Here is a 56,601-nt window from a genome sequence, read left to right as displayed (position 1 = left end):
GTTGAACTGTAGGAGTCAAAATTTCCAATCAACGACACGGTGCTGTCGTACTCTCCCTGCGCACGGGTGAGGATGCTTTCCAAGTTCGATTTGATGTCCTCGAGGTCATCCTTGTCGTTCGGATGTTTGGCGAGGTCAGCCAGATCGCTCAGGATGTTATTGAACTTCGCCTGCACAATCCGGTTCGAGTCCACGATCGCCTGTGGAATGGCGATCATGTTCGGAATAATCGAATTGCTCCATTCCATCGCATTTCCTTTGGCATGCCCGAACTGCTGCACGAAGTCACTGTACCCAGCGGGAGGAATGCTCAACGGGGAGAGGTTGGACTTCGTAAAGGCGAACGAATACGCAGAGACTTTGTTGCAAGCGTTTACGTAATCGACGAGATTTTCTTTTGCCAAATCTTTATTTTTGGGTGCGAGCTTGGAGAACTGCGTCATGATTGTCATGAAATCAACCCTTTCATTTTCTATGAGTTATTCATTTTACAATGAATTTACTTAGATAGTAACTTTCAATATTGAATAAGTCAATAAAAATGTTTTATGTTTGTTTAGTGAACTCATCGCCATCTTCTAAATCCAATCAAAAATCGGAATCGAGCGACTACTTGGTGGACCGTTTTGGGTCTGTGCCAAACACAAAAAGAGCAACCTTGTCATGGCTGCTCTCCTATTGCTTATCTACTTATCGTCGATCCCATGCGATTCCCCCTCCTTTCTGCTCGCTTCCAATTCCTTAGCACGTTCCCAATCGCCATTTTGGAAGGCAGCCCATGCCCAGATACGGAACAATTCCATTCGGTCTTGATGCGGGGTAGGTAATAACTGATTCGCTTGTTCACAGACCTGTAAGGTCGATTCATATTGGTCCAGTTGCTCGTACAGTTGCGCCAGTCTCAAATAGGCAAACCCGACCTCAGACGGATTCTCCTCTTGCATGACCGGAATAGAACTCCAAACCGCTTCGACTTCCTTTTCCGATGGATTCTCTTGCCATTGAAAAGTGGCGTACTCGGAGCGGACATGCTCCCCAAGAGCCAGTACAACCAAACCCTCACGAATGCCGGTAGCACGTTCCGCATAACTACCCGCCTTCCAATGATCGCCCGTACTCTGATAGGCCTCACTCATATGCATGTACTGATCCGCGATTGAGTTTAGGTCTGTGGTTTTGTCGTTGAGCCTTGCAGCACGTTGGAAGCAGGAAATAGCCTCATCATCTTGGTTCAAGGCTTGATAGCAAATCCCAAGCTTCACCATGAGCGGAATCAGCAACAAACGATTCCTCACATTTGATTTCTCAACCGCATCAACAGCCCGTTTCCAATGGCGGAGGGCAAATGCGTAGCGTTGCAGTTCAAATTCAATTTCTCCGAGAAGTTTGAGAGCACCCGCCAGTTGATACTTGTCCTTCGTCAGTGCCGCCTCTTCCAAGACTTCATGCAAAAGTGAGTAGGCGAGGTCGAATGCCTGCTCATGGAGGTAGCATTCAGCCAAGTCGATTTTGACCTCCGCTGTAGGAGTTCTCGCATCCGGCTCCAACAAAATTTCTTCAAGGACCTCCGCAGCCGTGCGGTAAAGTCGGCTGGCGATAAACCCCCGCGCCATTTTGTACTTGCTGGAGACTTTCATATTGAGATTGGCATCTGCCATCAAAAACTCCAACGAGACGTCAAGCCGATCCGCGATCCCGACCAAGACGTCATGGGACGGACGTGCTCGTCCACTCTCCACCTGACTGATCATGCTAGGTGTACAAATCCCTTCGGAAAGTTCCTGTTGCTTCATTCCTTTTTTCATGCGAAGTTCTTTGATGCGTTGGCCTAAAATGTTTACGTTCAACAGACTCACCTCACATCGTTTTATGAGATGAGTCTATATTTCATCTATCACATGGATCAATTCTTGATACTAAGTCTAGTTACAGATGAAACAATCAAGTTAACCCTATCTGTTGTTAACTTAACACTACTAGTGTATGATATATTCTGACTGTTTTGAAATGAGGTGAGCAAATGAGTACTCCTTTACATAAAAATCAAGAAACCCTTGGAGCGCGAGTCAAGCGGCTTCGAATCGAGCGTGAATTGTCCCAAGAAAAAGTAGCTGATTTCTGTGGAGTAACAAACGGATGGATTAGCAAACTTGAAAAGGACAAATTCTCCCCACGCCCGAACTTATCACGAAACTGGCCGCTTCGTTTAAAATTCCTGTGCATGAGCTTCTTCAAGAAGAGGACAAGCGAATGGAGCTGGTTAGCCGGATCAAGCTCATTGAGGTGCTACTAGAGGTAAATCAGCCGGACGAAGCGGAGATTTTCATCATGGAGTTAGAGACTCATTCTGAACTCACCGGAAAGGATACTATGACACTTTGTGTGCATCTTGCCGAGTGCCGGTATCAGCAAAGAAGATATAACGAATCACTTGAACTGTTACAGCCATTAATCGATAAGCTAGAAACTGACAACTACCACGATGCTGAACTTCTCGCGAAAATTCGAAATATTATCGGAAAAGTCTACCATCAGACACAAGACTACAACAATGCTTATTACAACTATCGAAAGGCGTTCGACTACACGTTGCGATTTACTACCCAAAACATGCTGACCGCCCATATTTCGTTTAATGTTGCCACCACATTATTACGTAGAGGAAATCCTGAGGATGCGCGCAGCTATCTTCAATTCGCCCACGATTACTATAAAGATAGTAACCGTCTAGTTGATCTAGCCCACACGATTTACCATCAAGGAATTTCCTATAAGAATTCACAGGAGTTTCACAAAGCAGCAGAATGTTTCGAAAAGGCGAAAAATATCTTAGAGGCACAAAATGAACTAAAACAGGCCATCATCGTGTCACAAGCAAATGCCTCTGAGGTCATTACTTACGAAAATCCCGAACTTGCAATAAAACAGCTCAAAAATTGTTTGGATGCGTATCGTTCACTTCACGATATTCCCCGACTTGTTCATACTCACTCCAAAATTGCAAAAATCTATTTGAATCAAATGCAAATTGAGCAGGCGTATCATGACCTCATGGAAGCCGAACAAATTATCCAGAGCCATTCTCTAATCGAAAGTGGTGAGGTGGCAGAATACTACAAAATTCGTTCATCATTCGAATACCGTGGCAAAAACCACAATGAAGCAATACATTTCGCAAACATGTCTTACGAATTTTTTGGTAAAATAGGGGCGTTAAAAGATCAAATCGAAGTCATTGAGATTCTTGTTGATGTGTATGAACACCAAGGAGACTTCCAAAGTGCTTTATCTTGGGAGAAAAAGCGTAGTGAGCTTTATTCGATCCTCTTTGAAGGGAAAGGGATACTATGAGAAAAGTCTTATTCGCGGTTGTAACTTTAGGGATTATTGCTTTATGGTGTGTATACGAAACTCCAACAAAATCTATTGCATATGATGATCTAATTGGCCCCAAAGGAATAACTGTACTAAAATAGCTAGCTTCTCTTGCACCCTTGGTGGGGGAATTAGCCCTTGATCCAAACACAAAAAGAACCAACGCTCATTGTCATGATCGCAGTTGGTTCTTTTTGTTGTGTTGTTCGTTTCTCCGAACTTGTCTGTCTGTATGCACAGTGTCGCGGGTCGAGCTTACTCCTCGACCGCGAAGTATCGCCACAGCCCGTTGTCATCCTCGACGCGCAACTTGCCCTCTGCAACCAGCCAGTCCAGATGGCCGACCGTCTCCGAGATGATCAGCGTGAGTTGTTCCAAGTGGCGCGGGAACATCGCCAGCGTGATCTCAACGCCGGTCGTCTTGCCCGAGCGCACCGTCTCCAGCACATTGGCTTGGCGACGCTCCATGTCGGCCAGACGCTTGGTGATCAAGTCCCGATGCCCCGTGATCTCCTCGCCATGTCCGGCATATCCGATCTCCCAGTCCAGCGTCTGCACTTTACGCAACGCCTCGCGATAGATCATCAGCATCCGTGGACGCTCGTCCCCTGCACGATGCGGCGGTTCGATAAAGGCGTTGGAGGAGATTTTTTTGATCACATGATCCCCGAGCAACATCCGCTTGCCAACTGCGTCGTACAGCGACAGGTGATCCAGCGCATGTCCGGGCGTATAGACCACCTGCCACTCCTCGTGCCCAGGCAAGCGGTCGCCCTCTCTCAACGCAACATCGACATGCGCCACCCCGACGTATTCTAAGTAGTCATAGATCTGCCCGATCGCTTGTTGCTTCTGCGCTTCCGTCAAACCCAGCCCTCGATACAGCCCTTGATAAAACTCACTGCGTGCCGCTTCAAACGCCGGTTCCCGCGCAATCAACGGTTCCGTAAACGGATGCGCGTAGACTTTCGCCCCGCTCTGCTCGACCAAGTTTTCCAACAGTCCGACATGGTCGCAATGGTAGTGCGTCAACAGAATTTGATCCAAGTCCTCCACCCGCACGCCGACCGCTCGCAGGCCGGCTTCCAACGCCTCCTGCGCCTCGACGGTCTTGGGCCCCGTATCCACCAACGTCAGACAGTCCTTGCCTTTCAGCAGATACACATTGACCGGGCCGACGGGAAACGGTGTGGGGATCGAAATCTTGTGCAACATCGCGCTCACACTCCTCTTGCTCACATTTATACCGAACAGTCGGTAGATATTTCGATTATAAAAAAAAGTCCCCCTCATGAAAAGGGGAACTTTTTTCAACAAGCTCTACTTACACAGCTGCACCGCTTTTGTCCTTGCGCGCGAAGCCCATGATCCCAGCGATCAACAGCAGAAGTGCTGGCACCGTGTAGAAGAACGAGATGCAGATGAAACCGACCACAGCGGAGATGATCATGAAGAGACTGCCCAGCCCCGTTTTCTTTCTGACGATCGAGGCTCCCACGATGCCGAGCACCGAGAACAAGATCGCAACCCACGACGCCGCGCTGACCGTACCGCTGCCATCCACTTGCATCGCCTCCGCAACACCGCCCAGCAAGACGCCAGAGAACCCACACAAAATCCCTACGATTCCACCGATAAGTCCGATGACAAACTCTGCCGTTCGCTTCACACCGATCACCCCTTCATCAGTATCCAAGGCCATCCTATGTGTGAGAAAACGCTGTCATGCTACTCGAGTGGCTATCGCGAACCGGGGCTGGTGTTGTCCGAGATGTCTCGGAGCTGGAACGCGCCAAAGATCGAACGCATGATGCCCTTGTTAAATCCGATCCCAAACAAAATCATCAAAAACACGGTGATCACTATGTAAATGAAAAATCCGTTGCGCATCTACAAACACCTCCGTACCCCGTAGCTTCCCCTGACGCACGAACTGGCATTCCTGCGATTGCCCTGTCAAAAATCGGGGCACAGTAAGGCTCGAGCACCGCGTGAGGAGAGCTTGACTGTTTCGGGAGGTGGCTGTCGTTGACCCAAGAAGGCCTGAACACCCTCGGCATCAAGGAAATTCAAGCGCTGGCCAAACAACTGCAAATTCACCCTTCCTACAAAGTAGGCGGCTTGCGCGTCCGCAAGAATAAAGCAGAACTCCTGCTGGACATTCGCAAGCACTACACCGGGGATTCCGGGTGAAAAAAGACGGCTCGCCCACAGCGGCGAGCCGTCTTTTTTGTCGTGTGCGGCTCGATTCAAAAGGGGCGCTCACTCACAGATTGACGCTGTAGACGCCCATTTCGCCCGTCTCCAACAAGCGCTTGGTCTGCACCAGTGCGCGCCGTTGCTCCTCCGCCAGACCTGCATCGATCAGGTCTTGCTCGCTCAGCGTGTTGCCGCTGGATGCTTGCAACCGCACCAACGTGCGCAACACGTGCGGGGTGATGATCTCGATCAATTCCGATCGCGAAAACCGCATGGGTTCTCACTCCTTTCATTTCCATGTTTATCGTAACATAAAAACATTTTTCGACAAATAAAGGAGTTTTCTAATTTTTTGACGAACTGGTCAGTATAAAAACTGCATTTGTCATGTAGACAACCACGCGACACGTACATTAGTCGTACATGTACTTGTTCGCGTTTTATATTCTCTCATCATTGCCAATCAAGAAACTGTCCACAGGAGGTGTCACATGTCGAATTTGCTTTCCCTCATTCACCAAACGGTCGAGCGCTATCCGGACAACGATGCGCTGATGTGGAAACAAGACAATCAATACCTGAAGCTGACCTACCGTGAGTTCTGGAAGCGCTCCGAAGCGTTTGCCTATGCCTTGCAAGACCTCGGGGTACAGTCTGGTAGCAAAGTCGCCATCCTCGCCAATAACTGTCTAGCTTGGACGATCGCCGACTTCGGCATCATGATGTCCGGAGCGGTCACCGTGCCGATTTATGCGACCAGCACCCCGCACCAGATCGAGTTCATCCTGCAAAATGCCGATGTGGAAGCGATCGTCGTCGAGAATGACCAACTGCTGGAACGCGTACTCGCTGTCGCCACCGAAGCCCTGCACTCGGTGCTGATCATTCAACCGACGAAGCCCGTGCAACATCCAGGCGTGATGACGTTTGACTCCGTGATCGAAAAAGGCCAGCACCTCCATGCAGCCAAAGGCACGCTCACCGCTTGGCAAACGATCTCCGACGACCAGTTGGCGACGATCGTCCACACCTCCGGCACGACGGGTAACCCCAAGGGCGTCATGCTGACACATGGCAACCTCTATGCAAATCTGATCGGCGGCCAGGTCTATCTCCCGCTCACCCCGCAGGATCGCAGCTTGTCCTACCTGCCGCTCTCGCATATCTTCGAGCGCACCTGTGGTCAATTTATGATGCTCACCTCTGGCGGTTGCTTCACGTATTGCGAAGGTCTCCCGCAGATTACGGCGAACTTGGCGGAGGTCAAACCGACCGTCATGACTTCGGTGCCGCGCTTGTTTGAGAAAATCTACGACGGTGTCCTCAACAACGTCCGTGCGTCCTCCAAGGCGAAGCAAGCGATCTTCCGCCTCGCGATGAAAGTCGGCAAGCAGCAGATCACCAGCCCAACCTTCACCTCGAAGCTCTTGCATCCACTGCTCGACAAACTGGTGTTCCAGCAAATTCGCGAACGCATGGGGGGCAACCTCCGCCTGCTCGTCTCTGGCGGTGCAGCGCTCTCCCCGACCGTCGGTGAGTTTTTGAAGATTGCCGGCCTGACCGTCTGTGAAGGATACGGCCTGACCGAAACGTCTCCCGTCATCTCCACCCAACCGATCAGCGACCCGCGCATCGGCACCGTCGGACTTCCGCTGAACAACGTGGATGTCAAGATCGCCGCAGACGGCGAAGTGCTCGCCAAGGGCCCGTCGATCATGGTCGGCTACTACAAGAACCCAGAAGCCACGCGAGAAGCCTTCACAGAGGATGGCTACTTCATGACCGGAGACATCGGTGAATTCGTCGACGGCTATCTGCGGATCGTCGAGCGCAAGAAAAACATCCTCGTCCTCGCCACCGGCAAAAACGTCGCCCCGTTCCCGATCGAATCTGCGATGATGTGCAGTCCGTACATCGGGCAAGCGATCTTGATCGGCGACAAGCGCAAGTATGTCTCCGCTCTGATCGTACCGGACTTCGTGAACCTAGAAAAGTTTGCGGCTGAGAAGTCTCTAAACCTACCAACCGTTCAGTTGGTCGAGCACCCAGAAGTGCTGGTCTTGATGGAGCGTGAGATCAAGGAACAGCTCGCCGAGTTCGCGTCCTTTGAACGTCCCAAGAAGTTCAAGATCCTCCCGCAAGAGTTGACACTCGAATCTGGTGAACTCACCCCTTCTCTAAAAGTTCGCCTGCATGTCCTGCAGACGCGCTACCAAGCGGAGATCGAAGCGATGTACCAGGAACAGAGAGAAACGAGTGCCGTGTAAGCGCTCTAGTGTAAAAAGCGTCGGGATGCCCCGGCGCTTTTTTTCTTGCGAAAAGGCTTGCAAATAGCACCCTACAATCGCTAGAATGGACTCATCTGTTTTTTCAAAAAATTAGGAGGAAGACCATGCTCTCGTATCTTCAGTCACTCGTGCGGTTGCCTCGCGCGGTGCATTTTTATCTGTTGTCGGAGATGCTGTTCGGATTGGGGATCGGCATGGCGACGATTTTCAACTTCCATTACTTAGCGTTGGGATTCGATACGCGGGTGATCGGCTATGCGGCCGCCTGCAACTCGATCACCGTCGCGATCTGCTCGTTCCCCGCCGGGATCTTCTCCGACCGCTTTGGGGCGAAAAAGGCGATGGCGCTGGGCTGCGGCATCGCGACACTCGGCTATGTCGCCATCCCGCTCGCCACACAGGCTTGGCACTTGTACCTCGCACAGGTCCTGCTGGCGGTCGGGACAGCGTTCATCATCTCGTGCGAATTTCCGTATATCATGAGCCTCTGTGAGCGCAAGGAGGACGAGACGGTCGCCTTCAACATGCTGATCGCAGCCTTCACGCTGGCACTCTCTGTCGGGAACATCCTTGGCACACATCTGCCCGCGTATCTGCCGGAGGGCAGTACTGTCTACCAGACCACGCTTTTCTTGATCGCCGCTGTGTTCGGCCTGATGTTCTTCATGCGTTTGTTCCTACCCGCCAGTTCGCAACGGGTCGCACGCGAGGAGGAAAAACGCGCCAAAAAAGCAACGTGGCGCGTGATCCCCAGCCGCCAAGTCGTGCTCTATGTCCTCTACGCCACGATGGGCGGATTTATCTTCAATATGATCATTCCGTTTGAGAATGTCATCCTGCGCGAGCGCTTCTCGCTCTCCGATGATACGATCGGATACATCCTCGCGGCAAACTCGTTCCTCTGCTTCCTGACCTCGCTGATTACTCCGTATCTGATGCAGACGGCCAAGCGCAAAGTCTACCTCTATCTGGCTTTTGGTGGCTTCATGCTCGGCATGCTGTTGCTCGGGTTCACCATCCCCGCCCTCGCGTTTGGTAGCATCCTGCTCGGTCGCGGCGTGTCCTCCCTGATGATCAACTCCTTTGTGGACAGCTCGATGATGAAAGCCACGCAAACGGACGAGCGCGGCCTGCACTCGGGGCTGCGCAACCTGACCCGTTCCTTTGCCGGGTCGGCGGCGACGGCCTATGCAGGGTTCGTGCTGGCCGGCGGAGACTATCACACCACCTACTTCATCGCCTTCTTGTTGGTGGTCGTCCAGACGCTGCTGTACGCCTTTGCGGTGCGCCGCCAATTGCAACAAGACTTACAAGAAGAGTTTTAAAGCAAAAAAGCTGATGCCCGCGTGTGCGGACATCAGCTTTTTTCATATCGTGCTCGGGTTTACTTGGAGAAGCGTGCTCTGGCTTGCAGCAGTGCAGCATCTGCAAGCGTCGTCACCACGTTCAGTTTGCTGGTGACGGAGAGGCCTTGTGCGTCTGTGCCGACGAGGACCATGTCAGCCGTCAGGACAGCGTCTGCTGCCGCTACCGTCTGCTGGGTGTTATCGGTGTAGACGGTCACAGTGCCGTTGGCGATGGTCAGGGATGCCAACAGTTCCTGTACCGTCTTGCCGGACAGCACATCGAGTGCATCGACCGCGCTGTATCTCGCGACAGCCTTGCTGGAGAGCGACCAGTTGAGAGGAACGCTATCCGCAGCCTTGACGAGCACTTTGAACGGGTAGTCGTAGTGCTCATAACGGTGCGTGAAGTGCGCCATCAGCGTCACTTGTGTGTCTTGCGCCGGGCGTGTGACATGTCCGTCGTTGGTGATCAGATCGGTGTTGCTGGATGTCCACGTGATGACCGATTGGTTCACCGGACCTTCCAACGGCAGGGTGACATCCTGGGTCACGCTTCCATAGGAATCGCCGGCTCCGAAGCCCAGATCGACAGAAAGGATATCATCTACCATCGCGTACCAGTCATCGAGGATCATGTTGACGATATTGTCAAAGTTGGTTTGAATCGCATCCCGCGACTCGTAGCCGGTGCCTTTGTTGTCGAGGAAGTACTGCCCGACGATGTCGCGTTCGTAGCCTTCCAGACTGGAGTAGTCGGCATTGTCGAGGTGCAACTGCGGGGACGCGAGGGCTCCCAGCATCTCTTCGATCGAAGTCGCATCGTTGACCGCTTGAATGGAGCTTGCTTCATCGCCGCCCAGTTGGATGTCGGTGACTGCTACATCGAGCGCATCCTGAATGCTAGCGCGGTTCGTGTAGCCAGTGCCCTTGCCGTCCAAGACCGCTTGTGCGACTTGGTTGCGTTGCGCACTGGTCAGGTAGCTGTACGGCGTCAGTTGCAGGTTCAACGCGGCTGCTTCCAGAGCTGCGCGTGTGCCAGCCACGTCTGTCGCCGCGTTCACCGCTTGAATCGCACTGACCAAGGCTGGGTCCATCGGGAGTACGGTCAGGTCGACGTTGACCGATGCTGTTGCTGTGCTCAGCGTGAAGGTATGCGTACCCACGCTCAGTTGGTCCAGGTACGACTCGGCAAGCGACACGTCGTTGGACGCCTCATCTACCGTGTAGTCCGAGTCGAGGACGAGCGGCGTATTGCCATTTTTCACGACGAGGGTGGCAAGGTTCGGGTCGGGAACGGGAACATCGTTCACCGTTTCTTCCACGTGGATGATCTTGTCTACACCAGCAGATTTCTCAACCAGCGTGGAGCCGTTGGTCACGACTGCGGTCAGACCGTCTTTGAAGACTTTGACCGTGACGGTGAGGGAACCGTTGTAGTGTTCGTAACGGTTGGTCAGGTGGGCCGTCAAGACAACCTTCGTATCTTGATCGGTCGGGCGAGTCACGTGACCTGTGTTCGAGACGACAGCTGCGTTGCTGGACGTCCATTCGATTTTGGCACCGTGCACGGCACCGACGGTCGGCAGGGTCAAGTCTTGCGTGACGCTCAATTTGGAATCCCCAACTGCGTAGCCAATTTTCAGCGCGCCCACATCATCCACGATGTCATACCAATCGTCGATGATCATGTTGATGATCTTATCGAATTCAGTTTGGATCGCATCGCGGTCTGCATAGCCCGCGCCTTTGTTGTCGAGGAAGTACTGGGCAACGATGTCGCGCTCGTAACCTTCCAGACTGGAGTAGTCGGCGTTGTCGAGGTGCAAATGCGGAGACGCGAGCGCACCCAGCATTTCCTCTACCGTGGTGGCCGCATTGATAGCTGCGATCGCGCTTGCTTCGTCGCCGCCGAGCTGAATGTCGGCAACTTTCATGTCCACGCGGTCTTGGATCGCGGTGCGGCTCGTGTAGCCCGTCCCTTTGCCATCCAGAACGGCTTGTGCCACGAGGTCGCGCTGCGCGCCGGTCAGGTAGCTGTACGGCGTCAGTTGCAGACGCAACCCTTCCGCTTCAAGTGCAGTACGGGTAGTCGCAACATCGGTCGCGTTGTTCACCGCGAGAATGGCAGCGACGAGCGCTGTGTCAACACCCAGTACGTCGAGTTCAGCTTGTACCGTCAGATCGCCAGCTGTGAAGGTGACGGTCTGCGCACCTTGTCCCAACGTATTCAGGAAGGACGGGTCTAACGTGATGTCGTCCGCCTCTTCATCGACGAAGTAATCGGTGTTCTGTACCAGTGTCGTGGTGCCCTTGGTAACCACGAGGTTGGACAGATCCAGCACATCGCTCAACTGACCTTCTTCATCCGTTTTCGCGAGATGAACCACGGCTTCTACTTCTGCGCCGTTCTGGTGGAATTGACCTCCGTAGAGCACGCTTGCATGCAATTGCGCATCCTGTGTGATGATGTTCACCGGGATGTTCACTTCGATTTCCCGCTGGCCGTCGGTCACCCGAACTTTTACCACGCCATGTCCGAGCGCTTTCGGCGTGACGACCAAACGCTCGTCCTGCAGAGATGCTTCCACAACCCCGTTGCCGCTGACCGCGACGGAACCTTGGACGAACTTCACTGCATCACCGTCCACATCGGTCGCCAAGTCAGCAGCAACATAGCTCACACCCGTGGTTTGGGTGATTTTCACTTTGCGATCTTGCAGGGACTTTGCCTCTGGCTTGTGGTTGACCGGTCCTACACCACCGCCGCCACCGTTCGATGGAGTCGGAGTGTTGATCGGCTTGCCGTTTACGTTGGTGATCTGAATTTTGGCAGCGTCAAAGTTGGTGACGACATCCCCAACCTGCTTGCCGTCGGGCAACACCAAGTCCTTGATGCTCGCGCCCGAGTTGACGGTGAGTTTGGAGTCTTTGTTGGTCACTTCGACTTTGCCGATCTCCCCGGTCGTGCCCAGCGTAACGTCCCCGCCACCTGTCAGCGTGACGTTCGCGATGGTTGCCTTCCCAGAGATCGAAGCACCGTGTTTGCCTGCCAGTTCCAGCGTGGTTACGCCTGCGTTGAGTTCCACTTGTTGCGCGCTATCCCCGAGGGTGACTTTCGGAAGCGTCACGCCCGCATCGGCCGTGATCGTCGCGTTGCTGTTGACCAGCACATCGCCGACGGTCGTCTTGCCCTTCGGCTCGACGCGAACGTTTGGCTTGTTGATCTCGACAGCGCCAAGCGCCGAGTTTTCATAGACGACCGTGTTGGTGTCACCACCGTTGATGATCGTCTTGCCCACTACTTTCAGGTTGTTGGCGTAGAAGTCGTTTTGCAATTCCTTGCCAATTTCCAGGTTGCCAGCCACCGTCAGGTTTTTCAGCGAGATGTAGTCACCGCTGATCTTCAGATCGCCGAATACTTGCGCGTTGCCAGCGTCGAGCACGAGGTCGCCGCTGAACTCCGGCTTGCCAGCCTCTGCCGGCTTGCCGCTGTTGGTGATCTCGAGGTAGGTGACTTTGGTCAGTTGCTTGTCGTTGGCCGCGAACTGAATGCTCGCACCCTTGAGCGCATCGCTGTTCGCCGCGCTGAACAGGCCCTTGAGCGAGTCTGCCACGGTATACGAGACACCGTTCAGGACGACTGCTGCATCAGATACGCTGTCTACCGAGGTCTTGGTTCCCTTGAACAACGGCAGTGCGTTGTTCAGGATCACGGCGATCTCTTGACGTTCTGCGGTGCGTTGCGGGGCGAAGTTGACGCCGTCGCCTTTGACAACCCCATTTTGGTACATAAATGCAACTGCATCTTGTGCCCACTCGCTGATCTGTGCCTTGTCAGCAAACGTGAGGCTCGCCCCGAGTCCGGTCGTATCCACATTCAGCGAACGCACGAGAATGGTAGCGACTTCCTCACGAGAGATCGGGTCTTGCGGACGGAAGGTTCCGCCGCCATCCCCTTTCATGTACCCCAGTTGGTAGGCGGTTTCGATCGCACCGTGTGCCCAACTGTGGACTTGCACATCGTGGAAGGACGTCGAGTCTGTATCGACGAGGTTGAGATGCAGCGCTTTCACCAGCAACGAGGCAAACTCTTCGCGGGTCAGGTGGTCAAGCGGGCGGAAGTTGCCGTCTGGATCGCCTTGCATGATGCCTTGTTGCTTCACAGCAAGGATCGCAGGTTGTGCCCAAACTGCCGCCAAGTTGTTGTCTGCGATCGATTCTGCTGCTTGCGCTTTGGAAACAAACAGCTTGGATGTGCTGAAGGTCGATGCCACAGGGCTAACCGCTGTGGTTAGAACGATGGCAACTGCCAGAATTTTATTCCATTTTTTCAATGCGTTCCCCTCCTAGTTCACCTCGACAGCAGTCCATGCCGCTTGCAATGCCGTGTATTGGGTGGAGCCTTGGCCGTACAGGTCTTGGCATGCCAGCAACGTAGCTGCGCGCGCGCCAGAGAAGTCGGTTGTTTGCGTCATGTAGTCGCGGGATGCGGCGTACCATACTTTCGCTGCATCGACACGAGAGCCGAGCGACGTTGCGAACAGGTAGAATGCTTTGTTCGGAATCCCAGAGTTGGTGTGCACGCCGCCGTTGTCTTTCGTAGTGACCACATATTGAGACATTTTCTCCGGTTGTTTGCCCAGGCTCGGGGTGTCCATGTAACGCAGTGCATCGCCATCGACAGCCGGAGTCCAGATATCTTCACCGACCAACCAGTTTTTGTTTTCAATCGCCACGCCGAGTGCATCAGACCACGATTCGTTCAAGGCGCCGGATTGGTTTTTGTAGATCAAGCCAGAGGTGTACTCGGTGACCGCGTGGGTCAATTCGTGACCGATGACATCAAGTGCGCCAGACAGCGAGACCATCTCCGTGCCATCCCCATCGCCATAGACCATCTGCCCCATCGAAGAACTCCAGAACGCGTTGTTGTACCCCGTGGAGTAGTGGACACCCGAGATGATCGTCGCGCCTTGGTTGTCATACGAATTGCGGCCCATCACGTTTTTGTAGAAATCATAGACTTTGCCCGCGTAGAAGTGCGCATCAACCGCCGCTTTTTGCTCTTCACCGTTGAAATTGTTATCCGCGTCGGTCACATAGGTTTGCGACAGCGAACCATGATTGAACGTGTAGGTGCTAATCGTCGAACCATTGACGTACATCGCCTTGGTGCGGTCTTCCAAGTAGTATTGGGTGCCTTTTTTGACGGTGTTGATTTTTTTGGTGTCGTTGAAAACGCCCGTCCCCGTACCGACGATGTCAGCTGCTGAGTTGTAGGATTCCACGATCGAACCATCGGTCGCGTTGACGAAGATCGTCCAGTCGCCCGGTTGATCGGTCGCGAGGTAGCAGACGTTGACTTTGTAGGTCAGGATCGCTTTGTCCCCGCTCGGGAAGTAGGTTAGCACGCCGTTGCTCGGAACGCTCAGCAAGCCGGTGAAGCCCGTTTTCGCGACTGCTTTTTGCTCCGCGTCGGTCTTGGAGATCGTCGCTTGAGTCGCAGTCGGCGTCAATGCCTTGTATTTACCCGTCACGCCGGTCAGACGACCGTTGTCTTCATGTACGATCAACTGATCGCCAAAGACCGGAATCCCGTTGAGCTGACGGTTGAATTTCGTATGGGAGGTACTCAGTTCGCCTTTATGGCTTTCTTTTACTTTAAATTCTTTGGACACGTCTTTGATGCCATAGTCAACTTTTACCTTATTCAGAGCGTCGAGAGCACGGTCTTGCGCTGTAGCGCCGCGAAGAGTTCCGAGATCACCGCTGATGGTATGAATTTCACCGTTTTCATTCTTCAGAACTTTTTTTTCCGTCAACGCGTTGGCGTCGGTTGCACCGACCATGAGCACAGATGCGAACAGTGAAGAAAGAACCAGTGTGGAGATACCCTTTTTGTTCATGACCCAATTCCCCCCAGTTTTTGATTTAAAACCTATGTTAGAAAATTCAGTAACGCTAGAATTATATAGCCTGACTACTGTTTCGTCAAACGAAAAAAACGACCTTCGTAAAAGGTCGTTTGCCTACATCTTTATTTTGATTACTCCTCATAACCTTCTGGATGGTGCTGGTGCCACTTCCAAGCACTAGCAATCATCGACTCCAGATCGCTATGCTGAGCTACAAATCCCAGCTCCGTTCGAATGCGGTCAACCTGAGCCACCAATACCGCCGGGTCGCCCTCGCGACGTGGGGCGTTGGTCAGTGGAATTGGTCGTCCTGTGATCCGGCGTGCTGCCTCGATCACTTCCAGCACGGAGTAGCCACGTCCTGTGCCCACGTTGTAGGCGCCGCTCGCTTTGCCGTCTGCCAACGCCTGCAGAGCGCGGGCATGCGCGTCCGCCAAGTCTTCCACATGGATGTAGTCGCGCACCGCCGTACCGTCCGGGGTGTCGTAATCCTGCCCGAACACGGAGATCGAATTCCGTTGACCCAGTGCGGTCTGCAGGACGAGCGGAATCAGATGTGTCTCCGGGTCGTGCGCTTCGCCGATCCGCCCGTCCTGTGCAGCCCCGGCCGCATTGAAGTAGCGCAAGGCGATCCACTTCAATCCGTACAGCGTCTGTGCCATCTGCAAGTACTGTTCGATGAACAGTTTGGAGATGCCGTAAGGGTTGATCGGCAGCGTTGGCGATCGCTCCGAAATCGGCACGACAGCAGGCATGCCATACACAGCTGCTGTCGAGGAAAATACGATCCGCCGCACGCCATTCTCGACGAGCGCTTGGATGAACTGCTGGCTCTTGATCGTGTTGCCTTCTAAGTACTTGGTCGGCAACTTCATCGACTCTCCGACGAGGCTGAGCGCAGCAAAATGCACCGCTGCGACGACCTTGTGCTTGTGTACGATCTCCGCAATCAGCGCCGCATCCGAGATATCCCCAACGTAAAAGTGCGGCGTGAGCACGGCCGCACGGTGTCCAGTGCGCAGGTTGTCCAGCACGACGACTTCATGACCCTGTTCCATCAGATGGCGGACGGTGTGGCTGCCGATGTACCCGGCACCCCCGGTGACGAGAATCGTACTCATGCCTAGCGTCCCCCTTCCTTGACGGTCAGGCTCTCCGCGAGACGCAGGATGTGCTCCTGTAGTCGCGGACGGATGTCGTCGCGGCGCAAAGCAAATTCGAGCGACGCTTCGAGATAGCCGGCATGATCACCGATGTCGTAGCGCTTGCCAAGGGCTGCAAAGATCTGCATCTGCTCTGCACGGTTCAAAACGTTCAAGGCATCGGTCAGTTGAATCTCGCCGCCCTTGCCCGGTTGCGTCTGTTCGAGGATCGGGAAGATGTCTGGCGTCAGCACATAGCGCCCGATGACCGCCAAGTTGGACGGCGCTTGCTCGCGCGCCGGCTTTTCCACGATCGCGTCGATCAAACCGCCGGTGTGCGAGACGATCCCATACTTGTGTACATCGCTCCAATCGACTTCCTGCACAGCGATCACCGGACGGTTGTGCTGCTCGAACAGATTCACCATCGACTGCAAGCAGGGCGGTTCAGAATGGATGATGTCATCCCCCAGCAACACGGCAAACGGTTCGTCGCCGATGAAGTGGCGTGCGCAGAGAATCGCGTGGCCGAGGCCCAGCGGTTCCTTTTGACGGATGTAGTGGATGTCGGCGAGGTTGGATGCGGTCTGGACGATCTCCAGCAACTCATGCTTGCCCTTCTCTTCTAGGAAGGCTTCCAGTTCACCCGATTTATCAAAATAGTCCTCGATGGCGCGCTTGTTGCGGCCCGTGACAATCAAGATGCTCTCAATTCCAGATGCGACTGCTTCCTCTACAATATATTGAATCGCCGGTTTGTCGACGATCGGCATCATTTCCTTGGGCAATGCTTTGGTCGCCGGGAGGAATCGGGTTCCGAGTCCAGCGGCGGGGATGATCGCCTTGCGAATTTTTGTCATGTTTGCGTTCCTCCTCTGTACGCTGAGAATACCCCTAACGAACCAGAAAATCAATCAAAAAAAGCGCCCAGCCACGTAGGCTAGGCGCTTTTTCCCTAAGAAATTAAGCTTCACTCAACAATTGTTCCAATTCGGCCAGTCGCTCGCGGAATACGCTGAGCGCTTCCACGATCGGTTGCGGCGAAGACATGTCAACGCCTGCCCCTTTGAGCAGATCGAGCGGGTCTTGCGAGGAACCGCCGCGCAGGAAGTTCAAGTAGCGCTCGACAGCCGGCGCGCCTTCCGTGCGGATCTGCTTGGAGAGAGCCATCGCCGCGGCAAAGCCCGTCGCGTACTTGTAGACGTAGAACGAGTTGTAGAAGTGCGGGATGCGCGACCATTCGTTTTGCAACTCTTCGTCCAACACCAGCGCCGGACCGTAGTAGTCGGCGTTGAGCTGACGGTAGAACGCGTTCATCGTGTCAGCCGTCAGCGGCTCGCCCGCTTCGACTTTCTCGTGCGCGAACTTCTCAAACTCAGCGAACATCGTCTGGCGGAACATCGTGCCCCGGAACTGTTCGAGCGAGTGGACGAGCAGGTAGGCGCGTTCCTTTTTATCGGTCGTCTCCGCCAGCAGTTTCTCCAGCAACAGGTTCTCATTCAACGTCGACGCCACCTCTGCGACGAAGATCGTATAGTTGCCGTAGACCAAAGGTTGGGTCTTGTGCGTGTAGTAGGAATGCAGGGAGTGGCCCAGTTCGTGCACCAGCGTGAACAGATCGTCGAGCGTGTCGTTGTAGTTCAGCAGGATGTACGGGTTGGAGCTGTAGGTCCCCCAGGAGTAGGCACCACTGCGCTTGCCCACGTTCGGGTAGATGTCGATCCACTTGTCGGTGAACGCGGTGCGCACGGTGTTGACGTACTCTTCACCCAGCGGTACCAGCGCATCGAGCGACATGCCTTTGGCCTTCTCGAACGGCATCTCCATGTCGACCGATTCCACCATCGGAATGAACAGGTCGAAGTAGCGCAATTCGTCCAGCTTCAAGGCTTTTTTGCGCAGGGCCATATAACGGTGCATCGCATCGTGGTTCTCGCGCACCGCTTTGATCAAATTGTTGTAGACATCCGTCGAGACGTTGTCTGTTGCCAGTTCCATCTCCAATGCGGAGTTGTACTTGCGCGCTTGGGCGTAGAATACGTTTTTCTTGACGTTGGCCCCATAGGACGAGCTCAACGTGTTGCGGTATTCGCCATATGTACCGAACAAGCGTTTGAAGGCATTCTCACGCAACACGCGGTCCTTGCTCTCCATCAACACACGATAGCGGCCTTCAGAAACTTCATGCAAGTTGCCTTCCGAGTCTGCGACCTGCCCCATTTTGAGATCGGCGTTGGTCAGCATCGAGAAGATCGTGCTCGGCGCGTCCGCCACTTCCGAGACGCGTGCCAGCAATTCCTCCTCCGGTTGGCTCAAGACATGTTGCTTGCGGCGCATGATGCGCTCCAAGTCTTTGCCGTACAGACGCAACGCTTCGTTCTCCGCGAGGAACCCCTCGATCGTATCCTTGGACAGTTCGAGGATTTCCGGCGTGATGAAGGACGTGGCCGAGGACGTTTGGGCCAGCAGGGAGCTGGTGCGATCCGACAGGCCTTGGTAGAGGGTGTTGGCGGTGTCTTCATGTGCGCGCATATGCGCGTAGGTATACACATTGGCGACGATTTCGTTGACCTCGTCGTTTCGTTGCAAGGCTTCCAACAAGGTGTTCGCCGATTCGTGCAGGCGGCCTTTGTAGGCTTCCAGCTTCGGGAACAAGTCTTGTACTTTTTTGAAGTCAGCTTCCCACTTGTCCATCGATTCGTACATCGAACCGAGATCCCATTGGTGCTCCGCGTTGACTTCAGATCGTCTCTTCATCGCGGTCGTCATCTCTGTCATCCCCTTAGCGTTCTACTTCTACTACATAGCCGTTTGCTTTCTCGGCTCGTTTTTTCTCAACGATCGCGATCTCTTGGACTTCGATGAGCGCGAGGGCATTGCGCTGCAACAGTTCGTCGGCAGCCGCAAACGCTTTCTCCTCATCTTCCGCGAGTACGATGACGTGTGCATCGGAAAAGCCTTTGCCTTTGGCTTCCAACTTATACAAATACATGTGGATCACCCCGTTTGCCTTATTATACCTCCCCAAACCCCCAAAAACCAGAACTGGCCACCGTATCCTGTCCATAAGCTTGTACAAAACTTACAGGGGGGATATACATGACTTGTATAATGCAGACGATCGAACTCTTGCGTCACCAACTGAACGAATGCGCTCGACACCATCAGGGTGATCTGCAAGACCCTGAAATCATCGCCCTCTCACAAGCCTTAGATGTGTTGCTGCTCGCCAAAACCCGTGCCGCCCGCCACTAGTCTACCGATAAAAAAAGCCCCCTACCCGCCTGATGGCGGAGAGGGGGCTTTTGTTGTCAACAGCGTCAGATCCAGCCGACCTTGCGCTCGGAGCCATCCATGATGCGCTCGAGGTTCTGGCGGTGTCGATAGAGGATGAACACGACCAGCAGGAAAGTGGCGAACGCCAGCGGCTTGTCAGACCAGATGATCGCATATGTATGCGCCCAGAGAGCGGCGAGTATCGAAGACAGCGACACATACTTGGAGATGTACAGCGTGATGACGAACACGACGAGGGCACTTAGCGTCAGCAGCGGGGCGACAAAAAACAGCACGCCTGCCGATGTCGCAACTGCCTTGCCCCCACGGAATCCAGCGAAGACCGGGTAGCAGTGGCCGATGACAGCCGGGATGCCAGCGATCAGGGCATACTCGTTGCCAACGCCTGTCAGGAACGGAAGTGCAGCGGCTAGCGAACCTTTGAGGATGTCGGCCGTGAGGACGATGATCCCCGCCGTCTTGCCGATCGAGCGGAACGTGTTGGTGCCGCCGAGATTGCCGCTACCATGCTCGCGGATGTCGACTCCGTAGCCGATTTTGCCCACGATCAACGCGGACGGGAAAGAGCCGATGAGATAACCCAAGATGATCAAGATAAGAATCGACATGAATGCGGACCCTCCTATGTTCTGCAAGACAATGGTGTCTACCATTGTATCACAAAAGGCGTCCGTGCAGATGCCCGGACGCCAATTCCTTCCCTTGCTTATCGAACGCGCACACCCGTTTGATACACCGTCGCCCAGTACGACCGATCCAGATCCGTGATGGTGATGCCGCGCGATTGATCGGCATGAATGAACGTACCATCCCCGAGATAGATGCCTGCATGTGACGCAGCCTGCCCGTCACAGGAGAAAAACACGAGGTCGCCAGGTTGCAGCGCGGCACGGGCGACTTGCGAACCCGCGCCGAGTTGTTGGTAGGTTGTGCGCGGCAGGGCGATGCCGCACTCTTGAAAGACGAATTGGATAAATCCAGAACAATCAAATCCACTCGGGGTCGTGCCCCCATATACATACGGTGTCCCTTGGTACCTCAGGGCGACGGTCGCCAGTCGGCTCGCCTGTGTGGCCGTCGCCCCCGACCGTTGGTTCAAACTCGGTGCAGGGTTCGACTCAGGCGTAGAGCGGGAACTGCTAGGTTGATTCGGCTGGGAGTTGACCTTCGGAGCGACGAGCAAGTTGCCACGGCTCGCCAGCTTCGGCGGCTGGTTCGCACGCACCGCCAGCACTTGTCGAGCAAGGAGTTCCTCTTGCTCGACAAGCTGCTGCTCCTCCACGAGCATCCGGTGGTTGGTCACGCTCTCCATCGGTTCCGGTTCCTGCTCCGGCACCCAAAGGGCGGTGACGGTCAGATTGATCGGAACGACAGGTTCGACAACACGCTCTCCTCCATCAGGGGCAAATGGTTGCTCACGTTTGGGTGCGGTGAGGCCGATGGCGGCCTGCACAGTCTGTTGCTCCCATAACATCGAGGAGAAGAGGCCGATGAACAGTCCTTTTTTCCAACGCTGCATTCTCATCCTCCCTCATCTGTCAGGTGGTGGTGCGATAGACCTTCTACAACTCTATTCCAGCTCTGTGGGTTTCCAAGCCTTATTTATGAAAAAAAAACGACCTCTCCTGTTCAGGAAAGGTCGTTGCCGAGCCATTTGGTTTCTTTGGCAAAATAGAGCAGTTTCGTGCTGCGGTGCTCGCGCGCGATGTTCTCCGCCTCCGCCCGCAGGCGCAAGCGTACTTCCTCGCCCAATTCCCCGGCGTCGACAGCTAAATTCTCCACGACGGCAAACGGCAGGGTTCCGAACATCGGATCAAGACAGAGCGTGACAAAAAGCGTGCCGTCCACGCGTCCCTCTGTCTCGTGCAGGAGCAGAAAATGATGCGGACTCTCCTGAATCGTCTCGATGCGCGATGCGATCACGTGCACCGATTCGCCCGGATGCACCACCTCATAGAGGCGCTGCAAAGCCGCACGGTCTTCCGGTCTTGCTTGTCTGATCAAACGGTTCACTCCTAGACTGTTTAGGCGATCTCGATGATTTCGAACTCCAGTTGCCCACCCGGAGTGTTGACGTTGATCTTGTCACCGACGCTGCGGCCGATCAGCGAAGAACCGAGCGGAGATTCGTTGGAGATCTTGCCATCAAGCGGGTCCGATTCGGTCGAGCCGACGATTTGGTACATTTCCACGTCGCCCTCCGGAACTTCCTTCAATTTCACGGTACGCCCGATCGCAACGACAGAGGTGTCCTCGCTACCCGGTTCAATGATGCGAACATTGCGCATCATCTTCTCCAGTTGCACGATGCGAGACTCGACGAACGCTTGCTCATCCTTCGCCGCGTCATACTCCGAGTTCTCGGAGAGGTCGCCGTAGGATACAGCGATTTTGATGCGTTCCGCCATCTCACGACGTTTGGAACCCTTCAGGTAATCAAGTTCTTCTTCTAATTTTGCGAGACCTTCACGGGTCAGAAAAGTCGGGTTGTCGCTCAAGTTCGTTCCTCCTCTGGAAAATGGTGCTCCCCATATGTTGTTACAGGAGTCGATTTCTAATACAGGATAATCCAAAAAAGGTTGCAAGTCGAGAGCGTTTTCCGCATAACGTGAAGAAAAAGTGAGGTGGAGAAGCCAAATGTTCACCCCCCGCAAGGTTTATCACCCGTATGCTAGTCCGTTCGACCCTTGCAAGCCAATGCGTGTAAAAGTCTACGAAACCCCACAAAACATCTATTTGCAGGTCCAACCGCCGAATTTACCGCAATTCGATCCGATGAACGCGCTCAAGTGCGGAACGCTGTGGCCGGTCTATTACAACCCCTACGAAGGACGACCGAAAATCGAGGAGGAGAGCAAGAAATGAGTGAACACAACAAATTGCCCGAATCCTACTACCGCTTGCTCCATGAGCTCCAAGCGGTCGATTTCGTGCTCGTCGAACTTGCCCTCTACCTGAACACACACCCGGACGATCTCGCGGCGATTGAGCAACACAACGCCTTTGCCGCCAAAAAACAGCATCTGAAAGCCCAATTTGATGCGGAGCATGGCCCGCTCCAACAGTTTGGCAACTCGCCCGTCGGCGCGCCTTATACCTGGAAGCAAGCACCGTGGCCGTGGCAAGTGTAGACCTGTGCTGAGGAGGCGAATGAGTCTTGTGGATTTATGAGAAAAAGCTCCAATATCCCGTGCGTGTCTCCAAGTGCGACCCCACGATGGCGAAGTATCTGATCGAGCAGTACGGCGGTGCGGACGGCGAACTGTCGGCCGCACTGCGCTATTTGAACCAGCGCTACACCGTACCGCCACAAGTGATCGGCGTACTTAACGACATCGGCACCGAAGAGTTTGCCCATCTCGAAATGATCGCCACGATGATCTACAAATTGACCAAGGACGCCACCCCGCAACAGATGGTGGAAGCAGGTCTGGGCGATCACTATGTCAACCATGACAAAGCCCTGTTCTACCACAACGCTGCAGGTGTCCCGTGGACGGCCGCCTACATCCAGGCCAAGGGTGATCCGATTGCCGACCTCTACGAAGACATCGCGGCCGAGGAAAAAGCGCGCGCCACCTACCAATGGCTGATCGACATCACCGATGACGTGGACATCAAGGACAGTTTGAAGTTTTTGCGAGAGCGTGAAATCATTCACTCCCTGCGCTTCCGGGAGTGTGTGGAGATCCTCAAGGAAGAACAAGACCGTCAAAAGATCTTTTAAACGCCAAAAGCCACCCGTCCGCAGGCGTCGGGTGGCTTTTTTTATCGACGAAACAGAACCAGTCCGGCTCCGATGACCAACAGCACGTCCTTGCCAACATCGACGATCCCGACGGGTGTCGCTTCGGTTGGGCCGAAACAACCGCAACCATAAGGCATCACAACGCCCCACTTCGAAATCATCACGAAGGTGAACAGCAGCGAGATCAGGCCGATCCCCAAGCTTGCGTAACGGGCGGTCGGCTTGAACAACACTGCGGCTCCGAGCACCAATTCGACCAGTGGCAACAGGATCGCCAACGGTTTGATCATCGGATCTGGCAACAGATCATACGATTGCAAGACGAGGCCGAACGAGTAGACATCGGCGATCTTGGTGACAGCGGAATAGAGAAATACCGCGCCGAGCACGAGGCGGATCGCGATCGTCACCCAGTAGAGCAGCGATCTACTTGGCGTTGGTGAAGAATTCACTGTAGACCGAGGGGTCACGCTGTCCGTCAATGCGCTCGACCTCCTTGCCATCCTTGAAGTGAATCAGCGTTGGTGTGCCTTGCACCTTGTATTCCGTCCACGCGTCATGCTTGCCTTCAATGTTGACGGGGAACAACGGCTTGCTCATCTGCTCCGCCATCGGGATCAGATAGGGCGAGACGACTTTGCAATGCTCACAGCTCGGCTGGTAGTAGTACGCGTAGAAATCATCCTTCGCCGCGTTTTTGTCATGCAGCGATTGCAGGGAAATTTCCTTGCTGTACAGGTTGGTCGTGGTGGTCTTGGTGTTGTCGAAGCTGTCTGACAAAAACGAACCGCCGACGACCAGTGCAATCAGCACGACGATCGCGCCAAAAATCCAAGGCAGACGCTTTTGTTTGCGTGCTTCCACATCGGCTTTCCGTTGCTTTTGTTGACGCTTGTCAAGGTTTCGGTCATTTTTGCTCATATGCGTCCTCCCATGCGCGGTACATCGCGCTCTCTATCTGCACATATATCTAGGTATTTAGTTCTAGTATTCGACGTTTTCTGCAAACGTCCTCTCCCTGAAGTTGTGAACAAACATTGTGAAATACTTCACAAACCTGTCACGGGTCTAGGCGTTTCCCCGATTGTTTTGGACTTGTATCAGGGAGTATCCTGAGGGCAGAACCACCGTACAGAGAGGATGTGCCCGAAATGGACTTGTACTTTAGCCGGATTCTGACGGGAACTACGCTTGGCTTTCACATCTTTTTCGCGACGCTTGGGGTTGGCATCCCCGTGTTGATTTCACTTGCCGAAGCGCTTGGCATTCGCAAGCGCGACCCTGAGTACCTGTTGCTCGCCAAACGCTGGGCGAAGGGATTTGTGATCCTCGTCGCAGTCGGCGTGGTGACCGGGACGACGATCGGGTTGCAGATCAACCTGCTCTGGCCGAACTTTATGAAACTGGCGGGCGAGGTCATCTCGCTGCCCTTTATGTTAGAAGGTTTTGCCTTTTTCCTCGAAGCGATCTTCCTCGGCATCTATCTCTACACGTGGGGTCGGTTCAAGAACCCGTGGATACACTGGTCGTTCTCGCTCCCGGTGATCATCGGCTCCTCGATGTCGGCCGCCTTGATCACCACGGTCAATGCCTTCATGAACGCCCCCGCCGGGTTCAAGCTGGTCGATGGCAAGATCACCGACATCGACCCGGTGGCAGCGATCCTGAACCCCGCAACGCCGAGCAAAGTGTTCCACGTGCTCTCGTCGGCGTACTTCATGACCGCCTGTGCGCTCGCTGCGCTGACCGCCTGCTACCTGCTGCTGCGCAACCGAAAACTCACCTACTATAAAAAAGCGCTCCACCTGACGATGGGGGTCGCGCTGATCGGAGGACTCCTGACCGCCATCGCCGGCGATGTGTCCGCCAAGTATATGGCTGCCTACAACCCGGAGAAATTGGCAGCGGCGGAGGCGCTTTTTGACACCGAACGCGGTGCCCCGCTGTTGATCGGCGGCTTGGTCGATGCAGAAAACCAGACGGTGACGTACAAAATCGAGTTGCCAAACGTGCTGTCCTTCCTCTCCTTTGGCGACTTCAACGCCGAAGTGCGCGGTCTGAACGCGTTCCCGAAGGAACTGCAACCGCCCGTCGTCATCCACTATATGTTCCAAGTGATGGTCGCGTCTGGTGTGTACGGCATCACCATCTCGTTGCTCTATCTGTTCGCTCGTTGGCGCAGGTGGCAACTGACGTACTCCAAACTGTTGCTCTGGGCGATCTTCCTGCTCGGGCCGTTCGCGATCGTCGGCATGGAGCTGGGCTGGATCTTCACGGAGATCGGTCGCAAGCCGTGGATCATCTACGGTGTGATGCGGTTGGAGGACGCTGTGACGTCGATGACGGGCATCAAAACCTACTTCCTCAGTTTCCTCTGCCTGTACTTCTTCATCGGACTGACGACGTTCTTCATCCTCGCGCGTTTCTTCCGCCGCCGTCCGGTGGAGCAGGACCCGTACTACCTTGAGATTCACGAAGGGAGAGATCCGCGATGATGAGCAAGCCCGAGCTTGCGATCTCCGTTCTGTGGGCGTTCCTGTTCTGCTACATCATCCTCGCTTCCATCGAGTTCGGCGCGGGCTTCCTGCTGTTCTGGGCGCGTGTGCGCAAGTGGCCGCATGAGGTGGAGGAGATCATCGAGCGCTATCTATCGCCTTTTTGGGAAGTCACCAACGTGTTCCTGATCGTCTTCATCGTCGGCCTCGTCGGGTTTTTCCCGTCGGCGGCGTATTATTACGGCACGGTGCTGCTCTTGCCTGGGTCGTTGGCGCTGGTGTTGTTGATTTTGAAAGGCACGTTTTTCGCGTATTGCCACTACGCCAAAGTCCGGCACTGGTCGTATACCCTGCTCCAAGGATTGGCGGGGCTGTTGCTCCCGATGGTGCTGGTCTCGCTGATCCCGGTGTCGGAGGGCGGCTTCGTGACCGAGGAGAACGGCAAGCTGCTGTTGCTGTTCGACAAGGTGATGACCTCTCCGTTGCAAGCGACGTTCGTCCTGTTCGCACTGCTGTCGGTGCTGTTCGTCTCCGCGGTGTTCTTGAACTTCTATGCGCACAAAGCGGGCGCACCGGTCGCCGCTGAGAAGTTTCGCGCCGTCGCGTTGAACACGGGCCTGCCCGCCCTCGGGTCGGGTGCGTTCATCCTGCTCCCGCTCGCCAATGTGCGCCCCGAGCACTTCCTGAGCATCGCGACCGACTACTCGTGGCTGTTGCTGATCTCTGGGGCGCTGTTCGTGACCGCGTACATGCTCCTGCAAAAAAACAAAACCCCCGGCTGGACTTTCCTCCTCGTCATCGCCCAGTACGCCTGTGCTGTGATGGCCTACGGGTACTCGCATCTGCCGTACTTGCTCTACCCGTACTTGAACATCAACGATGCCATCGTCAATCCGGTGATGTACAGCTACTTGATGTGGGCGTTGATCGGCGGGCTCTGCATGTTGATCCCCGGATTGCTATTTCTCGCCTGGCTGTTCCTGTTTAGCAACAAGTACGTCCAGAACGGATCTTGAATGGAAAAAAGCCCCAGACTCACGCGTGCGTGATCTGGGGCTTTTTTGGACTCAACTTACACTTTGAACTTCATCAGCACGCTCATCAGTTCGTCTGCCATCTGTGTCAGCGCTTCAGAAGTCGCGGCGATCTCCTGCATCGACCCGAGTTGTTGCTCCGTGGCGGCCGAGACGTTTTGACTGCCCGCAGCGGCGGTTTCCGCGACGGTCGCGATGCTTTCGATGGCGTGTACCACATGCTCCACGCCAGCCGACATCTGTTGAGCTGCCGAAGTGACCTCTTGAACTTGGGTCGTGACGTGTTCGACTGCGTTCTGAATCTGCGTGAACGACAAGTTGGCGAGGTTCACAACCTCCAGACCGGCGTTGACTTCCACGATCCCCTCATCCATCGAAGCGATCGCCCGCCGCGCCCCGCCTTGGATCGAGACGACCAGTTCGGCGATCTGGTGGGCCGACTTCGAGGACTGCTCCGCCAGTTTGCGCACTTCGTCAGCGACGACTGCAAATCCACGGCCTTGTTCGCCAGCTCGCGATGCTTCGATGGCGGCGTTGAGCGACAGCAGGTTGGTTTGATCGGCGATCCCGGTGATCACCGTGACGATCTCCCCGATCTGCTGCGAGCGCGACCCGAGATCACGCACGACCTCCGCCAAGTGGAGGACTGTTTTCTGAATCGATTGCATCTGCGTGCTGGCCGTCTGCATCGAGATGCTGCCCTGTTGCGAAAGTTGGGCGGCATCGAGTGCGCTCTCGGAGACGGTCTGCGCGTTGCCTGCGATCTGCTTGATGCCGACCGACATCTCGCCAATCACGCGCGAGCTCTCTTCGACGCGCACCGATTGTTGCTCGGTGCCGTGTGCCAACTGTTCCACCGTTTCCGCGATATGCTCGGTGGCGCGCGAAGTCTCCTGAGCGCTGGCCGCCAACTCTTCGGAGGACGCTGCCAGTTGCGTCGCGGTGTCGTTGACATCGCGCAGGACGTTCTGGAGCGACTCGCGCATCGTGTTGAACGCCGTGCTCAACTGGCCGAGTTCATCGTGGGTCAACACATCGATCGTAGCGGTCAGATCCCCCTCGCTGACTTTGCGTGCGTTGCGCAGAAGCACGCGAATCGGTCTCATGATCGAGATGATAATGTATGTGACAAGCATGGCGCCCACCACAAACGCCACAGCGACCGTGATCACCGTTTTGACAAAAATCGGCTTGGCCGCATCGGCCGTCTCCGATACATACAGCGTTCCGATCAGTTTCCAGCCTGTCGATTTATTGGTAGCAAACACCAAGTGCTCGTCACGGCCGTCGAGAACATAGGGGAAGTCACCGGTCTCTGTCTGGTAGACGCTATCAATGAAGCTGTCCTTCGCGACAGCTCCGATCTCCGCGCGAGGATGGACGAGGTATTTGCGGTCTTTGTCGAGGATGGAGGCAAAACCCTGCTGTCCGATCTTGACCGACTTGACCGTATCCGCGAGCGTCTGCAAACTCAGGTCGGTGGCCACGACGCCTTGACCGTCTGCAGTGGCACGAGCGATGGTGACTGTGATCTGCTTGGTATCGGTGTCCACATACGGCTCGGTGATCACCGTCTTGGTTTTGTCCCCGATCGCCTGTTGGTACCACGGTCGTTTGCGCGGGTCGAAATCGCTTGGCAACTCGACTTTCGGGGCGATCAGCATCTGGCCCTTCTCCGTGCCAACGTACGTGTGCATCAGTTCCTTGTGCAGGGACTGGTATTGGTTCAAAGGTTCCACGACCTGTGTTGCATCTGCAGTTGCCTGCAAACGCTGCGCCAAAAATTCGATGTCGCGCACCGTCGGTTGCATGTTGCGGTCGATCAATTGGTTGAGCAGATCCACATTGTCGCGGGCATTCGTGGTCAATTGCTGTCCGATGTTGTCCTTGGAGGTGGTGTACGACCCCCAGGCGACAGCAAGCGTCGGTGTCAGCAGGATGATCAAGAAGGATAGGATGAGTTTGGTCCGCAGGTTGAAACTTCGTTTTCTAAACATGTGCATGCGCCCCTTTTGCCTGATCATGATGTAGTGATCTTGGAAGGGGAAATTCGACATCTATCCGACAATTCCTTTATGAGTTAACAGTCTGCATACTGGGATATTTTTGCTTAGGGTACTCGAATGACAAAGGGCGCGATGAACACTTCACCCTTGCGTTGGAACTGCCCCCAGATTTTGTAGAGACCGCTTTTGGGGAACTCGATGTGGAACATGGCGTCCGGGCCGGAGCCTTTTTCCTCCATCGGGTGGACGTGTAGATATTGTTCCGCATCGGCACTGAGCGCGACGACATGGCCGATTGCCCCCAGGTAGGGTTGAAGGTCGGTGGTCGGTTGCTGGGTTGTGGCGTCGGCGAAGTGGAACGTCATCATCGTCTCCTGCCCAGCTTGGGGGGCGCGGTCGAACTGGAGCGTGACTTGTTGCCCGGCGACCGTCTTGGTGAGATCGGTGTCCAACTGGATCGGTTTGAGCGCGAGTTCGTCCCCGCCGACCTCGATCCACTGCCCATAGGACGAGGCGCTCTGGCCCGTTGGCGTGACGTCTGCGATCAGTTTGTAGCGCCCACCGCGCGGGAGGTTCAAGGTCTGGGTGAACAGACCGGCTTGTTGCATGTCCGGGTGGAGGTGATTGAAATAGTTGAGGTCTGCGCTGACGACGATCAAGTGCAATCGCTTCTCGTGCACGATGTCGTACTGCGTCAACGGGCTACCGGTCGGGTCGAGCAGTTGGAACTTCACTTGGGTATCCTGTCTCGCTTGGGGATGCTCGTCGGAAAATTGCCAGACCGGTTTCAGTTCTGTCGGTTTGGCGGCGTGATCCTGGCTGTCGGTATGGTCGATCGCGTGAGAACCTGCGCTGTGGTTGTCTTGGGCCACCTGCTGATTCGTCGAGCATCCGATGAGGGCAGCCGTCAGCATCAGGGTTGTTGTGGTCGTTGCGATCCATCGCGTCTTGGTCATGGGGGATCGTCTCCTTCGTAGTGAGTGGATAAGACTATCCTACCCCGCAAGTTTGAAGAAGTTATGTAGAGGCTTGTTTCGAGAACCTGATGCAGAAGGTCGAGCCCTGCCCCAGTTCACTGTGCAGGTGGAGCGTGCCGCCATGCGCCTCTACCAAACGCTTGACGATCGTCAGTCCAATTCCACCACCGCCCTGCGATCGTGCGCGAGATTTGTCTGCACGGTAGAAACGCTCGAACACATAGGGCTGATCAGACGGCGCGATGCCGATGCCTGTGTCGGTGACGGTGAGTTCGTAGCTGTCCGCTCGGTCTTGCAGTTCGACGACCACCTTCCCTGACGCTGGCGTAAACTTGAGCGCGTTGGAGAGCAGGTTGACCACCACTTGGGTGATGCGTTCTGGATCGATCGAGGCCGGCGCACGCGGAGGAAGCTGTGTGTGCAACTCCACCCCTTTTTGCAAAAAAGCGGCGTGCGTGCGCTCCGCCGCGTTTTTGATCACGAGCGCGAGGTCTGCGGGGTGGCGGTTCAGCGTGAAGTCTGGAGATTCCATGTGAGTCAAGAGTTCGAGATCGCGGACGAGGTGAATGAGGCGCTCGATCTCCTCATAGCAGGCCCGGATGCGTGCAGGCGTCGGTTCCCAGACCCCGTCCTCAAAAGCTTCCATGTGACTTTTCAACGTGGTCAGCGGTGTGCGCAATTCGTGTGCGATGTCGGCGGTCATCGTCTTGCGCAGGGACTCTTGGGCCTGCAACTGCTCCGCCAGCCAGTTCAGCGTTCGCCCGAGCTCTGCCATCTCATCCTCCCCCGCCACTTCCGTTCGCGCCTCTAAGTGCCCCTCTGCCATGCGTTCTGCCGTGCGCCGCATCCCGATCAAGGGCGCGGTGATGCGCTTCGCTACGAAAAAGGAGACGACGATCGAGATCAACAGCGCCCCCAGAGCAGTCCAGAGAATCGACTGCACCAACGCCATCTCAACGTGCGAGTTCAGATCGCTCAGGTCATGGTCTTGCGAGGTCTGCATCTGGCTCTCGTACATGCCGAAGTGATGATGCGTCTCCAGCAACATGACGAGGGTCGCCAACGCCAGAACGCCAGCGGCGATCCCGATCAGCGTCCACGTGAGCCGGGCGTGTAAACCGCGCATGCCCAAGGCACTCATGCCGAGTCACCTCCTGCGAACTTGTAGCCGATGCCATAGACAGTGACTAAGTAGCGCGGCGACTTCGGGTCGGATTCGAGTTTTTGGCGGAGGTTTTTCATATGTTGATCGATAGTGCGCGGATCGCCTTCAAAGTCGAAGCCGAGCACTTTTTCCACCAACTCATCTCGTGTGAACGTGCGCAAGGGATGGCGGGCGAGGACGAGCAAGAGCTTGTACTCGTTGGGGGTGAGGGTGAGCGCGTGCTGGTCGCGATAGACTTCGTGCTTCACGGTGTCGATCAACAACGCCCCTCCGTCAAACTCGACGCGATCGGCGAGCAGTTGGTGTTCGGAGCTACGGCGCAGGATCGCTTTGACGCGGGCGACGAGTTCACGCGGGGAGAACGGCTTGCTGAGGTAGTCGTCCGCACCGAGGGAGAGTCCCGCGATGCGGTCATCCTCTGTGACTTTAGCTGTCAGCATGAGGATGGGGAGCGCAGAGGTGCGGCGAATCTGTCTACAGACCTCCTCCCCCGAGATGTCCGGGAGCATGAGGTCGAGGATGCAGAGGTCGATCTGCGGATTGCTGGTGTTGAGATGTTCCAAGGCTTCACGGCCTGTAGCGGCTTCGAGGGTGCGGTAGTTTTCTTTTTGTAAGTAGGACGCGACCACGTCGCGGATTTTGGCTTCGTCGTCGACGATGAGGATGGTTTTCATGGGTGAGACCTCCTGTCGTTTTTATTGTAGCAGAAGGATTGGTGGCTTCTGGATGTTTCAGTGAATCTATGAGAAAATGTCTGAAAGGTTGGCATGAGGTACATAACGAGAAGTGGGTTCATATCAAGCATGAAGAGGTGTCCACATGAAACTAGCACGTCTTGAACTTGAGAACTATCGTGGGTTTCCACGTTTGCAACTACAATTGGACGGACAGAGTGCGATCATCATCGGTATGAATGGTGCGGGTAAGTCTACGGTTTTAGATGCGATTGCGACTGCGATGGCACCCTTATTAAAATCGATTACCCAAGACGATGTACTTCAACGAAATTTTAGTGATCTTGATATACGGCATGACCGGGCTATGGGTAAGGTATCGATTTCAACGATCTATGAAGGCAATCAATATGATTGGGGATTAAGTAGAAAGCAATCGCAAAAGAATACCACGATTGTAGGCGAAGATCCCCTCACGAATCTAGCAGCAAAAATAGAGGATCTAATTGATCATAATTTTTTCTCAGGTCATCTTCGCGAAGATGGTCAAGTTTATCTCGGAGAATACACAGATTCAATTCCGATAACCGTTTACTATCCAGTGCACCGAGCAGTACTCGAGATTCCTGTGAGTCTAACAGACAAAAGTTATACTTCCTATCAAAACATCGCATTAGACGATGCCCTCTCCGTCGGCGTCAACTTCATAGAATTCTTCAGATGGTTCCGCTATCAAGAAGACATTGAGAACGAAAACAAGATTCAGAAGGACCGTCTCTTTGTTCATCCACACCTGCAAGCTGTAAGGGAGGCGATAGAAGCCTTCCTCCCTGGCTTTAAAAACCTGCGCATCTCCCGCGTACCCACACAGCGCATGTTGATCGACAAAAACGGCAAGACCCTCACCGTCAATCAACTCTCTGACGGTGAAAAAATCCTCCTTGCCTTAATTGGTGACCTCGCCCGCCGACTGGCCCTCGCCAATCCGGGTCTGGCAAAACCTTTGGAAGGCGAAGGTCTCGTCCTCATCGATGAAGTGGAATTGCACCTGCATCCTGCCTGGCAGCGCGAAGTGATCAACGGATTCCAGAAAACCTTCCCGAACGTCCAATTCATTTTCACCACCCACTCTCCCCAAGTGGTCAGTGAAGTGCGCGACCTGAAAATGTATGTCCTGTCTTACGACTCCGAAGGCAACCATCTCGAAGAGCACGACCCTGTCTTCGGACAGGACGTAAATTTCGTGCTCGAAGATGTCATGGGTGCTTCTTCACGAAACGTCGATGTGAAAGCAGGTATGCACGTACTCTTCCGCCTCATCGAACAAAACGAACTAGACCAAGCCGAAGCAAAGCTTAAGGAACTGGAACTGTTCGTCGGAGCCGTCAAACCATCAGAACTCCTCAAAGCCTCCACCCTCATTCACCGCAAGAGGACGATTGGGCGATGAGATACATCCAGAAACGCTCCCAACCAGACTGGTATCGAGATTTCAAACGGGGCAAGACACACTTGTCATGGGATGATTTTTTCAAAAATGATCAGCAGAAAAAAACTGACTTGAAAGTCGAGCTGTTACAGGAACAGCATTACCTCTGCGGATATTGTGGGAAAAGCATCGATCCGCAGAACAGTCATATTGAACACGTCATTCCCAAATCACGATTGCCTCATCGTGATCACCCTGGTGTCACTACCTATTCCTTTCAAAACATGCTCGCATCCTGCCAATCGAGACGCCGCCCAGACGGAGATGATACCTGCGGACATGCCAAGGATCGATGGTATGACAGAAACTTATTCATTTCCCCTCATGAGGTAGATTGCGAGGGGTATTTTCGCTTTAGCAAACTGGGCGAGATCTTCCCCACCTCGAATGATCCGCACGCACCTGAATATCAAAGAGCAGATTCGACAATAAATGCGTTACGTCTAAACAAGTATGAATTGGAATCCGACCGTAAAAGCCTTGTAGCCAGCTTTTTAGGAGATGACTTCGATCTCGAACTCACCCCCGAGGAGATTACACTCTTGCTGGACAGCTACCAAACACCGGATGCACAAGGCCGCCTTCGCGAATACTCTTTCGTAGCTCAACAGATCTTGCGATCGCTCTAACAAAAAAGGAAACGCCCTCACGCGAGGGCGTTTCCTTTTTTCGAAAATAGCAAGACGGCCGCCCCGATCACGACTGGGTACAACCCCATCCAGCCGAGGAACGGGTAGACGGCAAGCGTCATCAACAGCGAAATCCATGCACAGCGCAAGCCCCACTTGCTATCGTGCAGCAAGCGCACTGCGGCGAGACAACCTCCGAGATACGTTGCAATAAATGTCGCATTCGGCAGTTGGATCAGCGCTTTGATCGAAATCAACCCGTTCGCATACAACACCAGCACGATCAGATAGCAAGCCCCGAGAAAGTACAACGCCCCCGAAGGCGTGTTCCTTTTTTCATCGATCTGTCCGAACTGGCGCGGTGCCTGCCCTTGGCGAGCCAACGCCAATGCGACGCGCGAAGCCGCACCCGTATAAGCAATCGCTGTCGCCGTGCAGATGAACACCGCCGTAACCGCCGCCAAGATCCCACCGAACGGACCGAGGATCTGTTGAATCACGCGGGAGAGCGCAGCAACCGTGTCCGTGCCGCCGTAACTCCCCGTGGCGACGGTCGCAACCGCTGCCATCAGGTAGAGCACGCCGACCGCACCTACAGCCAGCAGGACACCGCGGACCGCCGTCCGCTCCGGGTCGACGAACTCCTCCGACAGATGTGAGACCGCCTCCCAGCCGATGAAGCACCAGAACAGGATGGCCGCCACTTCCCCTACGCTCCACCAGCCATGCGGCATGAAGGGCTGCAGATGCACCACGTCCCAGTTCGGCACCGACCCAGCAAACGCCGCCACCAGCACCACGACGATCGCCGCGACGACCGCCACTTGCACCTGCCCGGCAACTTTCATCCCCAGCCAGTTGGTGCCGAGCGCCACGAGCATGATGACCCCGGCGACCAGCGCTTGTTGCACATCGCTCAGATGCATCGCCGCCGCGAGATAGCCAGACGCGGTCAAGCCATTAATCGGAACGCCGAGCGGCACAGACAAGAGGAAAAACCAGCCGACCAGCGCCCCCCATCGCTCACCAAACGCCCGCGTGACGAAGTGCGAGACCCCACCTGCATGAGGAAAGCGAGCAGATAACAACCCCATCGTGAGGCCCATCGGCAGAACCAACAACGCCATGATTCCCCACGCGATCAACGACGCCGGACCGGCGATCTCCGCTGCGAGCCCTGGCACGAGCAGGACGCCGGAACCGACGACTGCGCCTATATAGAGTGCGACCAATTGCGGTAGTCGAATTGTTTTTTGCAACGTTTTCGATTGACTCATATGCTTCCCCTCCTCAGTTGCGATTGTAGCATGTGAGCTGAAGATTGGGGAAACTGATAAAACTGATCGACATCATCGGCGGTTCCGATGGCTTACAACCCCACTCCTGCAAAAAAGGAAGCGCCCACTCGGGACGCTTCCTTTTTATCAGACGAGATTATCTCTGTACATCCGTTTCGACCTTGCCTGCATAGTGACCGATGATCGAGCGGACACGCGGGTACCAGTCTGAAAGCGGCACCTGCGTGCCCCCCGTCAACACGGAGGTTGGCGTCTCGTCCAGCCAGCCGAGCGATTCGAGGCTCGCCAAGTGGTAGATCGGACCCAACTGACGCAACGGCGTGAAGGCGAGCTGGTGTACCGCATTCGCCACCGAACAGCGTTCCTCCATGTCTGAGCGCGAGAACAGACTGTGCTCCACCGGGTTCAACGCGCCACTAGGTTCTTGATCCGCCTCGATCTGGCTCAGATGAGCCCACTCTGTCCAGCGCTCCCAAGACACCTCGCGGCCCTGTGCTTCCTGCACTTCCAACGTGACGGCTGGCATGACGTGCGCATTGTCATACTGATGCGCGCGTTCCAGAGCGCGTGCTGCCATGCGCGTGCGCAAGTTCGGATCTTCCAGCAGGCGCACCAACGTCTGCACCGCCCCGTTCAGGTCGACCTGTGGCGTAGCACCAGACCATTCCACATCGATCAGCACACCGTCTCCGTCATCCTCGATCAATTCGCCAAATCCATTCCAGCCCGTGCAGACGACCGGCAGGCCGCAGGCCTTCGCTTGGAGCAGATGGAACCCCAGCGTCTCCCCTGGGTCAGTCGAGAGGTCGACCAACAGATCGGAACCTCGAAACTGGCGGTCGCGCTCCTCCTCCGTAGCAGAAACCCGAAACGTGACCGCGCCTTGCAACCCGCGCTCCTCCACCATCTGCATCACATGCAGTCCGACGCGTTCGACTTCCTGTGCTTCCAGCGCATCGAGTTTTTGCGCCATCGTCGCCGACATGATGTCCTTCGAAAAACTCGACGCGATCGTGCGTGCCCACGACTCCGCCCAACTCGGCATCCCGACCACGCCACCGCCACGCGTGGTCGACAATACACTTGCCGAGGCCAGCATCCGAACGGCAAACTCCCCGAGCAACGTCAGGTGTGCATCTGGCACTTGTTGCCGCACGCCTGCGAAACAGTCGAGCAGCGCCTCGATGTTTTTGCCCTCATCCACACCGACCGCCAACAACTGCACGCCGGAGTCTGAGCCCGCTACTTCCGCCTCTCGCACCGTGATGCACGGGGGTGCTTCGACCGCCACGGCAAACTGGGGGGAGATCTGCAACAACGCCTCCTGCACCGAACGCGAGCCCGTCAACAACACATCGCGAACCGTCAACCACGGGGCGACGCTCACCCACTTCCGGAGCCACGCTTCTGAACCGACGGAGTGCGCAATCAGCAGAAAGCCGAGATCCAACTTGCCGTAGTTGCGCGCCATCAACAGATACGGCGCAATCATCGGCAAATTCACATACCACGCGTCCAACCCATACTGACGAGCCAGCCGCTCGACCCCTTCACTGAGAAACGGCAACGATTCTGGCAGGCACTCCACCCAATGCTGGATCGAGCCGCCAAACAATTTCATAAAAGCAAACGGAGGGATCTTGACCAGCACGACCTGCTTACCTAGAGACTGCGCCCAATCGTGAAACACCCGTTCATACCGTCGCCGGGATTGCCCGTCGACATAGCCGATGCGAACTACTTCCGATGCACTCCGCATGCTGTCATCCCTCCTCTGCTCAACTAGGCCACACCTAACATGTAACCGCTTTCTCTATCGGTATAAAAAGGGCAAGCGCCCAAAGTGCAACCGCTTGCGTATTCTGAAAATTTAACGAAGTGTCTACGTCTTCTAACCCTAACATCATCCTGACTAGGTGTCAACGTTGCGCTATGTTATTATTAATAGGTAAGAACCCACGCGATCAGAACGTGTTCACAAAGATGTTGCAAAGTCCACCATTCGCCTTTACTAAGGCTCGACAGCATGATTGAGCATGTGTATAATCAAAAACAGAGAAAATGTCGAACGTTTTACCGACACGACAGACATAATGTTCGAGATTAAGGAGGTTGGAAACTTATGACGAAGCCCATGAAAGGCAAGGAATTCGCAGACAGCATCCGACAGGACGTCCTCACACAAGTCGAGGCTTGGAAAGCACAGGGTCGTGAACCGCGCATGGCCACGATTCTGATCGAAGGTGACCCCGCATCGCTCTACTACGCGGAAGCCAAAGGCCGCGCAGCCGACAAACTTGGAATCGACTACGAACTGCACAAATTTCCAGGAAACGTCACCGAGGAATTTCTGCTCAACGTGCTCGACAAACTCAACCGCGACCCGGATGTTCACGGGATCATGCTGGAACTCCCGCTCCCGAAGCACCTCACCAAGGAACGCATCATCTCCGCGATCGACCCGCGCAAGGACGTTGACGGTCTCACCGCTTCAAACCTGCTCGCCACGATCAATGGCACAACTGGACTCTACCCGGCGACCCCGCTGGCTTGTCTAGGCTTGCTCAAGCACCACGGCTACAGCGTTTTCGCCAAGCACGTCGTGCTGATCGGGATCGGAGAGACGGTCGGCAAACCGCTCCTGCACTTGCTGTTGCGTGAAAAAGCGACCGTGACGGTCTGCAATTCCAAGACCCCGGATCTCGCTCTCCACCTCAAGCGTGCGGACTATGCATTTGTCGCGACCGGTCGCAAAAACTTGGTCACAGCGGAGATGGTTCATGAGAATCTCGTGATCGTCGATGCTGGGATCAACGAGACGGAGGACGGCTCCATCGTCGGCGATGTTGCACCCGACGTTCTGAACCATGTCGCGGCGATGACCCCGACCCCAGGCGGCGTCGGCACGGTGACGACCGCACAACTTTTCGCCAACTTGATGCTGGCGATGAAGTTGCAACTCAACGGTCAGGAGGAATGCTCGTGATGGACAACAACACCGCAACTACCTTCGACCAATCCATTCGCAGTTTCCTCGACGCAGCAGCTTCCAAGTCACACACACCGGGTGGCGGTAGCATCGCAGCCCTCGCGGCGGCGCTCGGTGCCTCGATGACCTCGATGGTCGCCAACCTCACCCAAGGCGCGAAGTTCGTCGACCTCGAAGCGAACATGCAACAGATCGCGTCTGAAATGGTCGCGAACATTCGTGAGTGTGACAACTTATTGGAAGCAGACATGCAGTCTTTTGATACGTATATGAACGCGCTCAAACTGCCGAAGGACACCGATGAGCAAAAAGCGGCTCGCTCGCTTGCGCTCCAGTCCGCTGGCATCTCGGCCACTGAAGTCCCGTTGCGCCTCGCTGAACTTTGCCGCGACGCCCTGCTCACCTCGCAGACGATCGCCAAAACCGCGAACAAAAACGTGATCTCCGACCTCGGCGTCGCCGCCTTTCTGCTGGAAGCAGCCGCCCAATCGGCACTGCTCACCGTGGACATCAACCTGCCAGGTTTGAAGGACCTTGACCGCAAAAACCAATTCACGGCCACCCGCGACCAGATTCAACTCGACATCACCGCCCTCCGTCAGTCGATCGTGACTGCGGTGCGCGGCCGCCTCGCATAGGTCGGTATGGCGATGGAATTGCGTCATCTGAACACCTTCAAAGTCGTCGCCGAAGTCAAAGGCTTCACCCGTGCTGCCGATCTGCTCGGCTACGCGCAATCGAGCGTGACCGCCCAGATCCAAGCGCTCGAGGAGGAACTCGGCGTCCAGTTGTTCAACCGCCTCGGCAAGCGGATCGTGCTGACCGAAGCGGGCACCCGGCTCCTGCCGTTTGTGGCGGAGATTCAGAAGTTAGTGGAAACCGCCAAGTCGGAATTGCTGGAAGCCCAAGTCCCACAGGGGACGCTGACGATCGGGGCACCGGAATCGCTCTGTGCCTTCCGACTGCCATCGCTGTTGCAGGAATTCCGCCGCAAGTTCCCAAGTGTCAAGATCGTGTTGCGCCCTGGGCTCTGCTGGCAGTTGCGCCAACAGGTGCGCAGTGGTGAACTCGACCTCGCGTTCCTGCTCGATGAGGACAAGCCAGAGGGCAACGATCTGCACGCAGAAGTGTTGCTGGAGGAGCCGATCAAATTGATCGCGCCGCCTACACACCCGCTGACCGAGCGCAAGGCGGTATACCCCCAAGACCTCAAGGAAGAGACCCTGTTCCTCACCGAAGTTGGCTGTTCGTACCGCACGATCTTCGAACAGCAATTGAACAGCCACGGCATCTACCTCGACCAGCAGTTGGAATTCGGCAGCCTCGAAGCGATCAAGCAATGCGTGATCACCGGGATCGGCCTCGCCCAGTTGCCTGAAGTCGTCGTGCAAAACGAGCTCGCGGACGGACGATTGGTCGCCCTGCCTTGGGCGGGACAAGCCGTTAGCGTCCACACGCAATTGCTCTATCACAAAAGCAAGTGGGTCTCCCCGGCGATGAAGGAATTTCTGGAGATCACCCGCAGGATGTTTCCAAGCAGACAAAAAACCGCCCGGTAACCCGAGGCGGTTTTTTTTATGCATATTGCAGCGCGGCAACGAAGGCGAACACAACGAGCGCGACAGTGAGAGCAAGCAGCAGGAAGATCAAGACCGCATACGGGATGAACGGACCCCAGAACGCCCGCGCGCCCGACACGCCGTAGACTTGTTGCACCGCGAACACGCGTTGCACGATCATCAAGACCACCGAGCCGATCGAGAGCAGGAAGGCGATGCCACTGCCGATCAACTGCAACAAGATTGCGCCCACACCCGATTCTCCCGCAGCCATCGAAGTCTGCATCGATAGCAGTGAAATCATCCCCCCGATGAAACTCGCGATCACAACGCCCGATAACGTATACGGGTGGATCAATTGCATCAACCGTCCGCGTTCCCGCTTCTCCTCTGGAGACAATGCCGCGTACTGTTGCCCCCCGACCATGCGAATGCCCATGCGGGCAAACCATTCCCAGCCAAAGCGCGAGAGGATCGTGTCCACGAGCAAGTACAGCGTAACCACCGCCCAGACACCGAGCGCTAGAGCCAGCGAGACGCCGTTGCTGGCAGTGTCCAGTCCGAATCCCCTGCTCATCCGTGTGAACGGGGAGATCAGTTGCTCTCGACCCACCAAGAAGTAGATGAGATTGAGCACCGCGTAGAGGACGATGATCGTCCACGTCGCGCGCCATGAACGCTTCATGTCTCGCTCCATCAGAAGCTTTTCGAGCGTGCGTTTCGGTTTAAAAAGGATCGTGATCAGATCAGTCATAGGCTGGATGAAACCTCCTCAGGTGATGCTTTAGATGCTCAAATGCTCAGATGTGAATTCACATCAGGTACGCCCCCGGTGTCGATCGGACCGCCGCCGAGCCACTCAACCACGAACACAAGTACCAGATAGAGCACAATCCCCACGCAGTAGAGCAAGAAGTAGATGAGAAACGGGCCCCAAAATGCCTGACCTGCGCCAATTCCATAAATCTTCTGAATTGCGATCGTGCGGACGATGATCATGTAGATCCACATACCAAATTGTACCAGATTCCAGATCAGGATCAAGATCAAGATCAGGAAGACGATCGTAACTTGCAACTCCGCTTGGCGATCCACTTTGGTGCCGAACTCGGCGTCCTCCAGCAGACTCATCAGCCCTGGCATCAGGAACAAGAGCGAAGAGCACAGCGTCAAGAGCAACATCGGCCAATGGGAGATCCAAGTCGTGTACGGATGCACCATCGCCAGCAGACGGCCTTTGTCCGCCCGTTCGTAGGGGTCTTGCGGATAGTTGCGACCGGCGGAGATGTGCAATCCCAGCCGCACAATCCAGGAGAACAAGATGCGTCCCAGCCCGAAGTAGAGGATCGCTTGGACGGTTCCGCCGATCAAGAGCACAGCGAAGATTCCCCACAACACCACACGCGTACTGAGTTCGTAGGGCGGATACATCTCCGGCGCGCGGTGCGATTCTATAAAACGGAAGAGAAAAATGGCAAAGATGAACATCACCAATACGTTCAGCCCGATCAAAAACCATGTCGTGCCCCACGAGCGACCAAACTTACGCTGTTCGAGCAGTCGATTGAGGGTGACGTTCGGACGAAACATGATGGAAAACAAATTCGTAAGCAACGAGCACCCATCCTCCCATTCAATTCCACATGTAAATGTATTGTAAGATCCTGTCCAGTATACACCACGTTTCCACTTCCTTACTACTGGTATCGGGCGGTAATGCGTTGCAAAAAGACCGCTTCCGGTGAGGGAAGCGGTCTTTTTTACATGCGTTGCGCAGCCTTGATGAACAATGCTTCGCCGCCGTTCAGCCCGCACAGTGCGCATTGGACAAGTCGGGCCTCGCCCTTGTACGGTTGCGCCATCATGTCGGTCGCGTCGATATATCCGATCATTTCACCCGTCTGCGGGTTGAGTTTGACCGAGACCGGTTGTTGATCCATGATGTGAAACCGCATCTTGTTGCGGCACGAAGGACAGGTATAGGGGTCCATTGCGCGTTCCTCCTAACAAAAATAGGTGGAGGTCGCCGGATGGCCACCTCCGATCCCTCGTGTTACGCCTGTACGAGCGGCGCTACGTCTGCGAGCGCTGCGTCGTCAAAGCGGGTCAGGAGTCCGAGAAACAGCTTCTGGGCATCCGCGTCATCGAGCTTCGCGTACATGTTCTTCGAGAGGCCCGTCTGGGCGAGCAGGGAGTTGAGCTTCATGCGCGGCATTTCCTTGAGGTCGCTCCAGATGTTGTCGAGGATCTGTTGTCTGTTTTCCATGAGGACACCCCTTTCACACAAGGTTACCCGTTAGGATTTACCAAAGTCTTAGATCCAATTCCCTGTGATCGGATACTTGCACGACCGTTCACTCAACGCCGACACACTGGCGCGCACCGTTCCATAGATCCCCATCAAGCCGAAGACCAGCAGCATCGGGAAGCCGATCAACAGGAAGACCAACCACCCGGAGATGGTCATCAAGACGACGAACACGAGGTGAAACAACAGAGCTTGCAAGGCATGTTGGCGTACAAATTGCGAGTTGGCCCGCAAGATCAAGATCACAATCGGTCCCAAAAACGGAATGAGTACGATCGACAGATGCGCGGCCAAAGCCCAATAACGATCATTTCGATTCTCTACGTACATCGTTCATCTCTCCTTGAGATTCATTTGCCTAGTAGTACGAATCAACGGGGGAAAGGTTTCATCAGGTGTGATAGAATAAGTACCGAGGTGAACCACATTGGCAGACTATCAAGCAACCCTTCATATACACCCGGCAGGCCAGCGGGCGATTCAAGTCGCCACGGCGCGGGTGCACTTTCTCAACCAGACCTTACAACTGCACGACTTGACGACGATGGACGGCACCGTGTGGGAAGGACCGCTCGACCCGGATGAGGTGGGGCGGATGATGCAGAGCTCGTATCTTATTATCTTGTCAAGCGGACGCACCTACCGCGTGACTTCCGTGGAGGCGACAGATCGATGGTACGTGAATCGGATATCAGGGTGACTGACGGGATCAAGATCGTATTCTTTGACGTGGACGGCACCCTCATGCATGAGCAAAAAATCCCCGACTCCGCCAAGCGGGCCGTGGATCTGCTCAAACAACGCGGCATCCTCCCTGTGCTCGCCACCGGGCGCAGCGAGTATGAGATGGCTGCCATTCGCGAGGCGCTCGACATCGACTGGGCGATCACCTGCAATGGCGCACACATCGGCTTCCGTGGCGAGACGGTGTTCGCCACACCATTCCCCCGTGAGATGCTGGTGGAATGGCTAGAACGTGCGTCCGTCCATCAGCATTCGTTTCTGCTGTACGGGGCTGAGCAGATGTTCATCTCCACCAGCGCCGAGTGCCGCTACTTCCAGCAGGCTCGCCACGAGATCGGGTTTCGCGACCCGCTGCTCTACCAGAGCGTGGACGAGGTGCCCGAGATCTACCAGTGCATCGCATTCCTCGACGAGGGCCAAGAGCGGCTCTACACCGACCGCTTTGAGGACGAGGTGTTCCTGCATCGCTGGCGCCCGTGGGCGCTCGATCTCAACCCGCGCGGGGTGAACAAGTCGGTCGGCATCTCCACCCTGCTCGACCACCTCGGGTTTGCCCCGCACCAAGCCGCCGCATTTGGCGATGGGCTCAACGACCGCGAGATGCTCCAATTTGTCGGACGCGGCATCGCGATGGGCAATGGTCACCCCGATCTGCTCGCCATCGCGCCCTTTCAGACCAAGCATGCCGGCGAGGACGGCATCCTCTATGGCGTCGAAAACATCGTCCTTGCCAGCCGGTAAACGAGACGATAGACGGTAAAAAACCACCGCGTCCACAGACGTCGGTGGTTTTTTTGCTACTCGCCGATCGGGATCAGGATCGTGAACGTCGTGCCGACACCTTGGGCGGAGCGGACTTTGAGCCTGCCGCCGTGTCCTTCTACGATTCGATGCGAGATCGGCAGGCCGAGGCCGGTGCCGTGCTCCTTGGTCGTGAAAAACGGGTCGAAGATTTTGGAAAGGTCATCCGCTTGAATGCCCGGCCCTTGGTCGATCACATCAAAGCGAACCTGTGCGCCTTGCACTTGCGGCTTCGCCGTCAAGCGCAAGCAACCGCCTGGCGGGGTGACGTCGAAGGCGTTTTTGCAGAGGTTGAGGAAGACTTGCTTCATCTGCTGGACATCGACTTTGAGCGGTGGCAAGAAATCCACCGTGTCGATCTGGAGCATCACGCCGCGCAAGTGCGCTTCCGATTCGATCAGCCGCACCACATCTTCGAAAAACTGCGCAGTGTCCACCACCGAACGCTGCGGAGCGGTCGGCTTGGACACCATCAAGAAGTCGGAGAGGATGATGTTGGCTCGTTCGAGTTCCGGAATCAACAGCGTCCGCGTCAGGTCGGCGAAGTTCTCGTGCTTGACCGATCCGGATGCGAACAGTTGCAAGAATCCGAACACCGTCGTCAGCGGGTTGCGTATCTCATGCGCGATCCCCGCTGCAAACTGGCCGATCAGCGCGAACTTCTCATTGCGCATCATCGCTTCTCGCATCGCCTGCAACTCCGTCATGTCCTCGACGATCAGAATGTAGCCGACCGATTCGCCACTCGCATTGAGGATCGGATTGCCGTCCAAGCGCAACGACAGCGTGCGGTCGCACATCTGAAATGTCTTGTGGATGCCATGCAACGGTTGGCCTTCATCGACCAGAGTTTGCAACTTGACGAGCAGGTCTGGTTCCGCCTCCATGACATAGGTGGCGTAGAGATCGGACAGCGTAGTCCCGATCACTTTTTCCGGTTGGAGACCGAAAATCTCTTGGGCTTTTTGGTTGAAGCCGGAGACGCAACAGTCTGAATTCAGAATCAACAGACCGCTGTTCATCGAGTCGAGCACGAAGCTGAACTGCTTTTGCATGTTGTACAGGCGTTCCTTCTCGCTGATCGAGGAGTAGGTGACAACGATCACATTCGAGATCTCCCCCTGTTCATCACGGAGCGGCACCATGTCCTTCTCATTCAGGGTCAGCCCGCCCTCGCCATAGGATTCGATGCGTTGGCGGACGCGTTCGCCGTTGAGGACGCGCTGCCAAGCAAGCTCAGGGTCTGGGTTGGCGTTGTGCAGGCTCGCTACCTCCAAGCGGTGCTTGCCCTGCACCTGACCCAGCGTCTGCTGGTTGTCGATCAAACACTTTTTGTTCGCAAATTCACAGGTGCCGTCCTGGTCATAGATCACAACCGTGACCGGCAACGCATCCAACACGCGATTGCGCTGGTAGACGCTGCGGCGGCGAAAACTCTCCTGCTCCTGCTGATGGAAGCCGAGCACCAGTTGGTCGGTGTAGCGTGTCAGTGCTGCGGAGGCGTCGAGCAGGCGCTTCCTCGCAGGGTCTTCCGATCCGCTCATCGCAGGGGTGAACAGGTCGCCCAGCAACTGGTTGCGCACAAACTGCCCCAGTCGCAACACATCCTCCAGTGCCAACCCTCGTTCCGCCAACTGATAGCCTTGTTCGTGCGCCAGCTTCTCGTAAGGTGCGAGCAACGCATCCAACTCCACAGCGGTCCCTTTGTCCAACGCTCCGAGCAGGTCGCCCAACAGCTCGAGGAGATGAGCTTGGAACGGATCGTATTCTTCCTCTGTCAAAATCCCTTGGATGTCCAGCCACTCACATCCTGCCGCTTGAAACTTCAATCCGAACGCCTCCGCTCTCCGGTTTTATTCTAAATTAAACTTTTGACAGTAGGTGCTCACATTCCTTCCCCATTCGTAAAAAAAACAAAAGAGCCCCGCTGTACAAGGGGCTCATTTTGTTAAACCGGTTGTTCCGTCGGAGCGGACGGCGATCCAGCATTCGGATTCCGGCGGCGACGACGGCGTGGGCGTTTCTTTTTCGGCTTCGCTTCGGTGGTGCCAGCGTCATCCTCCGCAACTAGAGAGGGTTGCGGTGCAGGTGCAGGCGCTTGCGCTTCGGTCGGTTCCAACGAGGAAGCTGCAGTGCTTTTCGGCTTGCGGCGGCGCTTGCGCTTGCGTTTGGCAGGCGTTGCTTCCTCGCCCGGTTCAACCGTCGCAACCGCTGCGCTCTCCTCCAGCTCATCATCTGCGTCCTCCGCCTCAACTGCGTTCATGAAGGACTTGCTGCCATCACTGCCCCACCAATTGTTGACGAGGTAGTCCTCCCAACGCATATAGAAGCGCAGGTCACAACGGATGCGAGCGAGTTCAAGGTTGGTCAGCACATGCTGGCGATGGCTGAGGATCAACTGTTCGGTTTTGTTTTTCGCTTTCGGAGAGTCGAGGAACTCGGCCAAGTCCGGGTACGTCTCCAAGACGCGCAGCGCGTTCGGGCGACGCAGGCCGGAGATGCCCTTGATGTTGTCGGTGCGATCCCCGAGCAGTGCTTTGATCTCGGGCAGTTTCTTGGGATCGACTTGCACGATTTCCTTGACGTTTTTGTGCGTGACCCACGACCCGGTGAAGACACCCGAGTTGATCTGGTAGAGCTGGGTCTTCTGCGTAATCAACTGCGCGAGGTCCATGTCGCCGGAACAGAGGATGATGCGGCGGAAGGAGCGTGCAGCTTCAGCCCGCGTCGCGATCGTCCCGAGCAGGTCATCCCCTTCGTAGTCCTGGGCGTACAGGTACGGGATGCCCTCCTCGCGGAATCGGCTGTAGATCGCTTGTTTCAACGGGTGGACTTCCTTGGGCCGTTCCTTGCGGTTCGCCTTGTAGATCGGCGAGAGGCGGTGGCGGAAGTTCTGTCCGTCGTTGTCAAAAATGACGATCATGTGCGAGGGCTTGAAACGTCGCACCAATTTGCGCATCGTCACGGTGAATTGTTGAGCAGCTTTCTGAACGATGCGGTCGGTCGCTTCCTCATAGTCGCCGCGCTTTTTGGCTTTGGCGATGTGGCGGAATAGCACCGAATACATGATATGGTTGCCGTCGATCAGCAGGAGTTGCAACAGGTTAGCCTCCGCTTCCTCTTCGTAATCAAAGCTCGTCTTCCAAGTCTTCGAGCATCATCAACAGATCGCGGCGCAGGAGATGCCCCGCCTCCTCGACCGACACCGTCTGCAACGGGGTGACTTCCCCATTGACGATGGTGATCAATTGCGCCTCATCGCTACGGACGATAACTTGAAACAAGGCGTCATGGTTGACATGGCGGTATTCGACGACCAGATGTTCTCCATCGCCCACTTGCAACGGTTCCTGGGGCGAACGCATACGTTCGAAACTTCCCATCCGTTCCGGCAGTGGCGAATGCTGCAGAGCGGCGAGTACGTGGTTGTGATCCATATGTACGCTCTCCCTTCATCGGCACTTCCTAGTGTGCCACGATCTGGCAACAGATAGACGGAAAAGGTACCGGATGTTGATTCCGCTACCCTTCCCGCTGTTGTCAGTCCTTTTCCCGACTTGTATGCTCTTCAGCGATGCCATGCCCATCCTCCGCCTCATCCTCTGAGGAGGTATAGGTCTCAACGCGCATCCAGTTGTTCAGATCGTTGATGACGCTGGCCATCGCAAAAACATCTTCGTACAATGCTACGACGCGATCCCAGTCATCCTCCACCGCAATCTTCAACTGGCGGTCCTCGATGACCTCCTCCAGTTGCTTCACGCGGTCGGGAATGCGCGAACGCAGCATCTCCCAACGCTCGATCATCGCTTCTTGCTCCGCGCGGCTGTACTCGTGCCATTCGCGGTGCTGAACGGGGATCTCGATGCCGAGGCGCTCGTTGTACACAAATTCAAACGCGGTGCTCATCCGCTCTGCCTCCCTTAGAAGTGCGCCTTCGCAAGGTCGGCGTACACACTGCGCGAGAGGATGTTCAAATCGCAGACGATGCTGGCGATCTCCATCATCTCGGTGTTCAAGCGGTGCATCTCATCCTCGTCGTTCGCTCTATACATGGCATCCAGTTTCTCCATGATGTCGACTTCTAAATCCTGTACACGATTCGTCATCCCTGAGCACATGATCGCCCAACGGGTGAGAATCGAGCTGCGTTCCTGCTCACTAAACTGCGTCCAGTCTAGATCCTCGCGTAAAATGTTCACGCCCAAGCGTTTATCAAAGACAAAAGCCTCGTGCATCTGGCTCTCCCTCGTTTCTACATCTCGAAAAGTCCATTTAAACACCATTGTAAGTTGTACGCGGCTGGTGGTCAACAAGTATAATGATGGATGAGGAATCCACAACCGTCATTCATCCCTTGAGGAGGGCCCGATGTCCGAACCTACACCCCACTGCATTCGTTTCCAGACACCTGCTGAATTTCATTATGACGAAATCTTGTGCTACTTATCCCGCTCCCTGGAGGAGCTGCTCTACACCGTGGAAGACAGCAAGGTCTATCGGCTTTTGTGCCTCCAAGGATCATACCTCGCCATCCGAATTGAGAGTCCTACCCCAGACTCCTTAGAAGTGCATATCGAAGGATCTGACACGCCCCCAACCGAATCTCAGCTTCAGGAGGCTGCTCGATATGTTTGGGATTGGTTCGACCTCGGTCGGGATCTGCGACCCTTTTATCAAATGGCCGCACAAGATCCCGTGCTGCATCGGGTTGTGTCGCAGCACTACGGACTGCGCGTGGTCGGGGAACCCCATTTATTTGAAGCGATCTGTTGGGCGATTATCGGGCAACAGATCTCCTTAAAAATCGCCTATGCGATGAAACGCAGGTTGGTGGAAACATTTGGACAGGCCGTCACATACAACGGTCGCACGTACTGGACGTTCCCGACCCCTGCTGTCGTGGCGAAATTGACTGTAGATGATCTCTTCCCCTTAAAGTTTACGCAAAAAAAGTGTGAGTACCTGATCGACATCGCCAAAAGAGTCTGTTCCGGGACGCTGACCAAACAAAAACTGCTGGAGATGAACAATCTGTCCTCCGTTGTGAAGGAACTCACCGCCATTCGCGGGATCGGAAATTGGACAGCGAATTATGTCGTGATGCGCTGCCTCCGCTACCCGGATGCCTTCCCGATCGAGGATGTGGCGCTCCAGAATGCGGTCAAGCAACAGCTGGGTCTGGACCGCAAGCCCACCTTGGACGAACTTCGCGAGCGGGCGTTGAGCTGGCGTGGCTGGGAAGCGTATGCGACCTTTTATCTCTGGCGAAGTTTGCAGGGAGCGTAGATCGACTTGTTGAACCTAGATCGGCGGAAGTAAACAGGAAAAAAGCGCCCTTGGGCGCTTTTTTCACATCTCGAAAACGAACCTTACAGGGCTTCCCACGATCTCTTCAGCACGAATTTCTCTGCCAGCTCGCGGCTTTGCGAACGGCGGTCGTGACGAACTTTGGCGCGCTCTGATGCGGTTTCGTGCAGGAATTTTTCTTCCTCGCTCTCCGGGTAGACCGGCGGGACGAGGATCGGGCGATTGTCCGGATCGAGTGCGACGAAGGTGAGAAACGACGTAGCACAGATCGCCCGATTTCCGGTCATCAAGTCTTCGGCCGTTACTTTGACGAACACTTCCATCGAGGTCTTGTGCGTCCACGTCACGAAGGATTCGAGGCAGATCGAATCCCCGAGGCGAATCGGGTGCATGAAGTCCACCGAATCGGTCGACGCCGTGACCACGCGCTGGCGACAGTGCCGCATCGCGGAGATCGCAGCGATGTCGTCGATGTAGGACATGACCTTGCCCCCGAACATCGTGTTGTGATTGTTCGTGTCCGGCGGCAAGACGATGCTCGCCTTGATTGCTCGTGATTCCCGCATGCGCTTAGGCGGCAGGTTGTGGCTCGTTTCTTGGCTCATAGCTCTGGCTTCCTTTCCGTCTCCTGAATCTCGTTTGTCTAACGGTATTATATACGATGCTTCTGGTTTTGTACGCCTCTCGATTGAATTCACTTTTTTGCGTATATTCACAAGTTTTGCAAAAAACCTCCCCGATGCAGATGGGGAGGTTTTTGCCTATCGTTTACTCGCCTGCGATCGTCAGACGGTTCTCAACCCGCACCGCGACCGGGCCCTTGTAGGCACCGCTGAACACTTCTTCCTGCGCGTATTTGGCATGTGTCAGCATGTCAAACAGATTGCCGCTGACCGATCCGCCCTTGACCGGCGTGCGGTTGCCGTGTTCATCGATGTAGTAGCCGAGCTTGATCTCCACCGCAAAGTCGCCGGTAAACGTGTTCGGCATCATCGCCGAGAACGCCACGATGTAATAGACCGGGCCTCGCAACAGCTCCGCCACCGGGGTCGAACCCGGCTGCAACACCAAGTTGCCCGCTTCACCAGTCGCCTCGACGCCAAGGTAATCCGCATAGCGTTGCGAGGCTAGGTAGCTGCGGAAGACATTGTCCTTCACGACGGTGATGTCTCGGCCGGGCAGACCCTCCGCGCTGAAGGAAAACGATTTCACGCCATAGGGCAACGCCGACGAATACGACGCATCGAGCGGGTCGCCCTCGACTTGCTGGTCGCCAAAGAACGGCTCACCTGGCGCGACCTGTGTCAGTTTCATGTACTTGAGACTGCCGCTCACCCGCGACGTCAGCGGACTGAACATGTCCGGCAGTTCCCCGTGTGCGATCACGACCGGGCCTTGCCACGTCTTGGGCAGCTCAGCGACGATGCTATCGCGTGCATACTGTGCATTCTCAGCGATCAGTTCCGCGATGTCGAGGTCTTGCAGACGGCGTCGACGCTCCACAAACCAGTGCTCCATTTCTTCGCCGTCGCCATCCTGTGCCAACAGGACGACTTCCAGCATGAACGAGGTCTCGCGCTGCTCGCCGCTTACGCCAGCTTGGTTGTAGATGCGGGTGATGATCTCCTCAAAAAACATCTCCGCGGCCGACAGACGCACCGCTACCTGTTGGTCTACGGCGCGGAACAAGTCTGCTGTGAGGTGTTCCAACTTGGCAAACGGATCTGCCAATGTCGCTTCGTCCACGAGCAGCACATCCGGGAACTTCGACTGCTGCGGAAGCGACCACGGCTCGTTGTTGGTCAACGAGGCGGCCAACAGGCCTTCCTCGATTTTGGTGCGGAGGTTCGGCAGGTCCGCTTCGGTCAACGTGATCGTCGCCGTGCCCATCGCATTGCCACCCTCTGTCGGATGCGGATGGGAGTGGTAGAGCGTCACTTGGTAGAGTTCCTGCATGACTTCGCGAGTCGCTTCTGGACGAGTTTGGATCAGATAGTGTTGCCACTCGCGCCTTTGCTCATGCAGCACCGACCACTGTGCTACTTCGGGGTGTTGCTTCAACTGATCGATCAGTTCGGTAATCAACTGTCCAGTCTGCAGCGCCATTAGCCCAATCGCCCCTTTAATCGAAGATGAGGTCCGCCATCGGTGACAGGGACCCATTCCTTGTGGCCTTTGCCACAGGTTCCTGCTCCGAGGTGGAAGTCGTTGCCGACCATCGAGATGCTTTGCAGCAGATCTGGCACATACCCGGTGAGGCCGAGCGACTTGTAGATTTTGCCCGTGAACTTGCCTGCCTTGATCTCACGGCCGAGGTGGACGGTGCATTGGATGCCCCAGCCCTTCGGATCTTCCATGCCGCTTTCTCCCGATTCGAGGTACACGCCCTGCTGCACATCCGCCATCATCTCGTCGAGCGTATGCGCGCCTTGGCCGAAGTAGGTGTTGGTCATGCGCGAGTAGGCTTTGCGCAAGTAGGACTCCCGACGGCCGTTCGAGGTGCGCGGCAGTTGCATGAGCGATGTGGAGTAGAGGTCTCCGATGCCTTGCTTCAGGATCCCGTTTTCAATAATCGTCGTGCGCGTCGCTTGGTGTCCTTGGTCGTCGATGAAATGGGAGCCATAGGCACCCTCCACGGTCGGGTCGTCATACATCGACACACAGGTAGCCGCCACTTGCCGATTCAAATACTCGCGGCCCTTGGCACGATCCTTGAGGAACATATCAACCTCCGTGCCATGACCGAACGCTTCATGTGCAATCAGCCCGGAGATCGCCGGCGTCGTGATGCAATCGTAGAGCCCTGGCGCGATGCGCTCTGCGTTGAGCAGTTGAATCGCGTTATCCTTGGCGAGCACCAATTGCTCATCTCGCAAATGCAAACGCTCAAAACCGCCCGAGGCCGAGGCGAACGCCATGTCCCATTCCTGTGTAGCACCATCGGTGGCAAACAGCAAGCTGTTCATCGCCAGACGAGTGAGATCTTGTGAGACGCGAGTGTTGCGATCGACGAACAGCTTCTGTTCGCGAATCTCCGTGTAGTTGACGATCGCGTTGGACAGCCGTGGGTCGAGGCTCTTCGTGAAGGCGAGGCGCTCCTTGCACAGCTCGAGCTTCTCCAGCAGCGAGACGTCCTCTGGGCGGCGCACCGCTTGGGAGGTAAAATGGCCTTCACGCTTCTCGCCAAGCTGCAGCGCAAGGCCGTTTTTCACCGGCAGGGCTTGTTCGACCAGTTGCATCGCCCGACGGTATAGATTGTCGCGCGAGAAGTCGTGGGTGCCATATTCCCACAGGCGTTGCCCATCGTATACCGTGATGACGGCGCCTACGATCGGCTCATTGGGTTCGATCGATTCCTTGTTCAAGTCAACCCCGATATGTGTCTTCGATGTAGAGAGCACCACGACCGATGCATACGGCACCCGGCGCTCCATCTCTTCAATTAGATTCGGTAAAAACTCTCGCAGAGTTGCGGTTGTCTCTTGAAAATAAGTAGCAGTCACGCAGACTCCCCCTCCCCAAACTCATTCACACTTCCTACAATATTCGAAATAAAATCTGCAATTCCTGTCTTCAAGCGACAGGAATTGTAATTTTCTTCCTGACAGCGATTATTACTCTGGGTTACTTCTTAGTTATTTTATTTATAGACACTGTGACAAAAATCATATATTCTGAATTTATAACATTTTCCCTATAGATAGAGGAGGCAATTCAATATGAAAAAAACGTGGGTTTCGGTCCTCGCGACCACTGCACTGACCCTGTCGATGAGCAGTGTGTACGCACAACCGTCGCATGCTGCCAAACCGGACAACCAAACTGCGGCAACTGCACCGGCGCTGGAAAGCGCATTCACCTCGGCTGCCAAGGAATTTGGCGTTCCGAAGGAACTGCTGATGGCGATCTCCTACAGCGAATCGCGTTGGCAGATTGCACCGGAGGAAGCGCACACCCTCGCGGAGCCGGACAAAAACAACGGCAAAGGCTTGATGCACCTCGGTGACAACTCCTTCAAAAAGAGCCTGAGCGACGCAGCCAAAGCGCTCGGCGTCACCAAAAAACAGCTGGAGGACGATGTCCAACTGAACATTCGCGGTGGTGCATACCTGCTCGCGAAGGCGCAAAAGGACCTCGGCAAATCGCTCACCACCAACGTTAACGATTGGTATGAAGCGGTCGCTTCCTTTGAAGGGGCGAAGGACAAAGACGGCGCGGCACTGTTCGCAGACGAAGTCTACCGTGTGCTGAAGGAAGGGACTGCGCTGGCGATCGAAGGCGGTACGCTGACCCTCGACCCGAACCAAGCCATCGCTCCGTCCAAAGGTTCCTACGCGGGCTTGACCTACGGCGGCACCTCTTACGGGCTGACCCCGGACTACTCCGGCGCGATCTGGAATCCGGCCAGCACCTCCAACTATGCGGTTGCCACTCGTCCGACGTCGAACCCGATCAACTCTGTCATCATCCATGACACCGAGGGTTCCTACTCCGGCACGATCAGCTGGTTCAAAGACCCGGCGGCACAAGTCTCCGCGCACTACGTCGTCCGTTCCTCTGACGGTCAGATTACGCAGATGGTACAGGACAAAGACATCGCGTGGCATGCGCGCAGCTTCAATACCAACGGCATCGGCATCGAGCATGAAGGGTATGCCGCGCAAACGGGCTGGTACACCGACGCGATGTATACGCAGTCGGCAGCTCTGACCCGCGCGCTCTGCCTCAAATACAACATCCCGATGGATCGTGACCACATCATGGGTCACTCCGAACTGTGGGGCAATGATCATACCGATCCGGGCGTGAACTGGGATTGGAACAAATACATGAGCAAAGTCACCGGCGTCACGAAAAACTACGCGGCCGTGCTGGTCGATAACACAGACCCGGCATCTGGCTTCACGTTGGGTGGCCCGTCTGCCTACTGGCATCCTACCGCAGGCTACGGCATCCACAACCAGATGACCTACACCAAGGGCAATGGCACCAACCCGATCTCGAACTTCGCAACCTGGAAGCCGAAGATCCCGACTGCTGGCAACTACCAAGTCAAAGTCTTCATCCCGTCCAACTTCGCAGCTACCACCAACGCGAAGTATGAGATCCACTACAACGGCGGCGTGATTACCAAGACGATTTCCCAAGTAGCGTACTCCAACCAATGGGTGAGCCTCGGGACGTACAACTTCGCAGCCGGTAGCGTTGGCTACGTCATGCTCGGTGACAACACCGGCGACACGACGTACGTTGGCGTCGATGGCATGCGCTTCATCGCTCAATAAGCATATGTTGTAAAAAAGCCGTTCCCCAAGCAGGGGAACGGCTTTTTTACGAGTACTTGGCTCGAACGGTGACGCCTTGCTTGCCCATCGCTTCCCAAACGGTCTGGAAGCGAGAGCGGTCGTACTGGACAACCTGACCTGTGAAGGGGTCATGGACGGTGACCGACGTATCGTCATAGCCGGTCAGCAGAACGCAATGCTCGGGCACTTTCCACTCGATCTCCGTTCCGTCTGAAGTGGTCCAGACATAGGCGGTGCTGACCTCGCTGAGATCCATCGAAATCCACGTCACGACTGGACGGTCATCAGCGACGGCGCGCAGCAGTTCCTCAAACTCCGAACCGCTCAAATCCAGCGCGTGATCTGGCAAGAAGGAGTTGAGCAGATCGGCGATCGGCTTGTGAAACACCCCGAACCCGTCCTCACTGTACGGGTCGCCTAGAAATCCCCGGTTCGGGTCGTCCCCAACCAGCACCTCATCCTCCACGTACTCAGGCTGGGCGAGGATGGGCAATCGCTCGACGACAGCGGTTTTGTCGACGTGAACGCCTTGCGATTGCAACAGCATCGTCAGGGAGGTGGCCTCACATCCAGTAGGTAGTTCCGGGCCTTGTTCCAAGATTGGGATACCATTAATCTCGTGTGCTGCGGCCAGCTCTGGATTGGCCGTGGGTGTTGCGAGTCGGGTTGAGGGCATGTCTTCGGTTGCAGCTGTTGAAGGCGTACCTGTGGTATTGCAACCTGATCCCAACACACAAACGCTTACCAACACCGCCGCTTTCCAACTTGTCCGCATCCTGCCTCACCCACCGTTCTGTCCGTTTACAAACAGTGTACACCCTGCTCGACTACAGGGGAAGAAACCAGAGACCTAGAAGGAGAGCGGCACTTGTAAGCAGTGGATGGGAAGAAACTCTCCGTCCTCCTTTTTCTCGATGCAGTTGCTTCTTGATGTCACCCGCACACTCATACATTTTTGTTGTATCTGATGTCATGCTACGGCATCCGTACCTTTCAGTATCAAGAAAAAACACATATACCATAGTGAATTCAACTTGAAAGTAGGTGGTTTTTTTGAGTAATGATAAGGGAAAAGAAAGAGTAAAACGTGAACGTTGTCATCGTTGTGGAAAAAGAAATTGTGATTGCAAAAAAAAACGTGGAGACTGTCGTCGTTGCGGAGAACAAATCTGTAAATGTAAAGTCGTACAAAAAGTGAAAGTGAATGTAATTGTACGAAAAGGGGTACGAGGAGCTACTGGTCCTCAAGGACCGAAGGGGGCTACTGGACCTCAAGGTGCCACAGGGGCAACTGGACCGACAGGGGCAACTGGTGCCACTGGTCCAGCGGGTGAGACAGGGGCAACAGGTGTAGCAGGTGCTACTGGTGCTACTGGTGCTACTGGGGCTACTGGTGCTACTGGTGCTACTGGTGCTACTGGTGCTACTGGTGCTACTGGTGCTACTGGTGCTACTGGTGCTACTGGTGCTACTGGTGCTACTGGTGCTACTGGTGCTACTGGCGCAACAGGAGATACTGGTGCAACTGGTGCTACTGGTGCTACTGGTGCTACTGGTGCTACAGGAGATACTGGTGCAACTGGTGCAACTGGGGCAACTGGGGCAACTGGCGCTACTGGTGCTACTGGCGATACTGGTGCTACTGGTGCTACTGGTGCTACTGGTGATACAGGTGCTACTGGCGCAACTGGCGCTACTGGTGCTACTGGTGATACTGGTGCTACTGGTGCTACTGGTGCTACTGGTGCTACTGGTGCTACTGGTGCTACTGGTGCTACTGGCGCTACTGGCGCTACTGGCGCTACTGGTGCTACTGGTGCTACTGGTGCTACTGGTGCTACTGGTGCTACTGGTGCTACTGGCGCTACTGGCGCTACTGGTGATACTGGTGCTACTGGCGATACTGGTGCTACTGGTGCTACTGGTGCTACTGGCGCTACTGGCGCTACTGGTGCTACTGGCGTAGCAGGCGCAACAGGTGCTACTGGCGCTACTGGTGATACTGGTGCTACTGGTGCTACTGGTGCTACTGGCGATACTGGCGCTACTGGCGCTACTGGCGCTACTGGCGCTACTGGCGCTACTGGTGCTACTGGTGCTACTGGTGCTACTGGTGATACTGGCGCTACTGGCGCTACTGGCGCTACTGGTGCTACTGGTGCTACTGGTGCTACTGGTGCTACTGGTGCTACTGGCGCTACTGGTGATACTGGTGCTACTGGTGCTACTGGTGATACAGGTGCTACTGGCGCTACTGGCGCTACTGGCGCTACTGGCGATACTGGTGCTACTGGTGCTACTGGCGCTACTGGGGCTACTGGGGCTACTGGGGCTACTGGCGATACTGGTGCTACTGGTGCTACTGGGGCTACTGGTGATACTGGTGCAACTGGCGCTACTGGGGCTACTGGGGCTACTGGGGCTACTGGGGCTACTGGCGCTACTGGGGCTACTGGGGCTACTGGGGCTACTGGGGCTACTGGGGCTACTGGGGCTACTGGGGCTAC

At 55.4% G+C, this 56,601-nt stretch carries 58 protein-coding genes and 1 pseudogene (1 of these 59 only partly in view); 21 read left to right on the top strand and 38 right to left on the bottom strand.

Annotation, left to right across the window (positions count from 1 at the left end):
* Window positions 1-452, bottom strand: partial view of an HBL/NHE enterotoxin family protein gene (locus C7459_RS13515; protein WP_109689828.1) — the start only. The gene continues 652 nt to the left of window position 1, outside the view; the window shows 452 of its 1,104 coding nt (coding positions 1-452); its start codon is at window positions 450-452; its stop codon lies off the left edge, out of view.
* Window positions 453-686: 234 nt separating this feature from the next.
* Window positions 687-1,847 (bottom strand): helix-turn-helix domain-containing protein, encoded by a 1,161-nt coding sequence (locus tag C7459_RS13510; protein ID WP_109689827.1) that lies wholly within the window; start codon window positions 1,845-1,847, stop codon window positions 687-689.
* Between the two features lie 173 nt (window positions 1,848-2,020).
* Here C7459_RS13510 and C7459_RS24165 point away from each other — a divergent pair, with 173 nt between their 5' ends.
* Both C7459_RS24165 and C7459_RS13500 read left to right on the top strand, forming a co-directional pair.
* A complete protein-coding gene (locus tag C7459_RS24165; RefSeq protein ID WP_109689826.1) occupies window positions 2,021-2,293 on the top strand; it encodes a helix-turn-helix domain-containing protein in 273 nt (90 codons plus the stop codon).
* Entirely contained in the window at window positions 2,251-3,351 is a 1,101-nt protein-coding gene (locus C7459_RS13500; protein WP_109689825.1) for a tetratricopeptide repeat protein, read from the top strand. Before C7459_RS24165 ends, C7459_RS13500 begins: the two co-directional genes overlap by 43 nt.
* 279 nt (window positions 3,352-3,630) lie before the next feature.
* On the opposite strand, the gene C7459_RS13495 is transcribed toward C7459_RS13500, so the two are convergent.
* The 3 genes from C7459_RS13495 to C7459_RS23365 form a co-directional block, all read right to left on the bottom strand.
* Window positions 3,631-4,590, bottom strand: coding sequence for an MBL fold metallo-hydrolase (locus tag C7459_RS13495; protein WP_170119456.1), 960 nt, complete (start codon window positions 4,588-4,590; stop codon window positions 3,631-3,633).
* Between the two features lie 109 nt (window positions 4,591-4,699).
* On the bottom strand, window positions 4,700-5,044 hold the full coding sequence (locus tag C7459_RS13490) for a DUF4064 domain-containing protein (protein WP_109689916.1): 345 nt from the start codon (window positions 5,042-5,044) through the stop codon (window positions 4,700-4,702).
* 71 nt (window positions 5,045-5,115) lie between these two features.
* Window positions 5,116-5,265: a hypothetical protein gene (locus tag C7459_RS23365; protein ID WP_170119455.1), complete on the bottom strand. Its 150-nt coding sequence runs from the start codon at window positions 5,263-5,265 to the stop codon at window positions 5,116-5,118.
* Window positions 5,266-5,403: 138 nt separating this feature from the next.
* On the opposite strand from C7459_RS23365, the gene C7459_RS23360 reads away from it, so the two are divergent.
* Window positions 5,404-5,568, top strand: coding sequence for a hypothetical protein (locus tag C7459_RS23360; RefSeq protein WP_170119454.1), 165 nt, complete (start codon window positions 5,404-5,406; stop codon window positions 5,566-5,568).
* A gap of 73 nt (window positions 5,569-5,641) precedes the next feature.
* On the opposite strand, the gene C7459_RS13485 is transcribed toward C7459_RS23360, so the two are convergent.
* Window positions 5,642-5,848 (bottom strand): hypothetical protein, encoded by a 207-nt coding sequence (locus tag C7459_RS13485; protein WP_109689823.1) that lies wholly within the window; start codon window positions 5,846-5,848, stop codon window positions 5,642-5,644.
* Between the two features lie 217 nt (window positions 5,849-6,065).
* On the opposite strand from C7459_RS13485, the gene C7459_RS13480 reads away from it, so the two are divergent.
* Both C7459_RS13480 and C7459_RS13475 read left to right on the top strand, forming a co-directional pair.
* Window positions 6,066-7,841 (top strand): AMP-dependent synthetase/ligase, encoded by a 1,776-nt coding sequence (locus C7459_RS13480; protein WP_109689822.1) that lies wholly within the window; start codon window positions 6,066-6,068, stop codon window positions 7,839-7,841.
* Between the two features lie 125 nt (window positions 7,842-7,966).
* Window positions 7,967-9,187 (top strand): MFS transporter, encoded by a 1,221-nt coding sequence (locus C7459_RS13475; RefSeq protein ID WP_109689821.1) that lies wholly within the window; start codon window positions 7,967-7,969, stop codon window positions 9,185-9,187.
* Between the two features lie 59 nt (window positions 9,188-9,246).
* On the opposite strand, the gene C7459_RS13470 is transcribed toward C7459_RS13475, so the two are convergent.
* From C7459_RS13470 to C7459_RS13445, 6 genes are all read right to left on the bottom strand, one after another.
* Window positions 9,247-13,542 (bottom strand): immunoglobulin-like domain-containing protein, encoded by a 4,296-nt coding sequence (locus C7459_RS13470; RefSeq protein ID WP_109689820.1) that lies wholly within the window; start codon window positions 13,540-13,542, stop codon window positions 9,247-9,249.
* Window positions 13,543-13,554: 12 nt separating this feature from the next.
* On the bottom strand, window positions 13,555-15,114 hold the full coding sequence (locus C7459_RS13465) for a M4 family metallopeptidase (protein WP_109689819.1): 1,560 nt from the start codon (window positions 15,112-15,114) through the stop codon (window positions 13,555-13,557).
* Window positions 15,115-15,254: 140 nt separating this feature from the next.
* Window positions 15,255-16,244 carry a UDP-glucose 4-epimerase GalE gene (gene galE / locus C7459_RS13460; protein WP_109689818.1) on the bottom strand — a complete coding sequence of 330 codons (990 nt, stop codon included), beginning with the start codon at window positions 16,242-16,244 and terminating at the stop codon, window positions 15,255-15,257.
* Window positions 16,245-16,246: 2 nt separating this feature from the next.
* Window positions 16,247-17,125 carry a UTP--glucose-1-phosphate uridylyltransferase GalU gene (gene galU, locus C7459_RS13455; RefSeq protein WP_109689817.1) on the bottom strand — a complete coding sequence of 293 codons (879 nt, stop codon included), beginning with the start codon at window positions 17,123-17,125 and terminating at the stop codon, window positions 16,247-16,249.
* Window positions 17,126-17,228: 103 nt separating this feature from the next.
* Window positions 17,229-19,043 (bottom strand): oligoendopeptidase F, encoded by a 1,815-nt coding sequence (pepF, locus tag C7459_RS13450; protein WP_109689816.1) that lies wholly within the window; start codon window positions 19,041-19,043, stop codon window positions 17,229-17,231.
* Between the two features lie 4 nt (window positions 19,044-19,047).
* Window positions 19,048-19,257, bottom strand: coding sequence for a DUF3906 family protein (locus C7459_RS13445; protein WP_109689815.1), 210 nt, complete (start codon window positions 19,255-19,257; stop codon window positions 19,048-19,050).
* Between the two features lie 107 nt (window positions 19,258-19,364).
* Between C7459_RS13445 and C7459_RS13440 the strand changes: the two genes are divergently transcribed.
* Entirely contained in the window at window positions 19,365-19,520 is a 156-nt protein-coding gene (locus C7459_RS13440; RefSeq protein ID WP_109689814.1) for an aspartyl-phosphate phosphatase Spo0E family protein, read from the top strand.
* 65 nt (window positions 19,521-19,585) lie between these two features.
* Here C7459_RS13440 and plsY read toward each other — a convergent pair whose 3' ends face one another.
* From plsY to greA, 4 genes are all read right to left on the bottom strand, one after another.
* A complete protein-coding gene (gene plsY, locus C7459_RS13435; RefSeq protein ID WP_109689813.1) occupies window positions 19,586-20,170 on the bottom strand; it encodes a glycerol-3-phosphate 1-O-acyltransferase PlsY in 585 nt (194 codons plus the stop codon).
* A 98-nt stretch (window positions 20,171-20,268) separates the two neighbouring features.
* Window positions 20,269-21,081, bottom strand: a complete 813-nt coding sequence (locus C7459_RS13430; RefSeq protein ID WP_211320392.1) for a C40 family peptidase — start codon at window positions 21,079-21,081, stop codon at window positions 20,269-20,271.
* A gap of 110 nt (window positions 21,082-21,191) precedes the next feature.
* Window positions 21,192-21,566, bottom strand: a complete 375-nt coding sequence (locus tag C7459_RS13425) for a hypothetical protein (protein ID WP_109689811.1) — start codon at window positions 21,564-21,566, stop codon at window positions 21,192-21,194.
* A 20-nt stretch (window positions 21,567-21,586) separates the two neighbouring features.
* Complete coding sequence (gene greA / locus C7459_RS13420; protein ID WP_109689810.1) at window positions 21,587-22,060, bottom strand: transcription elongation factor GreA; 474 nt, start codon at window positions 22,058-22,060, stop codon at window positions 21,587-21,589.
* Between the two features lie 139 nt (window positions 22,061-22,199).
* Here greA and C7459_RS13415 point away from each other — a divergent pair, with 139 nt between their 5' ends.
* Genes C7459_RS13415 through C7459_RS13405 form a run of 3 tightly spaced genes read left to right on the top strand, consistent with a single transcriptional unit; the run spans window position 22,200 to window position 23,289 of the window.
* A complete protein-coding gene (locus tag C7459_RS13415) occupies window positions 22,200-22,427 on the top strand; it encodes a spore coat associated protein CotJA (protein WP_109689809.1) in 228 nt (75 codons plus the stop codon).
* Window positions 22,424-22,693, top strand: coding sequence for a spore coat protein CotJB (locus C7459_RS13410; protein WP_109689808.1), 270 nt, complete (start codon window positions 22,424-22,426; stop codon window positions 22,691-22,693). Before C7459_RS13415 ends, C7459_RS13410 begins: the two co-directional genes overlap by 4 nt.
* A 26-nt stretch (window positions 22,694-22,719) precedes the next feature.
* Window positions 22,720-23,289 (top strand): manganese catalase family protein, encoded by a 570-nt coding sequence (locus C7459_RS13405; RefSeq protein WP_109689807.1) that lies wholly within the window; start codon window positions 22,720-22,722, stop codon window positions 23,287-23,289.
* Window positions 23,290-23,330: 41 nt separating this feature from the next.
* Here the strand turns inward: C7459_RS13405 and C7459_RS13400 are convergent, their stop codons facing one another.
* Window positions 23,331-23,792: a MauE/DoxX family redox-associated membrane protein gene (locus tag C7459_RS13400; RefSeq protein ID WP_170119453.1), complete on the bottom strand. Its 462-nt coding sequence runs from the start codon at window positions 23,790-23,792 to the stop codon at window positions 23,331-23,333.
* Entirely contained in the window at window positions 23,737-24,231 is a 495-nt protein-coding gene (locus C7459_RS13395) for a thioredoxin family protein (protein WP_109689805.1), read from the bottom strand. Before C7459_RS13395 ends, C7459_RS13400 begins: the two co-directional genes overlap by 56 nt.
* A gap of 230 nt (window positions 24,232-24,461) precedes the next feature.
* Between C7459_RS13395 and C7459_RS13390 the strand changes: the two genes are divergently transcribed.
* Both C7459_RS13390 and C7459_RS13385 read left to right on the top strand, forming a co-directional pair.
* Window positions 24,462-25,805, top strand: a complete 1,344-nt coding sequence (locus C7459_RS13390; RefSeq protein WP_109689804.1) for a cytochrome ubiquinol oxidase subunit I — start codon at window positions 24,462-24,464, stop codon at window positions 25,803-25,805.
* Complete coding sequence (locus tag C7459_RS13385; protein ID WP_109689803.1) at window positions 25,802-26,821, top strand: cytochrome d ubiquinol oxidase subunit II; 1,020 nt, start codon at window positions 25,802-25,804, stop codon at window positions 26,819-26,821. The genes C7459_RS13390 and C7459_RS13385 overlap by 4 nt, the downstream gene beginning before the upstream one ends.
* Before the next feature lie 56 nt (window positions 26,822-26,877).
* On the opposite strand, the gene C7459_RS13380 is transcribed toward C7459_RS13385, so the two are convergent.
* The 4 genes from C7459_RS13380 to C7459_RS13365 all read right to left on the bottom strand — a co-directional run bounded on the left by C7459_RS13380 (window position 26,878) and on the right by C7459_RS13365 (window position 31,661).
* Complete coding sequence (locus C7459_RS13380) at window positions 26,878-28,836, bottom strand: methyl-accepting chemotaxis protein (RefSeq protein ID WP_245884540.1); 1,959 nt, start codon at window positions 28,834-28,836, stop codon at window positions 26,878-26,880.
* 113 nt (window positions 28,837-28,949) lie between these two features.
* Window positions 28,950-29,801 (bottom strand): hypothetical protein, encoded by an 852-nt coding sequence (locus C7459_RS13375; protein ID WP_109689802.1) that lies wholly within the window; start codon window positions 29,799-29,801, stop codon window positions 28,950-28,952.
* 61 nt (window positions 29,802-29,862) lie between these two features.
* Window positions 29,863-30,963, bottom strand: a complete 1,101-nt coding sequence (locus tag C7459_RS13370; RefSeq protein WP_245884539.1) for a sensor histidine kinase — start codon at window positions 30,961-30,963, stop codon at window positions 29,863-29,865.
* Window positions 30,960-31,661 (bottom strand): response regulator transcription factor, encoded by a 702-nt coding sequence (locus C7459_RS13365; RefSeq protein ID WP_109689801.1) that lies wholly within the window; start codon window positions 31,659-31,661, stop codon window positions 30,960-30,962. The genes C7459_RS13370 and C7459_RS13365 overlap by 4 nt, the downstream gene beginning before the upstream one ends.
* A 145-nt stretch (window positions 31,662-31,806) precedes the next feature.
* On the opposite strand from C7459_RS13365, the gene C7459_RS13360 reads away from it, so the two are divergent.
* Both C7459_RS13360 and C7459_RS13355 read left to right on the top strand, forming a co-directional pair.
* Window positions 31,807-33,111, top strand: coding sequence for an AAA family ATPase (locus C7459_RS13360; protein WP_109689800.1), 1,305 nt, complete (start codon window positions 31,807-31,809; stop codon window positions 33,109-33,111).
* Window positions 33,108-33,779, top strand: a complete 672-nt coding sequence (locus C7459_RS13355; RefSeq protein WP_109689799.1) for a retron system putative HNH endonuclease — start codon at window positions 33,108-33,110, stop codon at window positions 33,777-33,779. The genes C7459_RS13360 and C7459_RS13355 overlap by 4 nt, the downstream gene beginning before the upstream one ends.
* Before the next feature lie 17 nt (window positions 33,780-33,796).
* On the opposite strand, the gene C7459_RS13350 is transcribed toward C7459_RS13355, so the two are convergent.
* On the bottom strand, window positions 33,797-35,056 hold the full coding sequence (locus C7459_RS13350; protein ID WP_109689798.1) for an APC family permease: 1,260 nt from the start codon (window positions 35,054-35,056) through the stop codon (window positions 33,797-33,799).
* 157 nt (window positions 35,057-35,213) lie between these two features.
* The gene (locus C7459_RS13345; RefSeq protein WP_109689797.1) at window positions 35,214-36,836 is read right to left on the bottom strand and encodes a glycosyltransferase; all 1,623 of its coding nucleotides are present in this window, start codon (window positions 36,834-36,836) and stop codon (window positions 35,214-35,216) included.
* A gap of 363 nt (window positions 36,837-37,199) precedes the next feature.
* On the opposite strand from C7459_RS13345, the gene C7459_RS13340 reads away from it, so the two are divergent.
* From C7459_RS13340 to C7459_RS13330, 3 genes are read left to right on the top strand one after another with little or no spacing between them, the layout of a single operon-like run.
* Complete coding sequence (locus C7459_RS13340; RefSeq protein ID WP_109689796.1) at window positions 37,200-38,063, top strand: bifunctional 5,10-methylenetetrahydrofolate dehydrogenase/5,10-methenyltetrahydrofolate cyclohydrolase; 864 nt, start codon at window positions 37,200-37,202, stop codon at window positions 38,061-38,063.
* Window positions 38,063-38,704 (top strand): cyclodeaminase/cyclohydrolase family protein, encoded by a 642-nt coding sequence (locus C7459_RS13335; protein WP_109689795.1) that lies wholly within the window; start codon window positions 38,063-38,065, stop codon window positions 38,702-38,704. Before C7459_RS13340 ends, C7459_RS13335 begins: the two co-directional genes overlap by 1 nt.
* A 12-nt stretch (window positions 38,705-38,716) precedes the next feature.
* Window positions 38,717-39,625, top strand: a complete 909-nt coding sequence (locus C7459_RS13330; RefSeq protein WP_109689794.1) for a LysR family transcriptional regulator — start codon at window positions 38,717-38,719, stop codon at window positions 39,623-39,625.
* Window positions 39,626-39,641: 16 nt separating this feature from the next.
* Here the strand turns inward: C7459_RS13330 and C7459_RS13325 are convergent, their stop codons facing one another.
* The 5 genes from C7459_RS13325 to C7459_RS13305 form a co-directional block, all read right to left on the bottom strand.
* Window positions 39,642-40,379 carry a hypothetical protein gene (locus C7459_RS13325; RefSeq protein WP_109689793.1) on the bottom strand — a complete coding sequence of 246 codons (738 nt, stop codon included), beginning with the start codon at window positions 40,377-40,379 and terminating at the stop codon, window positions 39,642-39,644.
* Window positions 40,380-40,417: 38 nt separating this feature from the next.
* Complete coding sequence (locus tag C7459_RS13320) at window positions 40,418-41,239, bottom strand: hypothetical protein (protein ID WP_109689792.1); 822 nt, start codon at window positions 41,237-41,239, stop codon at window positions 40,418-40,420.
* A 146-nt stretch (window positions 41,240-41,385) separates the two neighbouring features.
* Window positions 41,386-41,616, bottom strand: coding sequence for a hypothetical protein (locus C7459_RS13315; RefSeq protein ID WP_109689791.1), 231 nt, complete (start codon window positions 41,614-41,616; stop codon window positions 41,386-41,388).
* Between the two features lie 62 nt (window positions 41,617-41,678).
* The gene (locus C7459_RS13310) at window positions 41,679-41,891 is read right to left on the bottom strand and encodes a hypothetical protein (RefSeq protein WP_109689790.1); all 213 of its coding nucleotides are present in this window, start codon (window positions 41,889-41,891) and stop codon (window positions 41,679-41,681) included.
* A gap of 48 nt (window positions 41,892-41,939) precedes the next feature.
* Complete coding sequence (locus tag C7459_RS13305) at window positions 41,940-42,263, bottom strand: DUF4870 domain-containing protein (protein WP_109689789.1); 324 nt, start codon at window positions 42,261-42,263, stop codon at window positions 41,940-41,942.
* Between the two features lie 97 nt (window positions 42,264-42,360).
* Between C7459_RS13305 and C7459_RS13300 the strand changes: the two genes are divergently transcribed.
* Window positions 42,361-42,633, top strand: a complete 273-nt coding sequence (locus tag C7459_RS13300; RefSeq protein WP_109689788.1) for a hypothetical protein — start codon at window positions 42,361-42,363, stop codon at window positions 42,631-42,633.
* Window positions 42,606-43,418: a Cof-type HAD-IIB family hydrolase gene (locus C7459_RS13295; protein WP_109689787.1), complete on the top strand. Its 813-nt coding sequence runs from the start codon at window positions 42,606-42,608 to the stop codon at window positions 43,416-43,418. The genes C7459_RS13300 and C7459_RS13295 overlap by 28 nt, the downstream gene beginning before the upstream one ends.
* A gap of 56 nt (window positions 43,419-43,474) precedes the next feature.
* Here the strand turns inward: C7459_RS13295 and C7459_RS13290 are convergent, their stop codons facing one another.
* The 5 genes from C7459_RS13290 to C7459_RS13270 form a co-directional block, all read right to left on the bottom strand.
* A complete protein-coding gene (locus C7459_RS13290) occupies window positions 43,475-45,307 on the bottom strand; it encodes an ATP-binding protein (RefSeq protein ID WP_109689786.1) in 1,833 nt (610 codons plus the stop codon).
* Window positions 45,308-45,426: 119 nt separating this feature from the next.
* On the bottom strand, window positions 45,427-46,578 hold the full coding sequence (locus C7459_RS13285; RefSeq protein WP_109689785.1) for a 5'-3' exonuclease: 1,152 nt from the start codon (window positions 46,576-46,578) through the stop codon (window positions 45,427-45,429).
* A gap of 28 nt (window positions 46,579-46,606) precedes the next feature.
* A complete protein-coding gene (locus C7459_RS13280; protein WP_109689784.1) occupies window positions 46,607-46,915 on the bottom strand; it encodes a hypothetical protein in 309 nt (102 codons plus the stop codon).
* 103 nt (window positions 46,916-47,018) lie between these two features.
* On the bottom strand, window positions 47,019-47,387 hold the full coding sequence (locus C7459_RS13275; protein WP_109689783.1) for a hypothetical protein: 369 nt from the start codon (window positions 47,385-47,387) through the stop codon (window positions 47,019-47,021).
* A 14-nt stretch (window positions 47,388-47,401) separates the two neighbouring features.
* A complete protein-coding gene (locus tag C7459_RS13270) occupies window positions 47,402-47,716 on the bottom strand; it encodes a hypothetical protein (RefSeq protein ID WP_109689782.1) in 315 nt (104 codons plus the stop codon).
* A 133-nt stretch (window positions 47,717-47,849) separates the two neighbouring features.
* On the opposite strand from C7459_RS13270, the gene C7459_RS13265 reads away from it, so the two are divergent.
* A complete protein-coding gene (locus tag C7459_RS13265; protein ID WP_109689781.1) occupies window positions 47,850-48,767 on the top strand; it encodes a DNA-3-methyladenine glycosylase 2 in 918 nt (305 codons plus the stop codon).
* Between the two features lie 83 nt (window positions 48,768-48,850).
* Here C7459_RS13265 and C7459_RS13260 read toward each other — a convergent pair whose 3' ends face one another.
* The 3 genes from C7459_RS13260 to C7459_RS13250 all read right to left on the bottom strand — a co-directional run bounded on the left by C7459_RS13260 (window position 48,851) and on the right by C7459_RS13250 (window position 52,291).
* Window positions 48,851-49,393 (bottom strand): acyl-CoA thioesterase, encoded by a 543-nt coding sequence (locus C7459_RS13260; protein ID WP_109689780.1) that lies wholly within the window; start codon window positions 49,391-49,393, stop codon window positions 48,851-48,853.
* Window positions 49,394-49,556: 163 nt separating this feature from the next.
* Window positions 49,557-50,894: a metallopeptidase TldD-related protein gene (locus tag C7459_RS13255; protein ID WP_170119452.1), complete on the bottom strand. Its 1,338-nt coding sequence runs from the start codon at window positions 50,892-50,894 to the stop codon at window positions 49,557-49,559.
* On the bottom strand, window positions 50,894-52,291 hold the full coding sequence (locus C7459_RS13250; RefSeq protein WP_146201000.1) for a TldD/PmbA family protein: 1,398 nt from the start codon (window positions 52,289-52,291) through the stop codon (window positions 50,894-50,896). The genes C7459_RS13255 and C7459_RS13250 overlap by 1 nt, the downstream gene beginning before the upstream one ends.
* Window positions 52,292-52,507: 216 nt before the next feature.
* On the opposite strand from C7459_RS13250, the gene C7459_RS13245 reads away from it, so the two are divergent.
* Window positions 52,508-54,073 carry an N-acetylmuramoyl-L-alanine amidase gene (locus C7459_RS13245; RefSeq protein WP_109689778.1) on the top strand — a complete coding sequence of 522 codons (1,566 nt, stop codon included), beginning with the start codon at window positions 52,508-52,510 and terminating at the stop codon, window positions 54,071-54,073.
* A 46-nt stretch (window positions 54,074-54,119) separates the two neighbouring features.
* Here the strand turns inward: C7459_RS13245 and C7459_RS13240 are convergent, their stop codons facing one another.
* Window positions 54,120-54,869 carry a C39 family peptidase gene (locus C7459_RS13240; RefSeq protein WP_109689777.1) on the bottom strand — a complete coding sequence of 250 codons (750 nt, stop codon included), beginning with the start codon at window positions 54,867-54,869 and terminating at the stop codon, window positions 54,120-54,122.
* A gap of 419 nt (window positions 54,870-55,288) precedes the next feature.
* Between C7459_RS13240 and C7459_RS13235 the strand changes: the two are divergent.
* Window positions 55,289-56,601, top strand: a pseudogene (locus C7459_RS13235) (NTTRR-F1 domain); the annotation flags it as partial.

Origin of the sequence: Tumebacillus permanentifrigoris, from assembly GCF_003148565.1 — a bacterium.
GTDB lineage: Bacteria > Bacillota > Bacilli > Tumebacillales > Tumebacillaceae > Tumebacillus > Tumebacillus permanentifrigoris.
This window is presented reverse-complemented; position numbering and strand designations above follow the sequence as displayed.

What these genes read in the sequence shown, in the direction of transcription:
- C7459_RS13340 (WP_109689796.1), top strand. Translation starts at nt 37,200, where the DNA reads ATGACGAAGCCCATGAAAGGCAAGGAATTCGCAGACAGCATCCGACAG.
- C7459_RS13260 (WP_109689780.1), bottom strand. Translation starts at nt 49,393, where the DNA reads ATGAGCCAAGAAACGAGCCACAACCTGCCGCCTAAGCGCATGCGGGAA.
- C7459_RS13360 (WP_109689800.1), top strand. Translation starts at nt 31,807, where the DNA reads ATGAAACTAGCACGTCTTGAACTTGAGAACTATCGTGGGTTTCCACGT.
- C7459_RS13480 (WP_109689822.1), top strand. Translation starts at nt 6,066, where the DNA reads ATGTCGAATTTGCTTTCCCTCATTCACCAAACGGTCGAGCGCTATCCG.
- C7459_RS13445 (WP_109689815.1), bottom strand. Translation starts at nt 19,257, where the DNA reads ATGTATTTGTATAAGTTGGAAGCCAAAGGCAAAGGCTTTTCCGATGCA.
- C7459_RS13355 (WP_109689799.1), top strand. Translation starts at nt 33,108, where the DNA reads ATGAGATACATCCAGAAACGCTCCCAACCAGACTGGTATCGAGATTTC.
- C7459_RS13280 (WP_109689784.1), bottom strand. Translation starts at nt 46,915, where the DNA reads ATGGATCACAACCACGTACTCGCCGCTCTGCAGCATTCGCCACTGCCG.
- pepF (WP_109689816.1), bottom strand. Translation starts at nt 19,043, where the DNA reads ATGACAGAGATGACGACCGCGATGAAGAGACGATCTGAAGTCAACGCG.
- C7459_RS13370 (WP_245884539.1), bottom strand. Translation starts at nt 30,963, where the DNA reads ATGAGTGCCTTGGGCATGCGCGGTTTACACGCCCGGCTCACGTGGACG.
- C7459_RS13245 (WP_109689778.1), top strand. Translation starts at nt 52,508, where the DNA reads ATGAAAAAAACGTGGGTTTCGGTCCTCGCGACCACTGCACTGACCCTG.
- C7459_RS13495 (WP_170119456.1), bottom strand. Translation starts at nt 4,590, where the DNA reads ATGTTGCACAAGATTTCGATCCCCACACCGTTTCCCGTCGGCCCGGTC.
- C7459_RS13415 (WP_109689809.1), top strand. Translation starts at nt 22,200, where the DNA reads ATGTTCACCCCCCGCAAGGTTTATCACCCGTATGCTAGTCCGTTCGAC.
- C7459_RS13440 (WP_109689814.1), top strand. Translation starts at nt 19,365, where the DNA reads ATGACTTGTATAATGCAGACGATCGAACTCTTGCGTCACCAACTGAAC.
- C7459_RS13315 (WP_109689791.1), bottom strand. Translation starts at nt 41,616, where the DNA reads ATGGACCCCTATACCTGTCCTTCGTGCCGCAACAAGATGCGGTTTCAC.
- C7459_RS13345 (WP_109689797.1), bottom strand. Translation starts at nt 36,836, where the DNA reads ATGCGGAGTGCATCGGAAGTAGTTCGCATCGGCTATGTCGACGGGCAA.
- C7459_RS13410 (WP_109689808.1), top strand. Translation starts at nt 22,424, where the DNA reads ATGAGTGAACACAACAAATTGCCCGAATCCTACTACCGCTTGCTCCAT.
- C7459_RS13430 (WP_211320392.1), bottom strand. Translation starts at nt 21,081, where the DNA reads ATGCAGCGTTGGAAAAAAGGACTGTTCATCGGCCTCTTCTCCTCGATG.
- C7459_RS13310 (WP_109689790.1), bottom strand. Translation starts at nt 41,891, where the DNA reads ATGGAAAACAGACAACAGATCCTCGACAACATCTGGAGCGACCTCAAG.
- C7459_RS13485 (WP_109689823.1), bottom strand. Translation starts at nt 5,848, where the DNA reads ATGCGGTTTTCGCGATCGGAATTGATCGAGATCATCACCCCGCACGTG.
- C7459_RS13330 (WP_109689794.1), top strand. Translation starts at nt 38,717, where the DNA reads ATGGAATTGCGTCATCTGAACACCTTCAAAGTCGTCGCCGAAGTCAAA.
- plsY (WP_109689813.1), bottom strand. Translation starts at nt 20,170, where the DNA reads ATGTCGATTCTTATCTTGATCATCTTGGGTTATCTCATCGGCTCTTTC.
- C7459_RS13365 (WP_109689801.1), bottom strand. Translation starts at nt 31,661, where the DNA reads ATGAAAACCATCCTCATCGTCGACGACGAAGCCAAAATCCGCGACGTG.
- C7459_RS13475 (WP_109689821.1), top strand. Translation starts at nt 7,967, where the DNA reads ATGCTCTCGTATCTTCAGTCACTCGTGCGGTTGCCTCGCGCGGTGCAT.
- C7459_RS13275 (WP_109689783.1), bottom strand. Translation starts at nt 47,387, where the DNA reads ATGAGCACCGCGTTTGAATTTGTGTACAACGAGCGCCTCGGCATCGAG.
- C7459_RS13465 (WP_109689819.1), bottom strand. Translation starts at nt 15,114, where the DNA reads ATGAACAAAAAGGGTATCTCCACACTGGTTCTTTCTTCACTGTTCGCA.
- galU (WP_109689817.1), bottom strand. Translation starts at nt 17,125, where the DNA reads ATGACAAAAATTCGCAAGGCGATCATCCCCGCCGCTGGACTCGGAACC.
- C7459_RS13240 (WP_109689777.1), bottom strand. Translation starts at nt 54,869, where the DNA reads ATGCGGACAAGTTGGAAAGCGGCGGTGTTGGTAAGCGTTTGTGTGTTG.
- C7459_RS13265 (WP_109689781.1), top strand. Translation starts at nt 47,850, where the DNA reads ATGTCCGAACCTACACCCCACTGCATTCGTTTCCAGACACCTGCTGAA.
- C7459_RS23365 (WP_170119455.1), bottom strand. Translation starts at nt 5,265, where the DNA reads ATGCGCAACGGATTTTTCATTTACATAGTGATCACCGTGTTTTTGATG.
- C7459_RS13305 (WP_109689789.1), bottom strand. Translation starts at nt 42,263, where the DNA reads ATGTACGTAGAGAATCGAAATGATCGTTATTGGGCTTTGGCCGCGCAT.
- C7459_RS24165 (WP_109689826.1), top strand. Translation starts at nt 2,021, where the DNA reads ATGAGTACTCCTTTACATAAAAATCAAGAAACCCTTGGAGCGCGAGTC.
- C7459_RS13325 (WP_109689793.1), bottom strand. Translation starts at nt 40,379, where the DNA reads ATGACTGATCTGATCACGATCCTTTTTAAACCGAAACGCACGCTCGAA.
- C7459_RS13335 (WP_109689795.1), top strand. Translation starts at nt 38,063, where the DNA reads ATGGACAACAACACCGCAACTACCTTCGACCAATCCATTCGCAGTTTC.
- C7459_RS13375 (WP_109689802.1), bottom strand. Translation starts at nt 29,801, where the DNA reads ATGACCAAGACGCGATGGATCGCAACGACCACAACAACCCTGATGCTG.
- C7459_RS13350 (WP_109689798.1), bottom strand. Translation starts at nt 35,056, where the DNA reads ATGAGTCAATCGAAAACGTTGCAAAAAACAATTCGACTACCGCAATTG.
- C7459_RS13385 (WP_109689803.1), top strand. Translation starts at nt 25,802, where the DNA reads ATGATGAGCAAGCCCGAGCTTGCGATCTCCGTTCTGTGGGCGTTCCTG.
- galE (WP_109689818.1), bottom strand. Translation starts at nt 16,244, where the DNA reads ATGAGTACGATTCTCGTCACCGGGGGTGCCGGGTACATCGGCAGCCAC.
- C7459_RS13270 (WP_109689782.1), bottom strand. Translation starts at nt 47,716, where the DNA reads ATGCACGAGGCTTTTGTCTTTGATAAACGCTTGGGCGTGAACATTTTA.
- C7459_RS13380 (WP_245884540.1), bottom strand. Translation starts at nt 28,836, where the DNA reads ATGTTTAGAAAACGAAGTTTCAACCTGCGGACCAAACTCATCCTATCC.
- C7459_RS13295 (WP_109689787.1), top strand. Translation starts at nt 42,606, where the DNA reads ATGGTACGTGAATCGGATATCAGGGTGACTGACGGGATCAAGATCGTA.
- C7459_RS13255 (WP_170119452.1), bottom strand. Translation starts at nt 50,894, where the DNA reads ATGGCGCTGCAGACTGGACAGTTGATTACCGAACTGATCGATCAGTTG.
- C7459_RS13395 (WP_109689805.1), bottom strand. Translation starts at nt 24,231, where the DNA reads ATGAGCAAAAATGACCGAAACCTTGACAAGCGTCAACAAAAGCAACGG.
- C7459_RS13500 (WP_109689825.1), top strand. Translation starts at nt 2,251, where the DNA reads ATGGAGCTGGTTAGCCGGATCAAGCTCATTGAGGTGCTACTAGAGGTA.
- C7459_RS13390 (WP_109689804.1), top strand. Translation starts at nt 24,462, where the DNA reads ATGGACTTGTACTTTAGCCGGATTCTGACGGGAACTACGCTTGGCTTT.